This is a genomic window from Citrobacter sp. MGH103 (assembly GCF_001034475.2).
GTDB lineage: Bacteria > Pseudomonadota > Gammaproteobacteria > Enterobacterales > Enterobacteriaceae > Citrobacter > Citrobacter freundii.
This window is the reverse complement of sequence record NZ_CP073043.1, coordinates 4,433,695-4,491,365: the sequence shown is the minus strand read 5'-3', so window position 1 is coordinate 4,491,365 and position 57,671 is coordinate 4,433,695. Positions and strand designations below refer to the sequence as shown.

The following is a 57,671-nucleotide window of genomic DNA, read 5'->3' as shown; positions in this document are numbered from 1 at the left end:
CTGATCGGCAATGCGTTCAACGTTAACGGCACAGTACTTATACTCTGGCGTTTTGGTAATCGGGCTTAAGTTCTCGGTTACCAGCTCATTACATGCGCCAATCCACCACTGGTAGGTCATGTAAATCGCGCCTTTGTTTGGACGATCGCTGACTGCCGCACGGGTAATGACCCGACCTTTACGCGAGTTAACCCACACCAGTTCTTCGTCCTGGATGCCCAGGCGTTCTGCGTCGGCGGTGTTGATCTGGGCATAGCCCGGTTCATCCGCCAGCGCGGCCAGCGCCGCACAGTTACCGGTCATCGAACGGCAAGAGTAGTGGCCGACTTCACGCACCGTAGACAGTACCATTGGGTACTCTGGGGTGAGTTTGTCGATTGGCGCTACCCAGTCGCAGGTGAAGAACTGCGCCAGGCCGTTCGGGGTGTCGAACTTCTCTTTGAAGAGATAAGACGTCCCTTGATCGGCTTCTGAGGTGTCGCGGCAAGGCCACTGGATATAACCCAGTTCGCCCATTTTCTCGTAAGTGGCACCGTAGAAATCCGGGCACAGATGACGCAACTCGTCCCAGATTTCTTGGGTGTTGTTGTAGTGCATCGGATAGCCCATACGGGTGGCGATTTCACTGATAATCTGCCAGTCCGTTTTCAGATCCCACTTCGGCTCAACGGCTTTAAAGAAGCGCTGGAAGCCACGGTCAGCCGCGGAGAATACGCCTTCATGCTCGCCCCATGACGTAGACGGTAAAATAACGTCTGCGGCCGCGGCGGTTTTGGTCATGAAGATATCCTGCACGATGACCAGTTCCAGATCCTCAAAGCCTTTGCGCACTGCGGAGAGTTCAGCATCGGTCTGTAATGGATCTTCACCCATGATGTACGCCGCGCGTACTTCGCCATGCGCAGCACGGTGCGGCAGTTCGCTGATGCGATAACCGGTATGTGCAGGCAGACTTTCCACGCCCCAGGCTTTAGCGAATTTCTCGCGGTTTTCCGGGAACTTAACGTACTGATAGCCCGGATAGGTATCCGGCAGCGCACCCATGTCACATGCACCCTGAACGTTGTTCTGGCCACGAACCGGGTTAACGCCCACGCTTGGCTTACCGAGGTTGCCGGTCAGCATTGCGAGGCTGGTCAGTGAACGCACGGTTTCCACGCCCTGATAGAACTGGGTAACACCCATGCCCCACAGGATAGCCGCGCTTTTTGCCGTGGCATACATACGTGCAGCCTGACGAATATCCTGCGCGCTAACGCCAGTGATATCTTCGACGGACTCCGGCGTGTAGCCTTCGACAATCTTGCTGTACTCTTCGAATCCTTCCGTACGGGAGGCGACGAACGCCTGGTCGTACAGTTTTTCTTCGATGATGACATGACCCATGGCGTTGAGCAGCGCGATGTTCGAGCCGTTTTTCAACGCGATGTGCATGTCGGCAATACGCGCGGTTTCAATTTTGCGCGGATCGCAGACGATGATTTTCGCCCCGTTACGTTTAGCGTTAATCACGTGATTCGCCACGATCGGGTGGGAATCCGCCGGGTTATACCCGAAGATGAACACTAAATCTGTGTTATCAATTTCATTGATAGCATTACTCATTGCGCCGTTACCGACCGATTGGTGCAGACCTGCAACCGATGGGCCGTGTCAGACGCGAGCGCAGCAGTCAACGTTATTGGTACCAATAACGGCGCGCGCGAATTTTTGCATTACATAGTTGGTTTCGTTACCCGTACCGCGAGATGAACCGGTCGTCTGAATAGCGTCCGGGCCATACTTCGCTTTGATGGCGCTCAGACGAGTGGCGACGTAATCAAGCGCTTCATCCCAGGAAACAGATTCCAGTTTGCCGCCACGCTGGCGACGGATCATTGGGGTTTTCAGACGAGGGGTCAGGATCTGGGTATCGTTGATAAAATCCCAGCCATAGTAGCCCTTCAGACACAGAGTACCCTGGTTGGTTTTCCCCTGCGCCGCTTCAGCCCGGACGATTTTGCCGTTATCGACCACCAGGTTGATTTTGCAACCTGATGCGCAATATGGGCAAACCGTGACGACTTTTTTCATCGGTCTCGCTCCAGTTAATCAAATCGCGCATACGCGCTGTCGCCCTCAGTATGCATCTTCTATGCCACTTTTTTATTGTGGGCATTCCCTGATATTACGGGTGATTTTTGGTCAAAACCCTGACGAAAAACAGGCTGTCGTCATATTTGACGTGTCGAATCTCCAATACGTGACGCCCCGGCAGTGTGACCGAGGTTATGTTTCCCACATATCCTTGTGCCTTATCGCTGTCACTCTGGGCAGAATCAATCACACTCATTTAAGTTGGCCAGAAATGGGGAAAAACAATGAAGCCAGCCATACTGGTTGTGGATGATGACGTGGCAGTCTGCTCGCTTTTACAGGATGTGCTGAACGAACACGTCTTTGCGGTGACCGCTTGTCACACCGGGCAGGAGGCGTTGCGCTGCATTGAGACTCAGCCGGAGATCGCGCTGGTATTGCTGGATATGATGTTGCCCGACATCAACGGTCTGATGGTGCTGCAGCAGGTGCAAAAAATGAGGCCCGGATTACCGGTGGTGATGCTGACCGGGCTTGGTAGCGAGTCGGATGTGGTGGTCGGGCTGGAAATGGGCGCTGACGACTATATCGGTAAACCGTTCAATGCGCGGGTGCTGGTGGCTCGGGTAAAGGCGGTGCTCAGACGCGTTGGCGTGTTAACGGCAGAAAGCGGCGGCCCACAGACCACGGGGCTTTCTTTCAATGGCTGGCATCTCGATACCGCCGGTTGCCAGCTTCGTAATCCTCAGCAATTGAAGGTGGACCTGACGCAGGGGGAATACAGCCTGCTGTTGGCGCTGGCCCAAAATGCCCGCCGGGTGCTGAGCCGGGAACAACTGCTGGAGCTGACGCGTAGCGACAGTGTTGAGGTGTTTGACCGCACCATTGACGTGTTAATCATGCGCTTGCGGCGAAAAATAGAGATTAACCCGCATCAACCGATGTTGATCAAAACCCTGCGCGGGTTGGGTTATGTGTTTGCCGCTGACGTGCAGCATCACGATAAGGCGGCGTGATCGTGTGCACTTGCCGGATGCGGTCGTAGGCCTGATAAGCGCAGCGCATCAGGCGTCAACCATTTCTGCTTTTAGCTCTGCCAGCGTCTTCGCGCCGTCTATCGCATTGGCGCACAGCAAGCTTGCCCGCGCACAGGCGTGTGCCAACCTGACGCTGTCCGTCAGCGACCAGCGCTCATGACAGCCATACAAAAATCCGGCGCAAAACGCATCACCCGCCCCGACGCTGCCAACGATCTCCTCCTGCGCCAGGTACTGCGACGGGATCCAGACGCCCGGCAGATCCGGCGCTTCACCCCAGGCACCTTCCGGACAGTGAATAACCACCCGCTGGCGTACGCCTGCATCCAATAATTCGCGCGCGGCGGTAGCGATATGCGGGATATGCAGCTCGCCGTTGGGCTGGCGGATCTCCAGCCCGCTAAATTCTCCGGCTTCCAGCTCGTTAATCACCAGATAGTCAAGATGGCGCAAGGCTGGCATCACCAGTGGTTGGTAGCGCGGGTCGCCCTTGCGTGAGACCAGATCCAACGACGTTTCAAAGCCGTTGTCGCGCATTTGCGCCAGCAGCCTTGCGCTACGCGTCCCGTACTCCTCATCCGGCATGTCCAGACTGTCGAGCAGCAGCAGATATCCCAGATGGAAGATTTTCATCGAGGTATCCAGTTGCTCAAAAGCGGGCAAATCCAGCAGTCTGTTGGCGCCCGGCGAGTGGAAAAAGGTGCGCTGACCGCTGGGATCGGTCATCACCTGCGACATTGACGTGGGCGCGAATGTCGTGCGCTGCACGTGTTGGCGATTAACGTGATACTGCTCCAGCATCGCCATGATGTAGTCGCCATCGCTGTCCTGACCGATTAACCCCACCGCCTGCAACGGCAGCCCAGTGTGCATTTTTGCCAGCGTCAGCAGCACATTAAGCGGCGCACCGCCCGTGGCGCGTTCGCTACGGGTGATTTCCGCCAACCAGCCGCGTTCCGGCCACTGCACAATTTGATGCACATGATCGACCAGCATGTTGCCTGCGGCGATAACGCCTTTGCGTTCCATCAGACCCGTCCCGCGCTGCCAAAAATGCGCATCTGTTCTGAAACGGTATCGGTAATGGCTTCCTCAATGCCGAGCAGCAGTTCGGCGAATTCGTCGTATAAGGGCTGACGATTCGCCATCCGCGTCTCCACTGCCGACAGCGCCGCCTGCGACATGCCGGTATAGAAGTTGATTTTGTGAATGCCGAGTTCAATTGCGCGCTTGAAATCGTCGTCGCTGATGCCGGAGCCACCGTGCAGTACCAGCGGGATTGCCGCCTGCTGGCGAATGGCGTCCAGACGCGGGAAGTCGAGCAGCGGTTCGCCTTTATATTTGCCGTGGGCATTGCCAATGGCGACCGCCAGCGCGTCAATCCCGGTTCTGTCAACGAAATCACGCGCCAGCATTGGGTCGGTAAACAGTGATTCGTCGGCATGACCGTACAGCGCACCGCCTTCATCGCCACCGACTGCGCCCAACTCAGCTTCCACCGACACGCCGACGGCGTGGCACATCTTCACCACTTCGCGGGTCTGTCGGATATTTTCTTCGTACTCCAGCGTGGAGCCATCGAACATCACTGAGCTGAAACCTAAGCGTAACGCTCGCACCACCGACTCAAAGTGCAGGCCGTGGTCAAGATTCAGCACTACGGGAATGTCATGTCTGGCGGCTTCGAACTTGACCGCTTCGACCAGAGAATCCAGCGAGATATATTTAAAATGCACCTCGGCAATGTTGATAATAAATGGCGAACGTTCCTGCTTTGCCGCGGCAAACAACGCGCGCAGGAAATGTGAATCCAGAACGTTAAACGCCCCTAAGGCATAGCGGTGCTCGCGGGCATGGGCAAGGCCATCAGCGAGTGAGATCAACGGCATAATGTGCTCCTTAGTTAGCGGAACAGGCGATATTCGTTACACAGCACCAGCAGCGCCGGTTCGTCTTCTTCAATGTCGTTGTAGCGGGAAATCGGTTGCAGAAAATGGTTGTCGTGGTCGTCGTCATTAACAGAAGAGACCTCGCCAACCAGCACGTCGCCAAAACCTTCTTCCGCCCAGAAGCTGTGATACAGGCCCGGCGGCAGGCAGATGCTTTCACCTGGCGTCAGGCGCAGTTGACTGCCTGCGGCATGGGTTTGCCGACAGCCGTCAATTACCACGCTAACGTCGCTGTCTTCCGTTTGCTCGCGGATCCCTGCATTCCACAGTTCTACAATGAGATTGCCGCCGCCGCGATTGATAATGTCTTCGCGTTTGCGCCAGTGAAAATGCATCGGCGTGACCTGTGCATCGCGAACATGCATGATTTTCTCGGCGTAGCATTTCTCGTAAGGCATGCCTTTCGGCGAACCATTACGCAGGGTGAACAGCGTTAATCCTTGCGCGGCGAAATTGTTGCCGCCAAACGCAGTGACATCCCAACCGAGCTTAAGGTCGAACACTTCGCTCCAGGCAGCGGCATCAAGCTTGCGCCATTGGGTCGGGGGGAAGCTGGCAAAAGGGGGGAGATGCACGTCGTGCTGAGAGAAAAACTGGCGCGTGTGGCCAAGGATCTCGTTTATTGCGGAGCGTTTCATTGATTCTCCTGTGGCTGATAAGATGACCTTTATGCGGCCCTCTCTCAAAGGGAGAGGGAGAAAATCAAAAGCTTTCCCATGGATCAAATGGGATACCATCCGGTTACCTCTCCCTCACAGCAGAACAGGGAATCGTTATATTTTATTGTGTTTTTTTATGGGGTGGTGTGATTCATTCAATAAAATGATAAATGAAAAGAATATTTTCATAAATGTTATTGTAAATCATTGGGTTAATGCGTTCGTTTTTTTAGTCACATCTCAGTTTTCTGGAACCATTTGGATATGAACGCTGGATTGTTGCCTCGCGGTGAAAAAACGAATGCGGCGTTTTATAAATCTTTTTGTTAAAAAATCAATTTCATTGAATATAAAATCTCGCCAGTTAATCGTTTATTTATATTCCAGGGTTATATTACGTGTTTGACTAATAATAATTAAATCACTTCCAGATTTTTTCAATAAAAAATAACCTTTTTTAGTTATTATTGATATGCTGACTGGACTTTATTTCTTATGTATTACTTTCTTTTGGCAAGGGATGCGATAATGAAAAAAGGTTCAGGGTTCTATAATCTGGAAGGTATAGTTTCAGAGGAGAGTATAAATAAATATTTATTCTCCGTAAGGGGCGAAGGTAAGTTAGGGTGGCTTGATGTTGAAACAATTGAAGGTCATGAAAATTTAAGTAAACCATACACTTATAAGATTACATTTACATCAAAACTAAAAAACATCCCTCCTGATTCACTTCTAAATATTGAAGGCTCGCTGAAAATCAGAGCACCTAATCATAATTGGAGTAAATATATTCAGGGTTCTGAAATGTGGCTATATGAACGACAAATTGAAGGCGTCATTACGTCATTTTCGCTTATTAGCACATCAGCGGATGAATCACTGTACGAAATCAGGCTGGAGCATAAGCTTGCATTACTCTCTCGACGCAAGCGATCGGCTATTTACCTGAACATAAATGTGCCGAATTTGGTCACGCAGATCCTCAAAGAACATGCTTTTGCCGATTATGAAATCGACTTTGATAATCTTGTTTGTATGTATCCTAACCGGGAAATGATCGTCCAGTGGGATGAGTCAGATTTAGCGTTTATCAGCCGCATCCTGTCAGAAGTTGGGATCTGGTTCAGAATTGAAAATCATCATGCCGTTCCGCACATTATGGTGCTTATCTTCAGCGATTCACAAAGCCGGTATATCTTCGATCAAAAGATTATGCATGCATCTCATGCGGGTCTGACAGCAAATGATTATTCGATCGATAAGCTGGTATCAAAGCACAACGTTGTTTCCGCAGCCGTTAAAGCAAAGAACTTTGACTATCGGCTTGCCAATTCGCTAATACTCAATGTTGATGCCGAGGGAGCTGAACAAACGTCGACGACGTATGGAGTGGATTATCGTTATGCGGATATTCATCACCAGCCGGGATCGAAATTTGCGGAGGAACAACCAGGCGAATCAAGCTGGTTCTACGCCAAACTGCATCACGAAATTATTCTTAATAATCAGTCCGTTTTAAGCGGCGTGACCACCAGTCCATCGATCGTGCCAGGTATGGTGCTTAAAATCGACGGTACCATTCCGCAGGCGTTCACTTCGGGCTTTGTGGTAACGGCAATGCGAGTGACGGGCAGGCGTGATGCAGCCCTGCAATCCCAACTGTTCGGTATTCCCTACAATGAGCGCGTTTGCTTTCGACCGCAGCCGCTACCCAGACCGCGTATCGCGGGTACGGTTCCGGCAATTGTTTCATCTCGAATAGACAATGACCAATATGCCCACATCGATCTGCAGGGGCGCTATTGGGTGAAGTTTGATTTTGACCTCGACCAACATAGGCAAGGCTATGAAAGTATGCCCGTCCGTCTGGCGCGGATTTATGCCGGCGATACTTATGGTCATCACTTTCCACTCATTCAGGGTGCGGAGGTTGCCATTGCGTTTGAAGGTGGCGATCCGGAAAGACCTTTCATTGCCCATGCGCTGCATCATGCGCCAAAACCTGACCCCGTTACCAGCCGCAATAATACCCGCAATGTCATCCGCACTGCGGGTCTCAATAAGCTGCGGATGGAAGACCGGCGCGGGCAGGAACACGTCAAGCTGAGTACCGAGTACGCTAAAACGCAGCTGAACATGGGACATCTTGTTGATGCAGGTGGTAAGCCGCGCGGTGAAGGCGCAGAACTGCGCACCGATGACCGGGCTGTTTTGAGGGCTGCAAAGGGAATATTGCTGACGACAGAGGCGCAGCCAAAAGCCCAGGGCCAGCAGCTCGACATGAATGCAGTCGTTCAACAGCTACAGGCAGCCCTTGTGCTGGCAACTTCTCTTCAGCAAAGCGCCCTGACGGCGCAAGCGTTAAACGTTGAAATGGAGCAACAGCAGCAGCTTAACGCCGCGCTTCAACAGCTCACCCGCTCGGGGCTGGTGGCCTATGCCGATCACGGTATGGCTCTGCTTACACCGGAAACCATGGCGCTGTCGGCAAACAAAGATCTGTCGCTGAACGCGGCCAATAACGGCAGTTTTAACGTTTTTAAGAAACTCTCCATGGCAGTCGGGCAGGGCTTATCGCTTTTCAGCAGAGCGATCGGGATCAAAATTATCGCCGCAAAAGATGATATTTCCGTCCAGGCGCAGCGCGGCGAAATGGGCCTGCTTTCGGATAAGCATTTTCATATTCAAAGTATGAACGGCAATGTGACCATCAGCGCCAAAAAGAATATTCAGTTGCTGTGTGGAGGGGGCGGTATTCGAATAAATGAAGATGGCTCAGTAAAAATATTCTCTCCCGCAAAAGTGCAGCTCAAAGGCACCACCCTTGACTGGAGCGGGCCGGAATCCGTTAAAGATAAATCCCCCGTTTTTCAGGAAGACCAGTTTCACCGCCGCATTAAATTACATGGTTATGGAAATACGGACGATGTTCTGAAAAAAACAAAATTCAGACTGACTAAGGCCTCCGGTGAAATCATTGAAGGTGTTACCAACGATGAAGGCATGACGCCGTTACTGGATATGACGGAAATGGATGAAATGAAAATGGAGATTTTGCCAAATGAGTAACAGTCCCTTTAATCCGCAGGTGGTGGCGACAGGTGTACAGGGCGTGCCTAAATCTACGGGCGGAAAAATGGCGGTCTGCGACGTGCCCGTTAAGTATTCCATGCCCTGCATTGTGATCCTTGTGCACGGCGTCAACGATGTGGGCGAGGCCTATCAGAATCAGGAGCAGGGTATTATCGCTGGCCTGAATGAACGTATGGGTCGCACGGATATGTATCCGCATGAATGGCATCAGTACAAAATGGATATGGGCGATGGCGAGCAGCAGCAGGTGAAAATGCCCGGGCGCAGTCCGGTGATCCCATTTTACTGGGGATATAAACCTGTTGACCATGCAACGTATATTGACGATCAGCGGCGTTATCGCGATGAGCGGGCTAAATCAGGAGACGCCGCAAAACTGCCTTATAACGCCTACCAGGAAGATGACAACGCAACGCTGGCAAAGTTAGGACACATTCCTCAAACCACGTTGAAATATCAGAATGATAATTTTGGTAATGTTCTCGATGATGTGTATGCCAAAGGCGGGGGTACCTTTGCCAATGCGACAACCACTATTCCGGATATGCTAGGCCCTGGCTCCGGCGGCCTGGCGAACGCTGCGGCAGGATTTGCTTCATTTCATCTGAATGCCGGGGATTTTACGCACCCAATTTATGATAACCCGCACCGAATTTATCAGTTTTTTGCCGCGCAGCGGCTGGCCGATTTAATTCTGATGATTCGAAGAGAACCGGCAACAAAATTCGATCCCATTAATATTATTGCGCACTCCCAGGGAACGATTATTACCATGCTCGCCAATATGCTGGTCAAAGCAGCTGGTGCCGATCCCGCCGATTGTGTGATCCTCAACCATTCTCCCTACGCCCTGGAAAAAACGGCTGCTGAAGGGATGACGCCCGGACATCACCAGACGGATCGCGCCCGACAGCAGACGTTCCGCAATTTCTGCCAGTTGATGGCGACCAACGCCAGATACGGCAAGGGGGAATATCACACGCAGGCCGAGATTGATGAATTAGAAGGCGCAATTTGTCTGAGTAAAACCAATTCACAGTGGCGGCAGAATAAACTCTATACGCGTAATAACTTTGGCAAGGTATATAACTATTTTTGCCCCAATGACAGTGTGGTTTCATTACTTAACGTGCAGGGGTTGGGCTGGCGGGGAGTCCCCCATAACATTGCCAGCGGAATAGACAATCTGCGCCAGCGGGTTTTCTGTGAAAATGGTCCGGAAATAGGCGGCAGCCCGCTGAGCGTCCCTTTTGAAATGCCGGCGTTAGAAAAGGATTGTTTTGATCAGGATACGGGCGCGACCAGACAATATACGTTTGCGGATGTGGTTGTTAACGGCGAGCAGCTCCCCGTTACCTTCAGGCATCAGTTACAGGGCGCGGGAAGTCAGTATAAATATTCGATAGCGCCGGGTTCACCCGATCAGGACATCTCATTTTCTGCAAAAGCCACGGTTATTGCGCGCACTGAGACAGATTTCAAAAATCTCAGCGGCGCAGGTTTCGATTATTTACAGCCGGGCCAGGAATTAACGCCCACTGAACTTACGATGTTCGCCAAAAAATATGGCAAGCCTTATACCAAAGGCGTTGTTCTGGGCGGGGGATACAATAAGACCGTTCAGTTGATTTATGAAAAAACGCCGGATGAGCTGCAAAAAGAATGGATGCAATCAGAGCAGGTTGGTTACAGCCAGCATTCCTCTATTGTTATGTCGAAAGATGCCCCCGCGAAAGCGATGCCTTTCGATCTGGCGGTGGGAATATGCAGAGCATTTGATCACCGCTGCGGAGAATTCTGGACCGAGCTACTCCTGCGCGGGGACTGGCGTATGAAGCGTAACGGTCTTCAGGAAGCAGTTGAATATTATAAATCAGGAGAGCTAAACGACAGGAAAACAAAAATATATATGAATAAACCAGATGATATTTTACCGACAGGAACGTTTGGCGTGGTTAACGAATATTGCCATTCAACAACGGTTAAACCTGCCAGACATAATGAAATATATAATACCGAGACACCCAATCTGCAATGGGATATGCCCAAAATACTTAACGTTTAAGGATGAGTTATGATAATGGGAAATGTGGTAAGCGTAATCGTCGTAGCAATTTCACTATGTGTTATCTCTGGCTGTACAAAAAAAACACCCTCACAGGTTATTTATCGTTATGACGATAATCGTTATCTGGAGTTAAAAGGCTATTATTGTGAGGGAGCACTTTGGTATCACGATGGTAAAAAAAATATTCATAAAGAGATATATGATGGAGTATTTGCTTCCTTCAGGATATTCTCTGGGATATATATCCATCCATCGGATAAATACATCTTTATTCCTGAATGGGAACCCGGTGCATATACAATATCTAAAGACTATGGACAAACGTGGCAGGTCGCAACGTATATGTCCCCATCTCAGGGGCAAGAGAAAAATTCTGATGGGAATATGGTAGATAGACCTGAAGGAAAAGAAATAAAAAGAGTGGTGGTGGTTAATAATCAGGCATTTATTTCCACTGCACAAGGACATTTATATCTGAGCTCATACCCTTTTGACGACCCGCGCTTAAAGCCGGGTGGTCCGGGTATAGATTATCAATACTTTGATGACACGTATTATCTCTACAGACCAGGCAAGCATAAATCCAGTGGCGAGTATGTGAACGGCCATATGAGACCTGAATCGCCAGGTGCTGCCTGGGGAACGGTGGTGTTTATGAAAGCATCCCTGGCCCATTTAACGGAGGGATATAAGGCCAACTATCAAAACCTGCCGGACAAAGAACCAGAAGTGGTGGGCTATAAGGGCTGGACCCGGATGTACTGCGATATGGATGCAGGGAAATAATCTGCAATGGGATATGCCCAAACCGCTTAACGTTTAAGGATAAATTATGAATAAGGGAAGTGCGTTAAAAATAATGATCGGAACTATTTCGCTATGTGCTATCGCTGCCTGTACAAAAAGAACACCCTCACAGATTATTTATCGCTATGATGATAACCGATATCTGGAATTAAAAGGCTATAATTGTGAGGGAGCGCTTTGGTATCATGATATCAGGCGGAATATACATAAAGAATTAGTAAATGGCGTTTATTCAACGTATCAGATCTTTTCCGGTGTATATATTCACCCATCAGATAAGTATATTCTGATACCACGATGGGAGCCAGATGCTTACAAGATATCTAAAGATTACGGACAAACGTGGCAGGTAGCAGACTATATGGCCTCTTCCCGGGCGCTGGAGAGAAACTCCGATGGGGTTATGCGTGACTATCCTGAAGGAAAAGAAATAAAAAAAGTGGTGGTGGTCAATAACCAGGCGTTTATTACCACGGCGCAGAATCATTTATATATGAGTTCATACCCATTTGACGACCCGCGTTTAAAGCCGGGTGGTCCGGGTATAGATTATCAATACTTCGATGATACCGACTATCTCTCTATATATACAGACGGAAAGAAAAAATCTAAAGGAAAATATTATTATGGTCATACCCGTCCTGAATCTCCAGGTGCTGCCTGGGGAACAGTGGTGTTTATGAAAGCATCCCTGGCCCATTTAACGGAGGGATATAAGGCCAACTATCAAAACCTGCCGGACAAAGAACCAGAAGTGGTGGGCTATAAGGGCTGGACCCGGATGTACTGCGATATGGATGCAGGGAAATAATATGAAAGGTGTAATCAGACTAAATGACCCGCTGGAAAACGGTGGGTATGTGAACAAAGCTTCTGGTAGCAAGTTTATGGGAATTCCCGTCGCTTTAATGGGGGATACTGTTGTTTGTATTGCGCATAAAGGGACCTTTCCCATACTTGATTTTGAACCAACCTGGACAATGGACGGTAGAGGTGTTGTTGTGGATGGGTGTAGGGCTGCATGCGGTTGTGCAATAAAAACCACACTGCCAACAGCGGGGACAAGCAAATGAATAAATGGAAGAGACCAAACAAGAATCCGTATCAGGATGTAGGAAAATTTCCGCTGATTACTATGCTGGTCATTAGCTTTGGTATATTTTTAGTTTTTACAACATACAGTATATTAAATTGGCAGCAGGGAGAAAAAGTTACTGGTGAATTGATATCGATTACATTATCAACCCCGTTGATACTAGTATTAGTGATCTGGTGCGCTGTAGGGATGGCTTACTGTTTTATAGCTTATCCATTTTGTTATGCGGATTTCCTTGAAAAATATGGTATGAATCGATGGCAAAATTGGGCCAGACAGGCGTTACCTCTTTTAGATTACTCATCAATTCTTCCAGTATCAGAGCTGGCGCTAAAGATGCAAAAACTAGAGGGTGAGGCACCTACAGGCGCCGCAACGCCGTTAAGAATTGCTATTGAAGTTGATTCTATGGATGACATCAGAGTTGATAAAGTACTAAGGCAGTTGATCGAGCCACTCAAAAACTCTCTTGCTAGACAATATTCTCCCTTTAAGACCTGGCTATATGTTAAGGGAGCAGATGACTCTATAGGTAATAGCTTCAAAACGGTGCTTGAAAGCTTGAGCGTCCCCAAAGATAAAATTGGGGAAATAAAAATCCTCCATGAATGCCCTGATTATTATTTAATCAACGACTGGATTGGTTTTAATATGTTTGAAAATAATCTAATTGTTACAGTTGAATTGCACAGCGAAAATGACTCTGATTTTTTTGAAAGTGCAAACGCATTTGTTTTCACCGATGACAGGTTCCTTGAAAGTAAAGATACACCATTATATTTATTACGCATGATGGACAGTACACCGTATTATCTCGATGAAATAGTGAATACATATCTCTCCGCTCAGCAAGTGGTAATTGATAAAATTAAAAGATTATGGTTCAACTCGCTGGATAAACAGTCAAAATTCGTAATATCTGGTGCAATAGAAAATGCAAAAACGGGCATTCTCCCTGATAGCATATATGATCTGGAAACCGTCACCGGGAAAGGCTCTGAGGTTCAGCGCTGGGTCGTATTAGCGTTGGCTGCGGATGCTGCAAAATACGGGCAAGGACACCAATTATTCGCCAGTAAATCTGCAGATACTATTCAATCCGGGATAATCGCGGCTAAATATCCAGGGCGTAAACCTGCTCCTGACATAGCAGACTTCTCGAATTATTGGAAAATTATATCCGCATGCTCAATTATTTTATGGTGTACTGGGTATCTCTGTTTAGTGTCAGAGGAAACCTTCAACATTCATCCCTGGTATTCTATTGTTCCTTTTGTGGTTGGTATATTGGTTATTTTTATAGCGGTATTGTTTTTTTCTATATTCGTGAGTGATAAAATTGAGCAGGAAATGGGTATTTACTATGTTCCATTTTTATGAGGAAAGCGCCCTGACGGGCGCTTATTCTTCAATTTCTTATACTGTCTTTACCGTGGGGAGAGGTATCAGGCGGCCCAGCACTTATTTCACCGTCCAACCCTTATAACTGCCGACGTTGTTTTTATCGATCATCGTCACTGGGATCAGCACGGGTTCTTTCGGGGCGGGTTTCCCCTGTAATATGTCATAACCGATTTCGACCGCTTTGGCAGCCATCACCTGCGGATCTTGTGCTGGCGTCGCCACAAATAGTGAGTTTTCGCGCTTCAGGGCTTCTTCGCCGTCTGGGGATCCATCTACGCCGACAATAAAGAATTCGCTACGCTGCGCCTGTTTTGCCGCCAGATCGGCGCCGATCGCTGTGGGATCGTTAATGGCGAATACGCCGTCGATCTTCGGATTCGCCGCCAGCAACGCGGTCATGATCTCCAGCCCGCCTTCGCGACTGCCTTTGGCGTTTTGGTTATGCGACAGCACCTTGATGTCCGGGTGGCGTTTAAACTCAGTCTGGCAGCCTTCCACGCGGTTCTGGACGGCGGAAACCGGCGGCCCGTTGATGATGACGACGTTGCCTTTCCCTTTCAGACGGTCGGTAATGTATTTACAGGCCATTTCACCTGCCTGAGTGTTATCGGAAGTAATGGTCGCGTCTGCGCCTTCCGCCGCTACGTCAACGGCAACCACCACGATCCCGGCGTCTTTCGCGCGTTTAACCGCCGGGCCGATGCCTTTGGAGTCGGCTGCGTTAAGGATAATCATGTCGACTTTGGCGGCAATAAAGTTGTCGATTTGCGACACCTGCTGGCCCAGATCGTAGCCGCTGGAAACCAGCGTCACTTTAACGTTATCACCGGCCAGTTTGCGTGCTTCCAGCTCCGCGCCTTTGGTTATCTGCACGAAGAACGGGTTGGCCAGATCGCCCACCGTAACACCGATGGATTTCAGTTCTTTTGCCTGTACAAACGGAGCGCTAGCAAGCAGTGCGCCAGCACAGAGCGCGGTGACTAAGGGCTTCAATCTCATGCTGTATTCCTCGATGTAAGATGTTGTTGTTATGCACTTTGATGGTGTCGGGTACGGTATTTGTCGATCAGCACCGCTATGATGATCACCGCCCCTTTGATCACCAATTGCCAGAAATAGGAGACGCCCATCAGCGTCATGCCGTTATTGAGCGTGGCGATGATCAACGCCCCCACCAGCGTGCCGGTGATGGTGCCGATCCCGCCAACAAAGCTGGTGCCGCCGAGGATCACCGCCGCGATGGCGTCCAGTTCGTAACCCATACCTAAGTTGCCGTTGGCGCTGTACAGCCGCGAGGCGCTCATCACCCCGCCAAGACCTGAGAGCAAACCGCTCATGCCGTAGACGAACAGCAGCACCAGCCACACTTTGATCCCGGTTAAGCGCGCGGCCTGCATATTGCCGCCAACCGCATAGATATGAACGCCGAGCGTTGTGCGCCTAAGAATGAACCAGCACACCACCACCACCGCCAGCGCAATGACCACCAGCCACGGAACCGGACCGAGATAGTTGTTGCCGATCCACTCAAAGCTGATGTTGGAGTTAATCACCGTCGTGCCATCCGCCAGCAGATAGGCCGCGCCGCGCAGCGCCGTATAGGTTCCAAGCGTGACGATAAACGGCGGCAGGCCGGCAAAAGCGACCAGCGCGCCGTTAAACAACCCCAGCACCATGCCGAGCAACAGTGCAGCAGGGACTGACAGCATGGCAAACTCAGGAATGAGAGAAACCACCATGGCTGCGACGGCGGTGGTGCCGAGAATCGAACCAACCGAAAGATCGATGCCGCCGGTTAAAATAATGAAGGTCATGCCAGCGGCCAGCACGATGTTGATCGACGCCTGACGGGTAATATTCAGCAGGTTGCTTTCGGTAAAAAAGTTAGGCGCGATAAAGCCAAACACCGCCACTATCAGGATGAGAATCGGTAAGATACCGACCGTTTGCATCAGATCGCTCATCAGCATTTTTTTTGCGGAGGCGGATTTCGCCACCTGCTGGGGAGTGGTTGGATTATTCATGGGGCACCGCCTGATGATGGGAGTCGTTCACGCCGGTTGCCAGCGTCATAATATTTTCCTGGGTAATACTTTGTCCGTTCAGCTCGCCGGCAATACTGCCTTCGCGCATGACGTACACGCGGTCGCTCATCCCGACCACTTCCGGTAGTTCGCTGGAGATCATCAGGATCGCCACGCCTTTGCGCGCCATATCGTTCATGATCCGGTAGATCTCGCTTTTGGCGCCGACGTCCACGCCGCGCGTCGGTTCATCGAGGATCAAAATGCGTGGCCCGATCGCCACCCAGCGCGAAATCAGCAGCTTTTGCTGGTTGCCGCCGGACAAGCCGCCTGCGCGGACCTGGGCATGCGGGACGCGAATATTGAGCAATTTGATGGCGTCATCGGAAATCGCCTGCGCCTTTTTGCGATCGAGCATGCCCCAGTTCGCGTCACGTTCCAGCGTTGCCATGGTGATGTTTTCTGCCGCTGCCAGCTCTAAAAATAATCCCTGCTCTTTGCGGTTTTCCGTCAGAAAGCCAATGCCGTGGTCAATTGCTTCGCGCGGGGAGTGGATCACCACCGGTTCACCGTCCACTTCAATCATGCCGCCGATGGCTTTGCGCACGCCAAAAATCAGCTGCGCCAGTTCAGAACGCCCTGCGCCGACTAACCCGGCCAGGCCGACGATCTCCCCGGAGCGCACCAGCAAGCTGCACGGCTGGACCTTATGGCCGTCGGTAAGGTGATGGACGTTGAGGCGTGCTTTACCTAAGGGAATATCGCGCTCTTTGTTGAACAGATCGCTCAACGGACGGCCCACCATCATGCGCACCAGCTCCGAGGCGTTGAGCTTGTCGCGGGTCAGGCTGCCAACATATTGCCCGTCGCGCAGGACGCTGACGCGATCGGAGAGTTCGTAAACTTCCGCCATGCGGTGGCTGATGTAGATAATCGCCATCCCCTCATCGCGCAGGCGCATGATCAGTTCAAACAGGCGGTGGGTTTCACGTGAGGAGAGGGCGGCGGTGGGTTCATCCATCACCAGAATGCGGCTGTTACGGTGCAGGGCACGGGCAATTTCAACCTGCTGCTGTTCGGCGATGGTCAACGTCATCACACGGTCGCTGGCCTTAAACTGGGCGCCGAGTCGATCGATGACTTTCTGTGACTGCATGATCATCTCTTTACGCTGGACCAGACCGCCGCGCGACAGCTCGCTGCCAAGAAAGATATTTTCTGCCACCGTCAGGTTCGGCGCGAGCTGCATCTCCTGATAAATCAGCGTGATGCCCGCGCTGAGTGCATCTTTGGGACCGCGAATGTGAAACGGCTGACCGTCAATCAGGATTTCACCGCTGGTGGCGGCATAGGCGCCCGCGAGGATCTTCATCAGGGTGCTTTTCCCCGCACCGTTCTCGCCCATCAGGGCATGAATCTCGCCCGGCCAGACCGTTAAATCGACCCCTTTCAGCGCGTAAAATTTGCCAAACGCTTTAGCAATGTTGCGCATCTCCAGAACCGGTGTCCTGCTCATGGCGGATCTCCTGTGGGGTTGCCGATATCAGCAGTCCATCACAGGAATGTAAATGCAAAATGTCAGAAGCCGTTCATATTTGTCATATTGCGATTTTTCTTCACGGAGCGTGATATGCCGCAACCGGGACGTCACTTTTTCGCCAGTGCGCGTGGACGATTGCTGTTCTTCAATCTGCTGGTGGTGGCGGTCACGCTGATGGTGAGCGGCGTGGCGGTGCTGGGGTTTCGGCACGCAAGCCAGATCCAGGAGCAGGTGCAGCAGCAAACCGTTGACGACATGACCGGCAGCATGAACCTGGCACGGGATACGGCGAACGTGGCGACAGCGGCGGTGCGGCTGTCGCAGGTAGTCGGGGCGCTGGAATACAAAGGCGAAGCGGAGCGGCTGCAGGAGACGCAAAGGGCGCTGAAGCAGTCGCTGGAACAACTGGCTACCGCACCGCTGGCGCAGCAGGAGCCGGGGCTGGTCGAGCGAATTATCCAGCGCAGTAATGAACTACAAAGCAGCGTGGAAGGGATGTTGCAGCGCGGTCAGCGGCGGCACCTGGAACGTAACGCGCTGCTCAGTTCACTGTATCAGAATCAAAGCTATTTACGTCATCTGCAAAAGCTCACCGGCGCGCAGGACGATGTGCTGCTGGGGCAGATGGACCGCTTAATTGTTGCCGCCATCGACACGCCCACGCCGCGTTCAGTGGTGAAACAACTGGATGCGGTGATGCCCGCTCTTCCCTTGCTTCATGCCAATCCGCTGATTAGCGGTATCCTCAACGACTTCAACCAGGAGCTGCATAAGCTGGAGCCGCTCTCTTCCGCGCTGGAGCAAAGCGATTTGGCCATCAATTGGTATATGTTCCACATCAAAGCGTTGGTGGCGATCCTCAACAGCGATATCAACCAGTATGCCTCGCAGGTGGCGCTGATCTCAGAGCAGCGGGTGGCGCAAAGCCATCAGGAACTGCAATCCGGCGCGTTGTTTATTTTAGTGTTTGCGCTGCTGGCGGTGGTGATCACCGGTTTTGCCGGGTGGTATATCTACCGTAATCTCGGCTCCAACCTAACGGCCATTTCGCGGGCGATGACCCGGCTGGCGCACGGTGAATCAGACGTCAGTGTCCCGGCCCTGCAGCGGCGCGATGAGCTGGGCGAGCTGGCCCGCGCCTTTAGCGTCTTTGCCCGCAATACGGCATCGCTGGAGCACACCACCCGACTGCTAAAAGAAAAAACCAGCCAGATGGAAATCGATCGCACCGAGCGTCAGGGGCTGGAAGAAGCGCTGTTGCACAGCCAAAAGCTGAAGGCGGTGGGGCAACTGACGGGTGGATTAGCGCATGATTTCAATAACCTGCTGGCAGTGATTATTGGCAGTCTGGATTTGGTGAATCCGGAGTCGCCCGATGCGCCACGGGTCAATCGGGCGCTAAAAGCCGCCGAGCGCGGGGCGCTGCTTACCCAACGGCTGCTGGCCTTTTCGCGCAAACAGTCATTGCACCCTCATGCGGTGGAGCTGAAAACGCTGCTGGAAAACCTGGGCGAACTGATGCGCCACTCTCTTCCGGCCACGTTGACGCTGGAGATTGAAGCCCAGTCGCCTGCCTGGCCCGCGTGGATTGACGTCAGCCAACTGGAAAACGCCATTATCAATCTGGTGATGAACGCCCGTGACGCCATGGACGGGCAGGCGGGCACGATAAAAATCCGTACCTGGAATCAACGGGTTACGCGCAGCGATGGGCGTAAGCAGGACATGGTGATGCTGGAGGTAGCCGACCAGGGAAGTGGGATGTCGCAGGCAGTGAAAGCGCAGGTCTTCGAGCCCTTTTTCACCACCAAACAGACCGGCAGCGGCAGTGGGCTGGGGCTGTCGATGGTTTACGGTTTTGTGCGCCAGTCCGGTGGCCGGGTGGAGATTGAAAGCGCCCCCGGGCAGGGAACGACTGTCCGGCTGCAACTGCCTCGCGCCGTTGTTCCGGTGCAGGCTCAAGTGGAAGCGGTAGCGCAACACACAACGACCAACGATGAAAAACTGGTGTTGGTGCTCGAGGATGAGGAAGATGTACGCCAGACGTTGTGCGAGCAATTACACCTGCTGGGCTACCTGACGTTAGAGGCCGCCAACGGCGAACAGGCGATGCATATGCTGGCGGCTTCATCCGAGATTGATATTTTTATCAGTGACTTAATGCTGCCAGGTGGTTTAAGCGGCGTGGATGTGGTTAACCATGCCCAGGCACATTATCCGCAGTTGTCCATCCTGCTGATGAGCGGTCAGGATTTACGCCCGGCGCATAACCCGGCGCTGCCGGATGTGGCACTATTGCGTAAGCCTTTTACCCGGGGAGAACTGGCGCAGGCGCTGCGGCATTCGCGTAATTGAGATTCCTCCGCTACCCGCGCAAATACGCTTTGGTTACCTTGGGGCGAGTTTCTTGATGAGGCTGGTTTTATGCAACGCTCCGCGACATTCCTTCTTTTTAGTTTGCTGATGCTGACCACCGTATCGGCGCAGGCGGATATTATCGATGACGCCATTGGTAATATTCAGCAGGCGATAAACGACGCATACAAACCGGACAACGGGCGGGATTATGATGATTCCCGTGATGAAAGCTGGCAGCGCCAGATGAGTGACGACCGGCGCAGGCAATATGACAATCGCCGCCGCCAGTTTGAAGATCGACGTCGCCAACTGGATGACCGTCAGCGCCAGCTTGATCAAGAACGGCGTCAGTTAGAAGACGAAGAACGCAGAATGGAAGAAGATTACGATCGTTAACTGTAACTATCTAAATGTAAGAATATTTTATCCCCTGTAAGGGATTTCGCTGTCAGCTCAACATCTCGCCATTTTATGTCAATGCATGCACTTGAGCACAGTGCATGTATGCATTGCAATCTCTCTATGCTTATGGAAAAGTCGCCTGGCTGTCGTCTTGTCGGCCGGATAAGATGTTTTCATCGCATCCGGCAAATTTCCTTACTCCAGCATAATCTCCATTCCGTCATATCCTGCCTCAAACCCTGCGGGAAGCTGGTTTTCCATTATCCACAGGTCGAACTGATGGCTGATATGCGTCAGGATCACCCGTGGACAGCGGATAATGTCGTTCAACGCGATAACGGTATTTAAATCACAGTGATTGCGCGGTGGCTCGGCGCGCGGGGCATGGCTGCAGTCGATGATAATCATCTGGGGTTGGTTATTGTGGAGAAACTTCAGCGTCTTGTCGGGAAGTCCGGCGGTATCGGAGAGCCACGCCACGCGGCTATGTGCGGTCTCCAGCAGATAACCAAACGTCAGCTTTGAATGGTTGAGCGGTAGCGGCGTGACCTGCAATCCTTGCAGGTCAAACACTACGAATGGCGCGACGGTATGGCTAAAATCGAGGATGCCGGGATGCTTAAACAGATCGTCGCAACCCTGTTCATCCGGCGGTCCGTACACCGGGATAGTCGCCCCCACGCCCCAGCGCAGCGGAAACAGCCCCTGCACGTGATCCATATGATAGTGGGTCAACAGAAACTGCTGGAAGCTGCCCGCTGGCCAGTCGTCCATCAGATGCGGGATCCCCGCGTCCAGCAGCGTCACCGCATTGTTGAATTTGACCACCCCGCTACAAGGGCGTCGACGATATTGCGCCTGTAAGCGTGCTCGTTGGCAGGCCGCACAGTCGCAGCCAAATGTCGGCACCAGCTGTGCGCCGCCCGTTCCCGTTAGCGTAATGGTCAGACTCATGGCTCCCCCTACAGCGGTTTGGTGAAGCGAAAATGGCTCATGGTATAGCCTTCGCGCTGGTAAAAACGGTGTGCGTCAAGGCGTTGGGTGCTGGTGGAAAGCTCGGTGACTTCTGCGCCCGCTTCGCGTGCGGCGGCTTCGGCCCAGGCCAGTAGCTGGCTGCCAACCCTTAACCCTCGCGCCTGCGGCATCACCACCAGTTCCTGGATTTCGCCAATCCAGTTGGCGTGGTGAAGATGAAACTGCAGGTGTAGACCGATCAAGCCGACGACCTGTCCGTCGATCAGTGCCAGCTGGTAGTGCATATTGGCATCTTGCAGATTAGCGGCGTAACCAGCGCTAAAAGCCTGCAGGTCAAATTGACCCTGCTTCAACTCGCAGATGAGCGCGTAAACCGGATCGGTATCGTAGAGCGTGGCGCGGCGTAATTCACAGACAGACATGTTTCTTCTCCTTGCGTCCCATCAGTGCGAGCAGTGTATCGACAGACTGTAGCAAACTACCATCGTTATTCAGGACGTGGCAGTCATACGGGGCGTAGCGGGCTGCGCGTTCAAGACGGGCGGCGATTTCCGTTTCGCTCTCCCGCCCACGAGCCTGCAGGCGCTGGCGGAGAATTGCCGGAGAAACCTGTAAGCAAATGGGAAGCAAAGAAGCGCCATAACGGGCCTGCGCCTGGGGCAGATGCGCACGCGAGCCGTTGACCACCACATCAAAACCAGTGTGCAGCCAGAGGTCTATCTCCACGCCGACGCCGTAGTAGAAACCGTTGGCGTGCCAGCTCAGCGCCAGCAGATTCTGCCCGGCGCGGGTAAAAAACTCTGGTTCACTTAGCGCAATATGATTTTCATTCCCGGCGTTGGCGGCGCGGGTGATGTAGCGATGCGCCACCAGCAGTTGCGCCGGTTCCTGCTGACGCAATTCTGCCAGCAGACTGTCCTTACCGGAGCCGGACGGCCCCATCAGCCAGATCAGTTTACCCATAGTCAGAATACCCTTTTGCCCTGACGCCAGACGTGGTCGATATGGATGTTGCCGCCTTTGCGATGCGCCAGCACCAGATCCGCGCGTTTACCTTCGGCAATAACGCCGCGATCGTCGAGATTTAAGGCCCGCGCCGGATTGCGGGTCACCAGACGAATAGCCTGCGACAGCGTAAAGCGGTTAGCGTCGTCATCCGCTACGCGAAATGCCGCATCGAGCAGGCTGGCGGGGTAGTAGTCGGAGGAGAGAATATCCAGCAGCCCCAGCTCAGCCAGCCTATGTGCCGCCACGTTGCCGGAGTGAGAACCGCCGCGCACGATGTTAGGTGCGCCCATCAGCACGTTCATGCCATGCTGGCGTGAGGCATCGGCGGCTTCGAAAGTTGTGGGAAATTCGGCGATCACGCTGCCAAGTTGATGCGATTCCAGCACATGATCGCAGGTGGCATCGTCATGGCTCGCCAGCGCAATCTGGCGCTCACGGCACATCTGGGCAATCGCCGTGCGGTTGGGCTGTGACCAACGCGCAGCCAGCGCTAACTGTTCTTCTTCATAACGGGCCATCTGCTCGTCGGTGAGCGAATACTTGCCCTGATAATACTCGCGGTACTTCTCACGATTGGCGAACTGACGCTGGCCGGGGGAATGATCCATCAGCGACACCAGCGTCACCGGCTCACGACCAACCAGTTTTTCAAACAGCGGCAGGGTAGTGTGATGCGGCAGCTCGCAGCGCAGGTGCAGGCGGTGCTCGGCGCGATTGACCCCACGCTTTTGCGTCTCTTCCACCGCGTTGATCATCTTCTCCAGATTTTCCAGACGGTCACCACCGTCGCGCACATCGCCAATCGCCACTGCGTCCAGCACGGTGGTAATGCCGCTGGCGACCATTAGCGCGTCGTGGCTGCTCATTGCCGAGTGGGCAGGCCAGTCTACCTTCGGGCGCGGGGTAAAAAATTTGTCGAGATTATCGGTATGCAGCTCGATAAGCCCTGGCAGCAGCCAGCCGCCTTCGCCGTCCAGCGCCTCAGGTAGGCTGCTCGGACTTTCAGCAAAGGCGCGAATGACCCCGCCCTCGATTTCCAGCGATCCTTGCACCACGTCATCTTCCAGTACCAGCTTTACATTATTGATAATCATGCTGTTGTTCCCATCAGATGCAGACGATCCGCTACGCGGTCGCGCACGGTTTGATCGTGAAAAATACCGACAATTGCTGCGCCGCGGGCTTTTGCTTCTTCAATCAATGCGACGACGGCGGCGCTATTTTTGGCGTCCAGCGAGGCGGTGGGTTCATCGAGCAGCAGAATCGGGTAATCGACGATAAACCCGCGGGCGATGTTGACGCGCTGCTGTTCGCCACCGGAGAAGGTCGACGGTGCCAGGTGCCACAGCCGCTCCGGCACGTTCAGGCGGGTAAGTAGGTTAGCCGCTTTGGCTGCACACTCCTCACGGGAGACACCCAGATCCAGCAGCGGTTGCATCACCACATCCAGCGCGGAAATCCTCGGGATTACGCGCAGGAACTGGCTCACCCAGCCGATGGTTGAACGGCGAACTTCCAACACTTTGCGCGCCGGGGCCTGCACCAGATCGACCCACTCATCGCTGTGGCGAATGTGGATGTGTCCTTCATCCGGCAGATAGTTGGCGTACAGCGATCGCAGCAGCGTGGACTTGCCGCTACCCGAGTGACCGTGCAGCACCACGCATTCGCCATTTTTCACTTCCAGCGTGGCGTTTTGCAGCACCGGCAGACGCACGCCGTTTTGCTGATGCAGGACAAAAGTTTTACTGACGTTTTCAACGCGAATCATTTGAGCCTCATGGTTCTTATTGCCGGATGGCGCTGCGCTTATCCGGCCTACAAACAGCGCCCCGTAAGCTGCCATCCGGCATCCGATGTTTAATTTTGCAAAACGGACGACACCAGCAACTGGGTGTACGGATGGTGCGGGTCGTCGAGCACGCGGTCGGTTAACCCACTTTCCACCACCTGACCCTGCTTCATCACCAGCAAACGGTCTGCCAGCAGACGCGCCACACCCAAATCGTGGGTGACAATGACCACTGCAAGGTCCAGTTCCACCACCAGGCCGCGCAGCAGGTCCAGCAGTTTGGCCTGTACCGAAACGTCCAGCCCGCCGGTGGGTTCGTCCATAAACACCAGTTTGGGATGGGTGACGAGGTTGCGGGCGATCTGCAGGCGCTGCTGCATACCGCCGGAAAAGGTGGTTGGCAGGTCGTCAATACGCGAGGCAGGGATCTCCACCTCCTCCAGCCAGCGCTGCGCGGTGGCGCGGATGTCGCCGTAGTGACGCGCGCCAGTGGCCATCAGGCGTTCGCCGATATTGCCTCCGGCGGAGACCTGACGGCGCAGGCCATCCAGCGGATGCTGATGCACCACGCCCCATTCGGTGCGCAGCAGACGGCGACGGTCGGCCTCGTTCATGCCGTACAGCGAACGGTTCTGATACAAAATCTCACCGTTCTGCGGCGTCAGCCGTGAAGAGATCGATTTCAGCAGCGTGGTTTTGCCGGAACCGGACTCGCCGACGATACCCAGCACTTCGCCTGGCCACAGGTCAAAAGAGACATCGCTGAAGCCCTTGCCCGGCGCGTAGAGATGGGTCAGGTTGTTGACTGAAAGCAGCGGTTGCGTCATTTGCTGAGGGCCTCGCTCTGTTGGCGGCAGTAATCGGTGTCGGAGCAGACAAACATGCGTTTGCCGCTGTCATCGAGCACCACTTCATCGAGATAGCTGTGGGTTGAGCCGCAGATGGCACAAGGTTCATCCCAGCTCTGCACGGTAAACGGGTGATCGTCGAAATCGAGACTTTCCACGCGGGTGTAAGGTGGAACGGCATAGATGCGTTTTTCGCGGCCTGCGCCAAACAGTTGCAGGGCCGGCATCATGTCCATCTTCGGATTGTCGAATTTCGGGATGGGCGACGGGTCCATGACGTAGCGGTCGTTGACCTTCACCGGATAGGCGTAAGTGGTGGCGATATGACCGAAGCGGGCGATATCTTCATACAGTTTCACCTGCATGATGCCGTACTCTTCCAGCGCGTGCATGGTGCGAGTTTCCGTTTCACGCGGTTCGATAAAGCGCAGCGGCTCGGGGATCGGTACCTGGAAGATGATTATTTGATCTTCCACCAGCGGCGTCTCCGGGATGCGGTGGCGGGTCTGGATCAGCGTCGCATCTTCCGTACGCTCAGTGGTATTCACTCCGGTCACACGCTTGAAGAAATTACGAATCGATACGGCGTTAGTGGTGTCGTCCGCACCCTGGTCAATCACTTTCAGCACGTCCGGCTCGCCAATCACGCTGGCGGTAAGTTGAATGCCGCCGGTTCCCCATCCGTATGGCATCGGCATTTCACGTCCGCCAAACGGTACCTGGTAACCGGGGATCGCTACCGCTTTCAGAATTGCGCGGCGGATCATGCGTTTGGTCTGCTCATCAAGATAGGCAAAGTTGTAGCCGGAGAGGTTAGTGGTCACGGGTGGCCTCCTGTTGCAGGCGTTTGAGCAGTTCCAGTTCGGCCTGGAAATCGACGTAATGGGGAAGTTTGAGGTGCGAAACAAAACCCGCCGCCTCGACGTTATCCGCATGCGCCAGCACGAACTCTTCGTCCTGCGCCGGTCCTGTGACCGTTTCATCGTATTCGGCTGCCTGTAGGGCGCGGTCCACCAGCGCCATCGCCATCGCTTTACGTTCGCTCATACCGAACACCAGCCCGTAGCCGCGGGTAAAATGGGGGGATTCATTTTCTGGCGCGACAAAACCGTTGACCATTTCACATTCCGTCATCAGCAGTTCGCCGACGTTCACCGCAAATCCCAGCTCTTCCGGTACGGTTTCCAGTGCCACATAGCCGCTACGGATTTCGGCGGCAAACGGGTGGTTGCGCCCGTAGCCGCGCTGGGTGGAGTAGGCCAGCGCCAGCAAATATCCCTCGTCACCACGCATCAGCTGTTGCAGACGTGAAGCGCGTGAGCAGGGGTAAACCGGCGGCGTGCGGGTGATGTCGTCGGGTGTTGCGCCATCATCCTCTTCACGTTTAGCCAGGCCCTGGTTCGCCAGCAGGGAAAAGACGTGCGGGGAGGCATCCTGCGCGCCGTCTGCGCTGCGCAGAGGCGGGGTTTCGCCATTGGCCAGTAAGGTAAAATCCAGCAGGCGATGGGTATAGTCATAGGTTGGACCCAACAGCTGCCCGCCGGGAATATCCTTGTAGACCGCGGAGATTCTGCGCTCAAGACGCATTTCTGCGCTGTTAACCGGTTCGCTGACAGCTACCTTTGCCAGCGTAGTGCGGTAGGCGCGGAGCAAAAAGATGGCCTCGACGTTATCGCCGCTGGCCTGTTTGAGCGCCAGTGCAGCCAGTTCGCGGTCAGCGATGCCACCTTCGGTCATCACCCGATCAACAGCCAGGTTCATCTGCTGTTCGATTTGCGCCACGCTCAGTTCAGTAATGGTCTCATCGCCCCGGCGTCGGTTTTCCTGCAGGGCGTGGGCGTTGGCTATCGCCTTTTCGCCCCCTTTGACGGCGACGTACATCAGCACACCTCCACATGGGTGGTTCGCGGAATAGCCAGCAGGCGTTCGCCACAGGTGAGGATCAGATCGACCCCCAGTGGGAACGGATGCGGGCGTTCGGTGAGTTCGTGAATCAGGCATTCCGGCAGCTGTGGCGCGATCATGCGCTCTTCGGCGATGCCCGCGCCGGTCAGACGCAGCATGCGTCCGCCGCTTAAGCCAGAGACCTGCACAATCAGCGTGGCGCTGGTTTCTGGCGCGACGGCGGAACCGGCGGAGAGGGCGTTAAGCTGTTCGCTGCTGATACGTTCGTCGGCGACGGCAAAGGCCGCCAACTGTGGTTGATCCACCAGCGGCGCGTTGGTGTGAAAACGCAGGTTCTGCCGGGCGATATCGTTATCCATCGACGGTGCCAGCCAGACCGGCGTGTCGCCATCGACCAGGGTCAGCAGCACGCTGGTGGTCGCCAGACCCAGCGGCTGCCAGCCGTGTTTCAGCTGATGCAGGGCGACGATTACGCCCGGTTCGCTCATGGCTTTCAGCAGGCGACGAAAGCTCTGCTGAGCATCCTGAACGGGTAAATTAAATGCGGTCTGTAAGGTCATGCGTTATCTCCGCGTACCAGCGTGAAGAAGTCGACCCGGCTGGCGTTGACTTCGGCACAGCGTGCGTTAATCAACGCATCGCGTTCCGCTTCCAGCGGGGCAATTAAGGTTTCCATTAGGTTCTGGAAATGCGTTTGTTCCTGCAGTAGCGCGTCAATTACCGCGCACTGCTCGGCATGTTGCTTATTGCGTCCCAGCAGGTAGCTGTAACCCAGCGTGCCGCTCTTCAGGCGTACCACTGCGCGGGTAAGCGTGGTGTCACCGGCAAAGAAGCGGTTACCGGTACCGCCCATACGGGCCTGGATCTGCATCAGTCCGCTTTCCGGTGCGCGGATAAGTTCATAGTCCGGCGTCAGTTTGAGCGCGTTGATGCGGGCGTTCAGGGCATCGGCATTGCTGTAAGCCAGCGCGCGCATCCAGCGCTGGCGGGTGGCGGTATCGAAATGCATTCAGTGCTCCATAGTGAATTCGATCATGTCGGCGCGGGTCAGGCTGACGGAGTATTCCGCCGCGTGTTCTTCGCCTTCACGGTGGTTCAGGGTGCGCACGCACAGCAGCGGCGCCATATTGGGGATTTCCAGCACCTTGCTCTCTTTGGCCTGCGCGCGGCGGGCGCTGATGCGCGTTTGCGTGCGCAGCAGCGTCAGACCTGATTGTTGGCGCAGATAGTCGTGCAGTGAGCCGCTGTTAAAGCCTTGCAGCAGCGGCCACAGCGTGAGGTCGGAAAAATAGTGGTCGATCTGGCACAGTGCGATCCCGTTAACCCGACGCAGGGTGCGCAGGTGAATCACGTTATCGCCCTCGTTTATGCTGAGCGCATCGGCAATGTGGCTGGAGGCCGGACGCAGCACCGCCAGCAGTTTTCGCTGGTGGGGTGGCTGCCCTGGTCCAGCAGGTTCTGACTAAAGCGTGCCTGGGCATTAAGCGGGTAATCGAACGGGCGCATCAGCACCAGTACGCCGACTCCCTGGCGACGCTGAACCCAACCGCGTTCAACCAACTGGTCAATGGCGCGGCGCAGGGTGTGGCGGTTTACCTCGAAGCGCGCGGCAAGCTGATGCTCGGCGGGCAGATAGTCACCGCAGCGATAATGTTGACGTAGCTCCTGCTCAAGTCTCGCGGCAATTTCCTGATAACGCGTTGGATAACTGGTCGGATGTGTAGACAAGTGCATAGCAATCAATGCCTCGCTAATCAGATAAAGTGCTTACGCAAACGCTGGGAAAGGAAATCCAGCAGGCTGACGGTGACGATGATTAACACCATCAGGGCGCAGGTTTGCTGGAACTGGAAGCCGCGAATCGCTTCCCATAAGGTCACGCCAATACCACCTGCGCCCACCATGCCGACTACCGTGGCTGAGCGAACATTGGATTCAAAGCGATACAGCGAGTAGGAGATAAGCAGCGGCATGACCTGTGGCAGAACGCCGTACAGAATCTCTTCAATTTTGTTGGCTCCGGTGGCGCGAATACCTTCTACCGGACCCGGCTCAATGGCTTCTACCGCTTCGGAAAGCAGCTTGGAGAGTACCCCGGTAGTGTGGATAAACAGCGCCATCACCCCGGCGAATGGCCCTAACCCGACGGCGACCACGAACAGCATCGCGAAGACCATTTCATTGATGGCGCGGCAGGCGTCCATCAGGCGGCGCATCGGCTGGTAAATCCACCACGGCACCAGGTTATCGGCGCACATCAGGCCGAAGGGAATCGATAGCACCACGGCGAGGGCAGTCCCCCAGACGGCAATTTGCAGGGTGACGGCCATTTCACCGAGATAGTCCTGCCACTGGCTGAAGTCCGGTGGGAAGAAGTCGGCGGCGAAGGTTGCCATATTGCCGGAATCTTCGATCAGCGTGAGCGGAGCCATTTCGGCACCTTTCCACGAGACCACCAGTACGGCGAGCAGAATGGCCCAGCTCAGCAGCGAGAACCAGCTACGTTTGGGCGGGGCGACGGTGATGGTTTGCATGTTTAGCTCCGTGCATAGGTTATTGCCGGATGGCGGCGCAGGGGCCTTATCCGGCCTACAAAACATCGTAGACCCGGTAAGCGAAGCGCCACCGGGCACCAGGGTTACTGCACCGCTTTGGTGACGCTGGTCATAGCGCCCAGTGCGGCGGTCAGACGGTCAAGGTCATCGAGCTGCGCTTTCAACGCCGAGGTTTTGCTGGTTTTCTCTTCCTCGTTCAGCCCTTTGTTGTCCTTCACACCCTGCATCTCTTTAAACAGTGCCAGCTGGCGAATCGGCACCAGTTGCAGATCGCTGGAGGCGCGGAACGGTGCCCATCCAAGGCGTTCCAGTACGGTTTTCTGTTCCGGCGTTTTGCCGTAATTCATAAAGAAGTCGTACACCTTGTCCTTGGTGGTTTCGGAGAGGTTTTTACGCCAGACGATCGGATCGCCCGGGATCAGCGGTGACTTCCAGATCACCTTCAGCTCTTTCAGCTTTTCCGGCGCGGAAGTTTTCAGCTTGTCGAGGTTTTCGGTGTTGTTGGTGGCGACATCGACTTGCTTGTTGGCGACTGCCAGGGCGTTGGTTTCGTGTCCGGCGTTAACGGTGCGTTTGAAATCGCTCGCGGAGATGTTGTTTTTGGCAAAGACGTAGTAGCCGGGAACAAGGAAGCCTGACGTTGAGTTGGGATCGCCGTTGCCGAAGGTCAGATCCTTACGTTTGGCGATCAGATCGTTCAGGTTATTGATCGGACTGTCTTTGTTAACGATCAACACGCTCCAGTAACCTGGGGATCCGTCGGCGGCAACGGTCTGGGCAAATACTTGCCCGTTAGCGCGATCCACCGCTTCCATTGCCGAGAGGTTGCCGTACCAGGCGATATCCACTTTGTTAAAGCGCATGCCCTGGATGATCCCGGCGTAGTCCGGGGCGAAGAAGGCGTTCACTTTCACGCCCAGTGATTTTTCCATGTCCTTCAGGAACGGTTCCCACTGCGGCTTCAGGTTTTGCTGTGACTCGGTCGAAATAATGCCAAAGTTCAGCGCTTTTTCTTGCTCTTCGGCATGCGCCGGGCTTAACAAGGTACTGACGCTAAACATGCTGGTGAAAGCCAGCGCGGCAACTGTCTTATAGCTCATGTCGTTTCCTTAATTAGTCATTGTTCCAGGCTATTTCACTTGCCAGCCTGAATCCGGGCAGTGCTCAAAATCCTCACGTACTGCGTGTACGCTCCGGTTTTTCCGCGCTGGCCGTCTCCAGCCTGGCTGCGCCAATAACGCCTGGTTTTTTAGAACTATGCAGCCTGCGCGTTCTGTTCGACGCGGTTCATGCTGCGGTAAAGATGGTCAAAACGATCGTTATCAAAATGCTGGCTGCTGCCATCAAAGAAGACGTTGCCCTGGCGCAGCGCGACGATGCGTTCGCAGTAGCGCAGGGCGTAATCCACCTGATGCAGCGTGACGACCACGGTGATGCCGTCGGTCTGGTTGATGTCGCGTAGGGTGTCCATCACGATGCGTGCGGATTCCGGGTCCAGTGAGGCAATCGGCTCATCGGCAAGGATCACTTTGGCCTGCTGCATCAGCGCGCGGGCGATTGCGACGCGCTGCTGTTGTCCGCCCGAAAGCGTGGAAACACGCTGGTATGCAAAGTGCGCCATGCCAACGCGGGTTAACGCTTGTAATGCACGCTGTTTCTGCTCAGCGGTAAACCAGCTAAAACAGGTGCGCCAGAACGGTGTGCTGCCGAGCGCGCCAATCAGGACGTTCTCCAGCACTGTCAGGCGGTTCACCAGATTGAACTGCTGGAAGATGTAGCCGGTGTGGGCGCGGCTTTTGCGGATATCGCGCGCCAGGCGGCCTTCATGTTGAACGGTGCGGCCCAGCAGCTCGACGCGGCTACCGGGTGATTTATCACCGACGATCAAACCGCTTAAATGACGTAAAAGGGTGGATTTGCCGGAGCCGGACGGCCCAAGCAGAGCCACCATCTCACCGGAACAGATATTCAGATCAACCGCATTGAGCGCCTGATGTTGATTGAAGGACTTGGAGAGTTTTTCGACGCGAATAATCGTTTGCATGCTGCGGCCTCCCTAAAAAAGTGGCCCCATCGTGGCGGATCAATGTGACGTTTTCGTTAAGGGATAGTTACTCGATGATGAAGAGTTGAGCGCTATTTGATGACAGTACGGGAGGGCTGGCCTCCCGTTGGATTACTCTGTAGGGGGTTGCTGTTGTTTGACGACGTTGATCATCCACGGCACGCCATACTGGTCGCTCACTTTACCGAAACCGTGGGCCCAGAAGGTTTCCTGCCAGTCCATTTCGATTTTTCCGTTTGCTGCCAGGTTATCGAACCAGCGTTTGCCTTCATCGACGTTTTGCGTGTCGAGCACCAGCGTAAAGCCAGAGTAGTGAGCATTTCCGTCCGGGGCGCTATCGCTCATCATGATGTCGCTGCCCGCAACGCGCAGGTTGGCGTGGGCGATGGCGGTGTCGGGGAATTTCATGCCTGAAGGGCAACCATCTTCACTATCCTGCGCCGATTTGGGCATTTCACCGAAGTTGATTTTGTAGAGCAGTTCAGCGCCTAACGTTTTTTGATAGTAGGCGATAGCGTCAGCGCAGTTGCCTGCAAAGGAGATATAGGGACTTAACGGCATAATCTTTACCTCAGGTAAAAGAAACCAGTTAAGTGTAGTTATCGTCTGCATAAATAAACCAGGCGGGAAGTATGAGCTTCCCGCCTGGCAGATGAGCTGGTGTAGACCTGATGAGCGTAGTGCCATCAGGCAATTTGCATCAGTTCTTTTTCACAAACTCAGATTTCAGCTTCATTGGGCCAAAGCCATCGATTTTGCAATCGATGTTGTGGTCACCTTCAACCAGGCGAATGTTTTTCACTTTGGTACCGATCTTCAGCATGGAAGAGCTACCTTTTACCTTCAGGTCTTTCACGACGGTAACGCTGTCGCCGTCGGCCAGCAGGTTGCCGTTGGCATCTTTAACGATCAGTTCGTCGCTGTCCTGTGCCGGTTCAGCATCGTTCCATTCGTGCGCGCATTCCGGGCAGATGAACATGCCGTTATCTTCGTAAGTGTATTCGGAGTTGCATTGTGGGCAGTGTGGTAATGACATGTGGATTTCCTCAAAAGTCAGCAGGGGCAAATGCGCCCAAAAAATGGCAGATTGCCGAAAAAGGCCGCAATTATACATAAAATCCCTGCTTTTGTCGGGACTACTGCGTGATTATGCAAATGATCTGCTGTAAAGACCCTTTGCTTTTACCTCAATGAAAGTATGGGGTAATATTTTTTAAGGGAAATTGCTACGTCAGGTTATTTAAGATAAGGTGAGGCGAAATATCTGATATTCATAGGTAACATCGCCTGGGGATGTCTAAGTCATTGTGATTGAATATCTCAATCCCCCTTAATTTTAGTAGGGGGATTAAGCTGGCATTTTTTAAAACTGAACTACGCTGTTTATCTTTCTTACTTATTACATAAGTGAGAGGTTTCAGGCCAGCGGTTGTACGCCAAACTTATTTTAATAATATCAATTGGTTGTTTTGATTTTAATTATTTCCACACGTAATTATAAAAGCCAAAAAATCTATAAATAAAACGATTGGGCTAAATAAAAGCAATGCTATTTGCGTTAAGGAAAGATTTTCCATGCACACACAGACAATATATGAATTAAGTCAGGAAGCGGAACGCTTGCTGATGCTCTCGCTTGAACATCTCAGGCAATTGCAAAAATTGCCCATGACGTCGTTGGATGATGTCGCGCTAAAACAAGGAGAGCATAGCAGTCAGGTTGTTCAGCCCCTGCATTTCAGCGCGCGTGGCATGGATGTCCAGCAAGCAACGCTCAATAATGAGTTGCGCAAGATTACGCGTCTGGAAATGGTGCTGGCGATTGTTGGCACGATGAAAGCGGGAAAATCGACGACGATTAACGCGATTGTAGGGACAGAAGTTTTACCTAATCGTAATCGCCCCATGACGGCGTTACCAACGCTAATTCGTCATACGCCGGGGCAGAAAGAGCCGGTCCTGCATTTTTCACATGTCGCGCCGATTGATGCCTTAATGAAGGTTTTACAGCAGCGTGTGCGCGAGTGCGATCGCCTGCGTCTTACGCAGACCCTGGAAATTGACAAGGATATGAATGTCCTGCTGCAGCATATTGAAAACGGCGTGGCATTTGAACGGTATTATCTTGGCGCACAGCCTATTTTCCATTGCCTTAAAAGCCTGAACGACCTGGTGCGCCTGTCAAAAGCATTGGATGTTGATTTTCCTTTTGCTGCCTATGCCGCGATTGAGCATATTCCGGTTATTGAGGTTGAGTTTGTCCATTTGGCCGGACAAGCAAGCTACCCAGGGCAATTAACGTTGCTGGATACGCCGGGGCCGAACGAGGCGGGACAACCGCACTTACAAAAAATGCTTAATGAACAGCTGGTACGGGCCTCTGCGGTACTGGCGGTGTTGGATTACACCCAATTGAAATCGATTTCTGATGAGGAAGTGCGTCAGGCGATTATGGCGGTTGGCAAGTCAGTACCGCTGTATGCGCTGGTGAACAAGTTTGATCAGAAAGACCGCAACAGTGACGATGAAGAGCAGGTGCGGGCGTTGATTTCTGGCACGTTGATGCAAGGTGGCATTGCCCCTGAGAGAATCTATCCGGTTTCCTCAATGTGGGGCTATCTGGCAAACAGGGCGCGTCATGAGCTGACGGCCCGTGGGCGACTGCCGGATCATCAGGTGCAACGTTGGGTGCAGGATTTTGCCGAAGCGGCGCTTGGCAGACGCTGGCGTACCACCGATCTTGAAGATACGGAGCATATCCGTCATGCCGCCGACCTGTTGTGGGAAGACTCGCTGTTTGAACAGCCTATCCAGAAAGTGATTCACGCCGCTTACGCCAATGCATCGCTGTATGCGCTACGCTCAGCGTCACATAAGTTATTGAACTATGCGCAAAGCGTGCACGAATATCTGGAGTTTCGTGCCCACGGGTTAACGGTCGCCTATGACAAACTGCGGCTGAACATCACGCATATTGAAGAGGATATGCAGCAGTTAGAAGTGAGCCAGGGGCGGGTGAGCGATGAAGTCAGCCATGAAGTAGAACTGGCGCTGGAGGCTGCTGCAGCCTATCTCAGAGAGCAACAAACCGAGATTCTTTGCGGTATCAACACGTTCTTTATCAAAGAAAACGTCCTGATGATGTCACAACATAGCCTGGGAGCTGGCGTCTCCTCGGCAGAAATGGCCGGAGAAATGCTGGTGCTGCACGATGAAGGCCAGGCGAAAATTGTGTTAGATAAAATTCGCTCGTCCTGCGAGGGGGTATTGCTGGCAGCGCAGGAAAGCATCAGCCGTGACTTAGCCCTGCGTTTTGAACAGCTTGAGTCGACGCTCTCCCGGGCGCTAAATGACGCGATGCGGCCAATTGAGCAAAGGGTGAAAGAGGAGCTAAACCACGCCGGTTTTCGTGCGCGGATCCGTTTTCCAGCGTTCCATACAGCGATGTTTAATTTCAATACCCGCCAATTGTTTAACGAAGCCATTGAACAGGATATCCCGGTGGAAAATCCACCGTCTACTGGTGGTGCGGTGCGTGACACTTTCTCTCGTTGGCTAAATCAACCCAACTGGGGATGGAATGATTACGTCGAAACAAAAACGCGTTATCTCATTGATATGGGCGCTTTGCATAAGAACCTTGTGCAGTATGTCTCCCAGTTTTGCCAACAAATTCGTAAAGCTTTAGTTGCTCAGGTCGATATTTCCGTTACGGCAGGCATGGCCACGTTTTTTGCAGATTTTTCACTGTGTCTGGCGCAATTGCAGGCGAGCCTGAGTGAGAGTCTGACGCTACGCCAACAAAATGAATCCGCGGTGAATGCAATGAATGAGCAATTGCAGCAGCGCATTACGATTGCGGCATGGCTTTATGAAGATTCCCGTTTGCTGCGTGACGATATCAATACCCTTTTTGCAACCGAGCACACATGACTAACGTTTTACTGGAAGGCCCCGGGAGGACGCTGGAGTGTGTCTACCCGAAGTTTATGGTCGATCTGGTTCAGGGAGATGAAACCAAACGTTCCGGCGGTTTTCTGCAACAGCAGCAGCGGCTGCGCGCGCGTCTGACGCAGGAGGTGTTATCCCAGACACAACTGCGGGCGTGGGTGATGGCGGGAGTGTCCAGCGAGCATCTGGTGATGCGTCTTAAGCTGGTAGAAAAGTTGGCGGGCATGATCGACCCAGGCCATCTGGCGCTGGTGCGTATTGCCGAAGGGCTGAAGTTTTTACAACAAACCGAACACCCGCGTGGGCTTTCAACCCCCGGTCTTTTACAACAAATAAATTCACTGACTGACTGGTTTACCCAACGCGCTGCGTATAAAGAGAAGGCGCTGACCCAGCGTGGTCTGACGGTTCAGGCGGGCGAACACAGCGAACAAATTTTTACCCGCTGGCGGGCTGGCGCATATGACGGTTGGTCGTTACCTGGACGCTGTTTTGTTGCGCTGGAGGAGTTGCGCTGGGGAGCCTTCGGTGACGCCTGCCGGTTAGCGAATTCCGATGTGGTGTTAATGCTAAAAGACAACCTGCGAACCATGGCCGCTCAGGCGTTGGCGGACAGCGTGAATGCGGCGCCTGCTACGCGTCATTACTATCATCATTGGCTCAGCACGCCAGTTGTCGGCGGATCGGGCGAGTATAACGATATGCTGAGCTGGTTAGGCGGCTGGTGCGATGCGCAGCGTCATCCGGTGAGCTGGTCGGTGACGCAGCGTTGGCAAAATGTGGCGTTAGGAATGCCGCGATTGTGTTCGGCGAAACGACTGGCTGATGCGATGGTTGAGGAGATTTTTGCACCGTCCCCACTCATCAATTGAGCAGGGACGGTCAGTGTGGCTAAGACAGAGTTAGTGGTGCAGAGAGTCTGCCGGGGTGGACACCGTTTCGTTGGCGACCAGGTTTTTATTAAAACGTTTGGCGTACAGCGCGGTGATAATCGGCACCAGAATGGCGGTGACAATTACGCTGGCGGCAACCAGCGCCGTAGCGGATGCGGCAACCGGTTCGAACGCCGGGTTAATCTGGGCGATAATCACCGGGTTTGCTACCGCAGCGCCTGCTGCTGAAGAGGCTGCTACGCCTGCCGTACCGTTCCCGCCACCAATAACACGGTCTGCAATAATCAGCGGGATACCGGTGATGACGATAACCGCGACACCCAGCAGGATACCCAGCAGACCGGTATCAACGATTACGCTCAGGTTAATGGTGTTACCCAACGCGAAGCCGAAGAACGGGATCAGCACCGGAGTGGCTTTGCTGAAGAAAGAACGCAGGTCATGATCCAGGTTGCCTAATGTAAAGCCAATCAGGAACGGTAATACCGCGCCGATGAAATGGTGTGGCTCGAAGGAGGCCAGACCCGCGGAGCCGAGGATCACCATGGTCATTAACGGGCCGGATTCCAGAGACATCAACACAAATGCGCCAGACTCTTCTTTGGTGCCGTACTGGTTCATCAGGCTGGCGTACAAACCACCGTTGGTCATGTCCATTGCGGAGACAATTGCCAAAACTGAGAGGCCTGCAAAGAACCCGGTTTGAATACCGGTATCAGGAATGAATGAAGCCGCAATCATTGCCACTACCCACGCCACGGCTATTTTGGTTATTACCAGCGTACCGGACTTGCGTAATACCGTGCCGGTTGCCCGTAAATCAATAGATGCGCCGATACAAAAAAACCACACTGCCAGAATCGGTACCGTTCCGCTGATCATTCCTTTGGTAAACGAACCGAAATACGCACCGGTATCCGGAGCTAACGTATTTAACACTGCGCCTAATAACAGAGGAATCAACATCATTCCACCGGGGATGCGTTCAATCGTGGCTTTAATTTTCATAAACGTCCTCATGTCTTGTCGCCGCTAATACTAGCGCAAGAAAGTAAAAATTAATAAATTCAAATGGTTACTGGTTTTTCTTAACAAAGAAACTCGCTATCTCTTTGTTTTATAAAATCTAACGCGGCATACGTTGAGCGTGTTGCTGCTCCCAGGGATATTGCGTCTGGAATTAGTTTGCATTCATGGGAACATTGATTCAATCAAAATAAAACGGCGTTTTAGTTATCTTCATCACATATTCCGAGCAAAAGTTCCCGGTCGCTCTGATTATTAAAAAAGCTGTGATCTTTTTGTGAAGGGATTAGGTGTTTTTTTGCTAGCAGAATAATAATGACCGCTGTGATTGTTGGTGCAATAAAGAGATTTATTCTTGTATTTAATTGTCAGTAAATCGCAAGCGTTACATGTAAAAAAGATGACTAAGAATGACCTAATTTACGCATGTTGACGAAATGAAAAACTATATGTGAAGTTGATCACAAATTTAAACGCTGTTAGGGTAAAGAGGTCATTAACCGCCCAATCAGGCGTCAACAGGTTCGGTTGTACTGTGCGTTTCTCGTCAGTGTAAGTAAACCTGCTACGCTTGTTACAGGGAATGCGCCTGTGCGTTCCCCGCTCGGTGATGACCTTGACGCATGGGCGTTGGGGGATTCGAACTGGAGCGTGACAGGGCTAAGTCTATGAGGACGAGTATGCTAAAAAGGAAAAAAATAAAACCGATAACGCTGCGCGACGTTACCATCATTGATGACGGTAAATTGCGAAAAGCCATTACCGCAGCGTCGTTAGGTAATGCGATGGAATGGTTCGATTTTGGTGTTTATGGATTTGTTGCTTACGCATTAGGTAAAGTGTTCTTCCCGGGGGCTGACCCCAGCGTGCAGATGGTTGCTGCACTCGCCACCTTCTCTGTTCCCTTTCTGATTCGACCGCTTGGCGGATTGTTCTTCGGTATGCTCGGCGATAAATACGGTCGTCAGAAGATACTGGCTATCACCATTGTGATTATGTCGATAAGTACCTTCTGTATCGGTCTTATTCCCTCGTATGCCTCGATTGGTATCTGGGCGCCGATTCTGCTGCTGCTGTGTAAGATGGCACAGGGATTCTCGGTCGGCGGAGAGTACACCGGGGCGTCGATTTTTGTCGCGGAATATTCGCCGGACCGTAAGCGTGGATTTATGGGCAGTTGGCTGGACTTCGGCTCGATTGCCGGGTTTGTGCTGGGTGCGGGCGTGGTGGTTCTGATTTCAACCGTCGTCGGCGAGGAAAATTTCCTTGACTGGGGCTGGCGTATTCCGTTCTTCCTGGCGCTACCGTTAGGGCTGATTGGTCTGTACCTGCGTCATGCGCTGGAAGAGACGCCGGCGTTCCAGCAGCACGTGGATAAACTGGAGCAGGGCGATCGTCAGGGTCTACAGGAAGGTCCGAAGGTTTCGTTTAAAGAGATTGCGACTAAGCACTGGCGCAGCTTGTTGGCATGTGTTGGTCTGGTGATTGCTACCAACGTCACCTACTACATGCTGCTCACCTATATGCCGAGCTACCTGTCGCATAACCTGCATTACTCCGAAGACCACGGTGTGTTGATTATTATCGCCATCATGATTGGTATGCTGTTTGTGCAGCCGATTATGGGGTTGCTCAGCGACCGCTTCGGGCGTCGTCCGTTTGTGATCATGGGCAGTATTGCGCTGTTTGTGCTGGCGATTCCGGCATTTATCCTGATTAACAGTAATGTTATCGGTCTGATTTTCGCCGGGTTGCTGATGTTGGCGGTGATCCTCAACTGCTTTACCGGGGTGATGGCGTCCACGTTACCGGCGATGTTCCCGACGCATATTCGCTACAGTGCACTGGCCGCCGCGTTTAATATCTCGGTATTGATTGCTGGTCTGACTCCGACATTGGCCGCATGGCTGGTGGAAAGCTCGCAGAATCTGATGATGCCTGCTTATTATCTGATGGTGATTGCGGTGATTGGTTTAATTACCGGCGTGACCATGAAAGAGACCGCCAATCAGCCGCTGAAAGGGGCCACGCCTGCCGCTTCAGATATTCAGGAAGCGAAAGAGATCCTCGGCGAACACTACGATAACATTGAACAGAAAATCGAAGATATCGATCAGGAAATTGCTGAGCTACAGGTTAAGCGCACGCGTCTGGTGCAGCAGCATCCGCGTATTGATGAGTAATCGTGTCATTGCCTGATGGCACGCAGCTTTTAGGCCTACGGGTAGCATTGTACTTTGTAGGCCGGATAAGGCGTCAGCCGCCATCCGGCGCGTGGCCTTAAGGTTGGCTTAATATCCTTCAGGCAAACTCTCCTCCATAGTTTCGGAGGAGAGTGTCATGAAAACCCGTATTTATGAAAGTTTGACCACCGTGTGCAGTTTGCTGATCGTCAGCAGCTTTTTGTATGTATGGGTGAGCTCTTACTGAATTTTCGCCAATTTCACCCATGCGCGAGTGCCGTTGGCTCCCTGGCGATTTTGCAAATAGAAATGCCCTTGATGTAACTGGGTGATGCGACTGACAATGCTCAGCCCCAGTCCAATTCCGCCAAAGCGGCTGTCCATACGCACAAACGCTTTACTCAACTCCCCACATTTACTTTCATCAATGCCCGGCCCTTCATCTTCGACGGCAAGGACGGCATCATGCTCTGTGTTAAGGCTAATTGTAATATGGGTGCCTTCCGGGCTGTAACGATGCGCGTTTTCCACCAGATTTCGTAGTAGCATCCGCAACAGCGTAGCATCACCAGGCACAACAACGTCCGCCGCGCTTTGTGGCAGGAGCAGCGTCTGTTTACGTTGGTCCAGCATGGTGCTGAGTTCATCGTAGGAGGGCAGAATAACATCCTCCAGCAGCTTGACATGCTGGTAGCTCCCGGCCGAAAACGACTGTCCGACGCGGGCGAGTTGCAGCAGTTGCGATACGCTGTCCATCATTTGATCTAGCCGGGCAATTAGCGGCGAAACGTCGACCTTATGGGTTTTGGATAATAATTCCAGATGCAGGCGCACGCCTGACAGCGGTGTGCGCAGTTCGTGAGCGACATCGGCGGTAAATAAGCGTTCGTTTTCAATCGTGCTGGTTAGCCGCGTTACCAGGTCGTTGAGCGCGGAGACAACCGCCTGGATCTCAATGGTTGAGCTGTGAATTTCAATCGGGGTCAGGTTATCGGCTGCCCGCGCCTCCAGCTCTTTTTGCAGATCTGCCAGCGGGCGAGTAATACGTCGCACTGCCTGGTAGCAAATCAGCAGTGCCAGGCTGACCATAAAGATGCCGGGGACGATCAGACTGGCGATGGCCTCGCGGATCTCATGCATGATGTGGCGATCGTTGTTGCGATTTTCGCGCAATGCCTGTTCGAATAACTGTATTTGCTCGGTACTTTCATGCCACAACCAGAAGGTGCTAATCAGCTGAAAGACCAGCAGAATAAGACCAATCGTCAGCATCAGGCGATGACGAAGCGGGAGCGGTTGTTTTAGATATTGCAGCAGCTTCACTTAGCTTTCCTCAGTGGCAACCAGCATATAGCCAAATCCCCTGACCGTGCGGATGCGAGATTTTCCGACTTTGTCGCGCAGGTTGTGAATGTGCACTTCCAGCGTATTGGTCGACGGTTCGTTATCCCAGCTGTAGATGTCGTTATACAAAATTTCCCGGTGTACCGGGCTGCCCGCTTTGAGCATCAGGCGCGACAGGAGTGCGTATTCTTTCGGCGTTAAGATAACCTCTTGCCCGTCCATCCACACCTGGCGCCGACCGATATTCAGCGTCAGATTGCTGACAATGAGTTCACTTTCACCCTGATTGTTGTGACGACGCAGCAGTGCCCGGATGCGGGCGTGCAGTTCTTCCAGTGCGAACGGTTTGACCAGGTAGTCATCTGCCCCCACGTCCAGCCCACTGACCCGGTCCTTCACCGTATCGCGGGCGGTGAGGATAAGTACCGGCACGGTGTATTTTTTTTGTCTGATTCTGTTCAGAAAGTGCAGGCCGTCTTCATCCGGTAAGCCCAGGTCGAGGACCACCAGACTGTAATGTCCGCTCTCCAGACACTGCTCCGCTGCGCGGGCCGTTGATACGCCGTCGCAGGCATAGCCTTCTGTTTGCGCGGCGAGTATCAGTCCCTGTAATAACAACGTATCATCTTCAACAATCAGGATTTTCATTCGTTTAGCCTCCCCGGCAGGGTTGCAGAATATCATCCGCCGCCTGATATTTCTGTGTTTGTACGCCCGTTAATCCCAGCAGGGTCGAGAAGAGATTATCCTGTGAGAAATCTTCTGAGCTTGCCCGTTTTTGCAAACATGTCTGAGAGACCTGATAGCGTTGCTGATAATCCTCGGAGAGCCACAGCAGCATCGGCACATGTTTTTGCGTATCAGGTGCAATCGAATACGGCAGGCCGTGCAAATAGACGCCATTTTCCCCTAAGGATTCGCCGTGATCGGAAAGATAGACCAGGCTGGTGGTGAAATTATCCTGGTGCTCTTTCAGTATATTGATTGCTTTATCAACAATATAGTCAACGTAAAGAATAGTGTTGTCGTAAGTATTGACCAACTGTTGCTGTGAACAGGTCTGGATTTCGTTGGTATCGCAGGTTGGCGTAAATTTCTTAAACTGCGCAGGATAGCGGTTGTAATAGGTCGGACCGTGGCTGCCGATGGTATGCAACACAATCACGCCGTCGCCTTTCAGGTTATTAATGTACTCTTCCAGCCCGTGGAACAGGACTTCATCGTAGCATTCACCGTCAATACACTGCCCCGGCAGGTTCAGCTTAGTCATATTCTGGTGTGGAACCCGGTCGCAAGCCCCTTTGCAGCCGCCGTCGTTATCGTTCCACAGAACGTTAACTCCCGCCCGTTGAATAATGTCGAGCACGCCTTCCTGATGCTGCGCCAGTTCTTCGTCGTAGTGCGCGCGTGGCATATCCGAGAACATGCAGGGTACTGATACTGCCGTTGCCGTTCCGCAGGACGTTGTGCGGGGGAAATAGACCACATTATCTTTTTCCAGCAGCGGGTTGGTCTGGCGCGAATAGCCTGACAGCGAGAAGTTATCGCCACGTGAAGTCTCGCCGAGAACCACAATCGTCAGGTTCTTACGCTTTTCTTTCACCATCAACGGATTGCGGTGTGCATCTTCGCCAATGCGTACCAGCGGCAGGTGGGCCAGCCTCTGGTGTGAATACCAGGATGACGTCGCCACAATGCTGTTGGATGGACTGAGGGATTTCACCAGTTCTTTGTTGTTGCGAAACAGTGAAGCGTAATCTTTATAGAAGAACGCAGCGACCAGCACGATCAGCAGTGCGGAGATCAGAATGTTCGCGCCACGGAACAGTATGCTGCGCATGACAGACGTGATCGGTTTGATTTTTACCCAGCAGGCAATAAGTGCGGCCAGAATGCCGCTCACCCCGAGCGTGATGAGCAGTTGTGGCGTCAGCAAAGCAAAGGTTTCGGCGGGGGTGGTGTCCATCATATTGGCGATCATTGAGCGGTCGATGATGATGCCGTAGGTCATGATGAAATATTGGGCCGATGCGCCAACCAGAATGAAAATGCACGCCACCAGGCGATTAAGCCACAGGAATGAGGCCAGTGTCAGCACAATGTTCATGACGCTGAACGCGACCACCGGCATTGATAAAAACACCAGCACGTTACGCACAGAGTCCAGAGGCAGGTCTTGCAGCACTTGTTTATAGAACGCAATGTTCAGGAAGGTCGCAAGATAAAATGAGATCAGCAGAAGCCAGCTGATTAGCCCGAGAGTGGGCCTTTTAAACAAGAGCTTTAACATTAAGGGGGGTTCCATCGACTATGTGGCGCAAATCCTCTCAAAGTAAAATTAAGCCAACCTTAAGTTCTTAATGTTGATTTTTCGAAGAGCGGTGGGAGAACGTTGGCCCGATGAACTTACGCCATCGGGCCACGACGATTGTTGGTGTTAGTTATTGTTTACCGGGGCATCCAGTGGATACGGGTTTTTATGGATCCGGTTGTAGTTCAGTGCGTACAGCGCGGTGACGATCATCAACGTGACGAACGACCACATCACTTCTTTGGCTCCGGAACCGACAACCGCCCAGATGCAGTAGACAAAGGCGATAAAGGTCACCAGTAAGTACATCGGGCGTGCTTTACCAAAGTGACCATGGCCGAGCAGCAGCAGTGCGGCACAGGTATACAGATACGGCACCAGGGTGAAGATAACTGAGACCGAAGAGACCAGACCAAACTCTTTCGCTGCGTTCGGCGACATGCTGCTGAACTGGAAGATGGTCATCAGAATGCCGACGATAATTAACCCGGCCACTGGTGTACCGGCTTTGTTCACGCGGGCAAAAATCGGTGGGAACAGGCCGTCATCGGCTGCGGCTTTGGCGGTTTGCCCGGCAAGCAGCGTCCAGCCGCCCAGAGAACCAAGACACCCAGCCGCAGCACAGAAGGAGACAATTGCCCCTGCGGTGTCACCCAGCGCCATGCGTGCGGCATCACCGAACGGAGAGGCTGAAACACGTAGCGCCGCGTTAGGGATCATACCCATGATCGCGGTGGTGGAGAGCACGTAGCAAACAGCGGCAATCAGCACGCCGCCCATGGTGGCGATAGGTACGTTACGTTTGGGGTTTTTAACCACGCCAGCCGCGACGGAGGCGCTTTCTACCCCGATAAAGGACCATAAGGTAACATTCAGAGTGCTTTGAATCGCGCCGAAGGTGTTCATGCCGCTGACGTTCCAGGCCGCCATATAGGTTTCACCGCGGAACCAGAACCAGCCGAAGACGGCAATCCCGACAATTGGTACCAGTGCCAGTACCGTTGCGACGGCCTGCACGCGGGTGATCATTTTCGGTCCGACAATGTTCAGTAATACGAAGATCCACAGTACTACGACACAGGTCAGCGTCAGGACCAGCGGATCTTTTAAGATGGGGAAGAAGTAGCTCAGGTAACCGACACCAATGACCACCATGGCGATGTTACCAATCCAGCAGGCCAGCCAGTACAGCACGTTGGTCTGGTAGCCCAAAAAAGGACCGAAGCAGCGGCGGGCATAAGCATAAGAACCACCGGGACTGGAGTCTAAGGACGACATTTTGGCGTACACCATCGACAGTGCCAGAGCACCGATAATCGTGACCAACCATCCGTAGATTGCAATCCCGCCAGTTGACGCAAGGTTTGCGGGTAGCAGGAATACACCGGAACCCATAATATTCCCCGACACCATAAGGGTGACGGGGATTAAGCCCACTTTGTGAGCATCAGCATCCGTCGACATATTTTCTAACTCCTGATAAGGATAAATGACGCCTTATCATACCTCGTCAAAAGTCTGTTTAATGATGGCGGAGCTGGGGTATCGCTAATGCTGATATTATTATGGCTTATCGCTAACTGATTAAAAATCAGGCGGCGGATGGCTCCCTATGTTGACTAACATAATGCAGAGGCGTCATCCCATAGAACTCTTTGAATACGGAGATAAAGTATGAGGTACTGTTATATCCACATAGTTGAGAGACCTGGGAAATGTTTTTGCCGTCCATCAGTAATTGATTGACGGCATATCGCATGCGACAGGTGGTAATTATTTGGCTGTAACTTGTATTTTCACTTTTGAGCTTTTTCTTTAACAAACTGGGACTCAGGCATAAGCAACTGGCAACCATGCTTAAATTCCAGTCTTTATGTATATCGCTCTCAATAATGTGATAAACGCTGTCGCTGATACAGTTGCGCAGCATATACATGAGCAAAGAGATAAACTTTTTGCTGTCGAGAAAGCGTGATAACACCGTGAACAGTAGCGAGCGCGTACGCTCTCTTTCAGCTTCGTTCACTGTGTCCATTACGCTATGTTGGGCAGCCACCCTGAAGACATCCGGCGTCAGACACGCTGAGGTCATTACTGGGCTGGCACTGCGTTGCCAGAGTGGGATCTGTGAAAGGTCTTTATTTAAAAAGCGCAGATAGTCTTTAATGATATCGCGGCTAATATGTACGACCAATGCGTTATTAAGTGATGAAAAATCGATAATATTATTATCGCATGCCACCAGTGCCATATGATTAGCTTTTAAACTGATGGCTTCTTTACCGTTAATCCTTAACCAAACATCCTTCTCCGTTAATACAACAACACAAGCTTCTTTGCTGCAAAGCTTCATACCCAACTCCAGGAATATGAAAAAACACCGTAGCTCAACATCAGATGAGCCAAATCGGCTAAATTGAAATTGTATGATGAAACCAGGACCGCAATAAAATAACGTGTCTGAAATTAATTACAATGTTTGGTGGGGTTTTTCTTATGTACACATTTTTTTACGCAAGTGGAAAGATGCTATTTGCGTATAAAAAAAGCGCGGGGTGGTCCCGCGCAAAAAGGTATGACAGTGTTATTGTTTTGCAGCAATACTCAGGAATTACTCAAGAATGACATGTCTACCTTAAACATCGGACTATCTAAAAAGAGACCTTATGCTTTCACGCACATAACGTGATAAACACCGTCAATAATTTCCGTTCCTTCGGTTTCATGTTCAAATCCAGGGAAGTGGTGGTCCCAGGACTGCAACGAACGCAGGTACCCAATTTGCGGGCTGTTGGCATCGCCAAAGTTTTCACCGGACAGCAGCATCGGAATTCCCGGTGGGTAAGGGATCACGGAGTTTGCCGCAATACGTCCCGCCAGATTTTCAATCGCCACCATCTCAACGTTGTCACTGACTATCGCGTTGTAAGCGTCACGCGGAGTAATATCCGCATCCGGCAGACCGGAGTAGGCTGCATTGAGACGGCTGCCTGGGTTGTTCTCTTTCAGCCAGGCGAACATGGTGTCGCCCAGATCGTGAATACCCATGTTGGCATAAGTGTCAGGATGTTCCTCAACCAGTTCTGGCATCACCTGTGCCAGCGGGGTATTGGCATCGTAGTGGTGTTTGAAAGAGCACAGCGTGTTGATCAGTGTGCCCCATTTCCCGCGGGTAATCCCCATGGAGAACAGGAACATAATCTGGAAATCGGTGGTTCGGGTCGGCACGATGCCGTGGCGGCCAAGCCAGGCGGTAACCAGTGCGGCCGGTACGCCGTTCTCTTCCAGTTCGCCATCGTCGCCCATCCCCGGTGCCAGAATGCTGACTTTGATCGGGTCCAGCATGCTCCAGTTATCCGGCAGGTCTTTAAAGCCGTGCCAGGATTCACCCGGACGCATCACCCAGCAGTTCTGATCGGTTGCCAGCAATGTGGCTGGCGCGTCGGCAAAGTCATAGGTTTTACCGGTCTGCGGATCGGTTACCACTTCTTTGTTCCACGGTTTGAAGAACCAGTCGCCTTCGGCGGTAAACTCTTTGTACAACCGTGCCATGGCCTGACGGAAATCGACTGCTTCGTCGATCACTTCCTGAGTGAGCGACAGGCCGCTGTTACCGTCCATCATGGAGACCGCCACGTCGTTTGAGGCGCAGATAGCATACAGCGGAGAGGTGGTGGCGTGCATCATGTACGCCTGGTTAAAGCGGGAGAAGTTCACGGCCCCACGCCCTTCACGAACGTGAATGTAAGATGCCTGAGAGAGCGCATTCAGCAGTTTGTGGGTCGAGTGGGTGGCAAAAACGGTAGGACCGTTATGATCGCCCGGCGCGCCACGCATGGCGTAGTGATCGGCATAAATTGGGTTGAAGCGAGCATAGCCGTACCAGGCTTCATCGAAGTGGATGCGATCGCTGGTTTGTGCGAGCAGATCCTGCGCCTCTTTGGCGTTGTAGCAAACACCGTCGTAGGTACAGTTGGTCACAACGCTGTAAGACGGTTTTTGCCCAGCTTTGCCTTTGGTCAGCGGGCTTTCGCTGATTTTTTTCTGTAAAGTTTCAGGCTGCATTTCTTGCGGGTAGATAGGCCCGATAATGCCGTACCGGTTGCGGCTTGGCACCATGTACACCGGTTTTGCCCCGGTGAGGATCAGCCCCTGTTCGATGGATTTATGGCAGTTACGATCCAGCACCACGACGTCGTTGTCGGTCATACAGGCCTGCATGATGGTGCGGTTAGAGCCGGAAGTCCCGACCACTACGGACCAGGAACGGTCGGCACCGAACACGCGGGCAGCATTTTTTTCACTTTCCCCAAATGCGCCTGTATGGTCGAGTAAAGAACCGAGATTGGTACGTTCAATCCCCATGTCGGTACGGAAGAGATTCTCACCGTAGTAGTCATGGTACAGTCGACCGGCAGGTGTTTTGGTGAAACCGACACCGCCCTGGTGACCCGGTGCAGCCCAGGAATACTCATGGACATTGCTGTATTTCATCAGGGCGTTGAACAGCGGTGGTAACAACTGCTGACGATAGCGAGTCATCGCTGCGATGGCACGGCCAGCGATAAAGTCAGCGCTGTCCTCCAGAATCCAGGCGAATTCATCGACAAGCTCCAGCAGGTCGCGATCCAGCGATGCGGTGGCTTTTTCGCGATCGCCCAGCAGGAATACGGGAACGTTTTGCTGGCGCTCGTGGAGCTTGCCGATCAATTGCCTGACGTTCAGGTGTTCATCTTGTTGTTCCATTTGATAGCTGAACATCAGGCAATCAATGGCTTCATTGGCGGCGAGGATTGCGTAGCCATCGTCGAATGAGGTGGACTTAATGACGGTAACATTTTGGCGGCTTAATGCGTCAGCCAGACGTTCGACAGCGCTACCGACCCAGGTGTCCTGATGCAGAAACTCACTTTCAACAATTAATACTTTCATCATCTTTTACCCGGTTGTGGAAAGGTTGCAATCTATGAATTGCAGACACACCGTATGAATGTGACGCAGGCAAGTATTATCCTGTCAAAACGGGCTGTAAAGCGGGTGAAAAATAGTCTGATTTATGTTTAATTTGTTTTTAAACATATGGTTACGTTTGCTTGTTGGCGGTTTTTCACCACCGTTTATCGACAGGGGGAATATTTTTTTGGCTGATACTGATATGGCCGAATGATATCAACCAGCCATTGTTTGCCGATGCTGCTGACTTAGTTTGCGGTACTGCTGCGGCGACATGCCGACAAACTTGCTGAAGGTGTCATAAAAACGGCTGCTGGAACGGAATCCGGCGGTCAATGCAACGTCGAGAATGGTTTTATCGGTATCGCTAAGCAATGCGCGGACGTGATTGATCCGCATTGCCGTGATGTACTGCTTCAGGGTGAGTTGCATCACGCGTTGGAAAATCCCCATCGCGTAGTTGGCGTTGAGCTTCACGTGTTCCGCGACGTCGTTGATGGTGAGCGCCTGATCGTAGTTATCGGCAATAAAGCTCAGCATTTGGCTGACGTAAAACTGGGCGTGCCGCGACACGCTGTTTTTGTGGGTCCGCGAGGTTTTATTGACGAGTATAGGCTGCCAGCCGGAAAGGCTAAACCGCTTGAGCATCAGACCAATTTCATCAATGGCGAGCTGGCGAATTTGTTCGTTCGGGTTGTTCAGTTCCTGTTGCCAGCGCTGAACTTCAAAGGTGCTCAACTGCTGCGACGCCAGCGATTTGATGACCATTCCATGGGTAACATGGTTGATCAACTCGCGATCCAGCGGCCAGGAGAGGAAAAGGTGCATCGGTAAATTGAAGATAGCCATACTTTGGCAACTGCCCGGACGCGTGAGTTGATGCGGTGTGCAGGCCCAGAATAGCGTGATGTGTCCCTGTTTTATCTGTACGACTTCGTTGTTGATCAGGTACTCGACGTCACCATCAAACGGCACATTGATCTCCACCTGCCCATGCCAGTGGCTGGCTGGCATAGCATGCGGTGAGCGCAACTCGATATCCATCCGTTGATATTCTGAGTACAGCGATAGTGGGCTGCGGGTTTGTTCTTCATCGCTACTGCACATGTGCGGATCGGGGGGAAGAGGCGATGTCGGTAATGTACTCATGGTTGCTCCATTTCCTGAATTATCAGAATCATGTCATTTAACACGTATTAAGGCTGAGAATCAGGACACAAATTGGACCGTTACCATTGAGCATAGCGACATTTTGCGGCCACATACTCTGCTTTTTGGGTAATTTTGTCCCATAAACTCAGATCCAATAGGGTGCAGAGTGATGATCTGAGTTTATGGGAATGGTCAGCAGAGAAGTCGGAAGTTTTCAGCTATACGCTGTGCCACCATGACTGTGTTTACTAATGTTCTGGAGAGTCATGATGTCTGCACCCAAAATTACCTTTATCGGCGCCGGTTCCACGATTTTCGTCAAAAATATTCTTGGGGACGTCTTTCACCGCGATGCGCTTAAATCTGCGCATATCGCCTTGATGGATCTCGATCCTACGCGTCTGGAAGAGTCACACGTTGTTGTGCGCAAGTTGATGGATTCTGCGGGCGCGTCTGGACGAATCACCTGCTATACCGATCAAAAAGCAGCATTACAGGATGCTGATTTTGTGGTGGTCGCTTTCCAGATCGGCGGCTATGAACCCTGTACCGTCACCGATTTTACGGTGTGTAAACGCCATGGTCTGGAGCAGACGATTGCCGACACGCTGGGGCCGGGCGGCATTATGCGCGCGCTGCGCACCATTCCGCATTTATGGCAGATTTGTGAGGATATGACCGAAGTCTGTCCGCAGGCCACCATGCTTAACTACGTTAACCCGATGGCGATGAACACCTGGGCAATGTATGCGCGCTATCCGCATATTAAGCAAGTTGGGCTGTGTCATTCGGTGCAGGGGACGGCGGAGGAGTTGGCCCGCGATCTGAACATTGACCCTGCCTCTTTGCGCTATCGCAGTGCCGGGATCAACCATATGGCATTTTATCTGGAGCTGGAGCGCAAAACGGCGGACGGCGCCTATGTGAATCTCTACCCGGAGCTGCTGGCGGCCTATGAATCCGGTCAGGCGCCGAAACCGAATATTCACGGAAATACCCGTTGCCAGAATATTGTGCGCTATGAAATGTTCAAAAAACTGGGGTATTTCGTCACCGAATCGTCGGAGCACTTCGCCGAATATACGCCGTGGTTTATCAAACCGGGGCGTGAAGATCTGATTGAGCGCTATAAGGTGCCATTGGATGAATATCCGAAACGTTGTGTGGAACAGTTGGCGAACTGGAAAAAAGAGCTGGAAGAGTACAAAACGGCTGAGCGGATCGACATTAAACCGTCGCGCGAATATGCCAGCACTATCATGAACGCTATCTGGACCGGTGAACCAAGCGTCGTCTATGGCAACGTTCGCAATGACAATCTGATCGATAACCTGCCGCAAGGTTGCTGTGTTGAAGTCGCTTGTCTGGTTGATGCGAATGGTATTCAGCCAACGAAAGTCGGTGCTCTCCCGTCACATTTGGCGGCTATGATGCAAACCAATATCAATGTTCAGACTCTGCTAACGGAAGCCATCCTGACGGAGAACCGCGATCGTGTTTATCACGCGGCGATGATGGATCCGCATACCGCCGCGGTACTGGGGATTGAAGAGATTTATGCGCTGGTGGACGACCTGATCGCGTCTCACGGCGACTGGCTGCCGGCCTGGCTGCACCGTTAATACACAATCACGCCGGGCAGAGCATCCGGCGTTTAACCTCTGACGTTTCCTCTTACAGAAGGCGGGCGCTGGTAACAGCGACCCGATAGCCTATGAGCATCTCTCTGACAACAAAACTCAGTTACGGATTTGGAGCGTTCGGTAAGGATTTCGCTATCGGTATTGTGTACATGTACCTGATGTATTACTACACCGACGTGGTGGGATTATCGGTGGGCGTCGTCGGAACCTTGTTCCTGGTGGCAAAAATATGGAACGCGTTTAACGATCCGGTGATGGGGTGGATAGTGAATGCCACCCGGTCGCGTTGGGGAAAATTTAAACCCTGGATCTTACTCGGTACGCTGGCGAACTCGTTGGTGCTGTTTTTGCTTTTTAGCGCACATCTGTTTGAGGGTACTGCGCAGGTCGTATTTGTTTGCGTGACGTACATATTGTGGGGGATGACCTACACCATTATGGATATTCCATTCTGGTCGCTGGTCCCCACGATTACGCTGGATAAACGCGAACGTGAACAACTGGTGCCGTTCCCTCGTTTTTTCGCCAGCCTTGCAGGGTTTGTCACCGCGGGCGTGACGCTACCCTTTGTAAACTATGTTGGCGGCGCGGATCGCGGGTTCGGTTTTCAGATGTTTACGCTGGTGCTGATCGCATTTTTTATTGTTTCTACCCTCGTAACCTTGCGCAATGTGCATGAAGTGTATTCCTCTGACAGCGAAGCTACCGCAGACAGCACCCGGCTGACGCTGAAATCAATCCTTGCGCTTATCTACAAAAACGATCAGCTTTCCTGCCTGCTGGGGATGGCGCTGGCTTACAACGTGGCGTCCAATATCATTACAGGTTTTGCGATTTACTACTTCACCTACGTGGTGGGTGATGCTGACCTTTTCCCATACTACCTCTCCTATGCCGGAGCAGCTAACTTGCTGACATTGATTCTCTTTCCCCGTCTGTCAAAGGCGCTTTCTCGCCGGGTACTGTGGGCTGGCGCTTCGGTTATGCCAGTTCTCAGCGCAGGCGTATTGCTGATTATGGCTCTGGGGGCATTCCACAATACTTTCCTGATTGTTACCGCAGGGATCCTTCTGAACATTGGTACGGCGCTGTTCTGGGTACTGCAGGTGATTATGGTGGCGGACACCGTAGATTACGGTGAATACAAGTTTAACGTCCGCTGCGAGAGTATTGCCTATGCCGTGCAGACAATGGTGGTCAAAGGTGGCTCGGCGTTTTCCGCTTTCTTTATTGCGGTGGTGCTGGGATTGATTGGTTATGTTCCGAATGCGACGCAATCTGCTGAGACCATCCTCGGCATGCAGTTCATCATGATCGCGCTGCCCACGCTTTTTTTCGTTGTGACACTGGTGCTCTATTTCCGTTACTACCGGTTGAATGGCGATATGCTGCGTAAGATTCAGATCCACCTGCTGGATAAGTATCGAAAAGTGCCGTCGCCCGTCAAACAGTCGAATACTCCGGAGATTCCGGTGGTAGTAGCCAGCGATGTGAAGGCCTAGCTATGGAGTGGCATTCCTGGATTGGCTATCTGGCGGCAACGCTGACGACGCTCTCTTTTTTGCCGCAGGCGATTAAGGTTATTACCACCCGCAACACGCAAGGCATCTCCGGTTTGATGTATGTGATGTTTGTGTGCGGGCTGGTGTTGTGGCTGGCTTATGGGTTATTGATTGAAGATACCGCTGTCAGCATGGCGAACTTTCTGACACTGTTGTTCGCCTTGCCGATTCTGGTTATCAAGTATCGCAGTAGGTAGCGCAGATTGCCGGAGAAGCGTTAGCGCTCTCCGGCCGTTTTCAACTGCCGATTGTGCCAGCCCGCCAACGCGAGGATCGTTGTTAACGCACCGAGCAGAGCGCAGAACATGTCCGACTGGGTATCCCACGGGTCACCCTGCGTGCCAAGGAAGTCTTCCGCACCTTGTCCCATTGCCAGCGCTGCCCACCACTCGATCAGTTCATACATTGCGCTAATCGCCAGTGCTACGCAGCAGACCAAAAATGCCAGCATCTTACGACCACGGACAATATTGCCACGCACTAAAATCTCTCTTGCTGTTAGGGCTGGTACCAGCCCCTGGAAGAAGTGACCCAACTTGTCATAGGGGTTACGACTGAGATCCAGCCATTCCTGAACCTGAAAACCGACGGGAACTTTGGCGTAGGTATACATCCCGCCTACCATCAGAATGATGGCGTGCAAGAAAATCAACGTATAAAGCAGCGGCGTCAATGGATACTGCTTCATGGTAGCCAGCAACAGCGGGACGACAATAATGACCGGCGTGACTTCCATCAGCCAGGTGATTTTCTCCGAGGCAGAGATACCGGTGTAGATAAGGATCAGCGCCAGGAACACTGCGCCAGTGTGCAAGATTGTGGGGTTCAGAGTGCGGAGCATTGTGAATTCACACGTAATGGAAAAGGTCACTATTCCCTGTGAACGGCAAAAATTCAATACCAGTAAATGGGGGGATAAAGTTGGCCCGGGGGGATCGCTGGACTGACGCCAAAAATTTAGTGCCAGTCCAGTGCCGGGCCGAATGGGTTACTTCGCGCAGTTAGCGCATTGTTTGCTGACGATTTGCTGGAAGAAATCGTTGCCTTTGTCATCGACCAGGATGAAAGCAGGGAAATCTTCTACTTCGATTTTCCAGATAGCTTCCATTCCCAGCTCCGGGTATTCCACGCATTCCAGATGCTTAATACTCTGCTGCGCCAGTACCGCTGCCGGACCACCGATGCTGCCTAAGTAGAAGCCGCCGTGTTTGTGGCAGGCGTCAGTCACCTGCTGGCTACGGTTACCTTTCGCCAACATGATCATGCTGCCGCCGTGAGACTGCAACAGGTCAACGTAGGAGTCCATACGACCCGCGGTGGTTGGGCCTAAAGAACCGGACGGATAGCCTGCAGGCGTTTTGGCCGGACCCGCGTAGTAGATCGGATGATCTTTCACGTACTGCGGTAAACCTTCGCCGGACTCAATACGTTCTTTTAACTTCGCGTGGGCAATGTCACGACCGACAATGATAGTACCGCTCAGTGACAGACGAGTAGAAACCGGGTACTGAGAGAGCTGGGCGAGGATCTCTTTCATCGGGCGGTTAAGGTCAACTTTAACCACTTCACCTTCACCCGCCTGGCGCAGAGATTCCGGAATGTACTGACCTGGGTTATGTTCCAGTTTTTCAATCCAGATCCCTTCGCGGTTAATCTTGGCTTTAATATTACGGTCTGCGGAGCAAGAAACGCCCATACCAACCGGGCAGGATGCGCCGTGGCGAGGCAGGCGGATCACGCGGATATCATGTGCGAAGTATTTCCCGCCAAACTGAGCGCCAAGGCCGAGTTTCTGTGCCTCGATCAGCAGTTCCTGTTCTAGTTGCAGATCGCGGAACGCCTGGCCGTGAGCATTACCTTCAGTCGGCAGCGCGTCATAGTAGTGTGTGCTGGCCAGTTTCACCGTTTTAAGGGTACTTTCCGCTGACGTCCCGCCAATGACGAATGCGATGTGATACGGCGGGCAAGCTGCAGTACCCAGCGTGCGCATTTTCTCAACCAGGAAGTTTTTCAGTTTGCCGGGAGTCAGCAGCGCTTTGGTTTCCTGATACAGATAGGTTTTGTTGGCTGAGCCGCCGCCTTTGGCCACGCACAGGAATTTGTATTCGTCACCGTCCACGCTGTACAGATCGATTTGTGCGGGCAGGTTGGTGCCAGTATTCACTTCTTTGTACATATCCAGCGCCGCGTTTTGCGAGTAGCGCAGGTTATCTTCAATATAGGTATTAAATACGCCTTTGGAGAGGGCCGCTTCATCGCCGCCGCCGGTCCAAACGCGCTGACCTTTTTTACCCATGATAATTGCCGTACCGGTGTCCTGGCAGGTTGGCAACACGCCTTTGGCGGCGATTTCGGAGTTTCTCAGGAACTGCAGCGCCACGTACTTATCGTTTTCGCTGGCTTCGGGATCATGGAGAATTGAGGCGACTTGCTGTTGGTGTTCTGGGCGGAGCATGAAGGAGGCATCGTGGAAGGCTTGTTGGGCCAGTAGCGTAAGTGCTTCAGGAGCTACTTTCAGGATTGTTTCGCCTTCAAACTCGCCGACACTGACGTGATCGGATGTCAGCAGGTAGTACTCAGTTTTGTCTTCCCCCAGTGGGAAAGCCGCCTGGTAAGTGAATTCAACTTTTGACATTTGCTTCCAGCCTTTTCATTTTTCTCAGGAATTTTAAAATTCTCTGTGTCTTAATGGTGGCGTGCCGTACCAACGCGGACGGCACGCGAACTGTGATTACAGGAAACCGTACATTGCGGCGAAGATCCAACCAAAGACACAGGATACGCTTACGCCGATCAAACCAGGCAGAATGAAGCTGTGGTTGATAACGAAGCGGCCGATGTGGGTGGTGCCAGAGCGGTCAAACTGAATAGCCGCCAGGTCGCTCGGGTAGGTCGGCAGAATGTAGTAACCGTAACATGCCGGAGCGGAAGCCACGATGTACGCTGGATCAACCCCGATTGCAAGTGCGACCGGAACAATCGCTGCCAGCGCTGCTGCCTGGGAGTTTACAAATTTGGATACCAGCAGCAGAACAATTGCATAGGCCCACGGATACTCTTTCACCATATTGCCCAGCACACCTTCGATTTCTGTCATGTGCGCGCCGAACATTGTTTCGGCCATCCAGGCAATACCGTACACCGCCACAATCGCGATCATACCGGAACGGAAGACTTCGTTTTTAGATATTGAAGCGGGATTGGTCTTCGTCAGGATAATAATCAGCGCACCGGTCAGCAGCATGAACATCTGGATAACCAGCACCATTGACAGTGGTTTGCCGCTAAAGGTAGGGCGCAGCTCAGAGAACGCGCCGAGTACGGCAACAACGGCGATAGCGGCAAGGAAGATCCACATGGCCAGCCAGTTGCTTTTCGGCAGCTTTTTGTCTAACAGCGTGGCGGTATCGCCATACACATAGTTGTGGTTTTCAGGTACAGAAATGAACTTCTGGAACTCTTCATCTTTATCCAGATCTTTACCACGGAACCAACTGAAGATACCGATCGCCAGGATACCCAACAGGGTAGACGGGATGGTGATGCTGAGTAGGTCGAGGAATTCGAGATGCTTGCCTTCAAACGTTACGTTACCCAGCATTGCCACCAGTGACACAACGGCTACAGAAACCGGGCTGGCGATAATCCCCATCTGCGCACCGATAGAACTCGCCGCCATCGGACGTTCCGGGCGAATATTGTTCTTAATGGCAACGTCATAAATGATTGGCAGGATGGTGTATACCACGTGCCCTGTACCGCAGAGAATCGTCAGGGTGCAGGTAACGAAAGGTGCGACGATGGAAACATATTTTGGGTTACGGCGCAGCAGCTTTTCAGCGATTTGCAGCATAACGTCAAGACCGCCGGAGGCTTGTAAGGTTGCCGATGCGGCCACTACGGCAATAATAACCAGCATGACATCTACAGGTGGTTTACCCGGCTGGAGATGGAAAACGAAAACCAGAATGACCAGGCCGATACCGCCTAATAAACCCAGCGCGATACCGCCCTTTCTGGCACCATAAAACAAACATATTAATATTATGAGAAGTTGTATACTAAATAACATTTTATTTACCCTCGCGAAAAACCCAGTCAATTTTTTGAAAAATGGATCTGTGCCACATTCTTTTTTGCCAGAATAAGCATCAAAAAATGGTCAGTATTCGATATGTCCGTATTTGCGATTAATGTTCAAATGTCTTGCTAGAATTTTTTTTAAAGTTATGGCGATATTTGGTTTTTTCTGTGGCTTTGATCAGAGGAGAGAATCCTCAGGCGATGGGAAGCAGAGCTGAACATGGAGATCCGCGGTTGACGCTGTAATTTATCTGTTTTGCGTTTTCCGCTATTACATGAACCACCGACAGAATGAGTGAGTGGGTTATTTATGTGATCACGGTCACGCCATTTCATGATGTGATGAAGTCGGCGTGCGGATACTTTTATTTGCTCACAAAAATGTACGGTGTCCATGGTACGTAGCATGGTCTCCATTGCTACCAGTCTAGATTTTGTATGTCTGGTTAATTTCAGACTAATCCTTTATGGGTAAAAATACACACTCTGCGAGTTAGATAATACTTAATTAACTTTTGTTAGCGATTTTGAAATTAAAAACAGTGTGATATTTGTCAATATTAAAATAATACATTTAACATGCCGGATACAAATATATTTGATCTAACGCAAATTTATAATTTTGCAGTGTCAGCTGGTGAAATAGGGGATTTTTCATTATTTTAATAATTGTTACTTTCAAATAACAAATAATCCCAAGTGTATTTATTGGCAATATTGTTTAAGCAATGAGTAGTGTTCAGCCTGCACGCGATAACGATAAACAGGTCTGCCGGTCACGCCATAATGGATGCTGGTAAATAAGATGTGACAATTGACGAGCCAGATAAGGTATTTACGGCAAGAGACGCGCGAGATATTGACCTCGTTAGCCAGCTCATCCGTGGAGAACTCCTGATCCTGGTGCTC

50 protein-coding genes and 1 pseudogene (2 of these 51 only partly in view) are annotated in these 57,671 nt (G+C 52.5%); 16 read left to right on the top strand and 35 right to left on the bottom strand.

Annotation, left to right across the window (positions count from 1 at the left end):
- Positions 1-2,073, bottom strand: partial view of a formate dehydrogenase subunit alpha gene (gene fdhF, locus SK33_RS21685; protein WP_080602221.1) — the 5' portion only. The gene continues 75 nt to the left of window position 1, outside the view; 2,073 of the gene's 2,148 nt are visible here — the first part of the coding sequence; it begins with the start codon at positions 2,071-2,073; the stop codon falls past the left edge of the window.
- A gap of 287 nt (positions 2,074-2,360) precedes the next feature.
- Between fdhF and SK33_RS21680 the strand changes: the two genes are divergently transcribed.
- Positions 2,361-3,092 (top strand): response regulator, encoded by a 732-nt coding sequence (locus SK33_RS21680; protein WP_003031783.1) that lies wholly within the window; start codon positions 2,361-2,363, stop codon positions 3,090-3,092.
- A 48-nt stretch (positions 3,093-3,140) separates the two neighbouring features.
- Here the strand turns inward: SK33_RS21680 and SK33_RS21675 are convergent, their stop codons facing one another.
- The 3 genes from SK33_RS21675 to SK33_RS21665 are packed head-to-tail and all read right to left on the bottom strand — an operon-like array spanning position 3,141 to position 5,700.
- Positions 3,141-4,145 carry a carbohydrate kinase family protein gene (locus SK33_RS21675; protein WP_085952516.1) on the bottom strand — a complete coding sequence of 335 codons (1,005 nt, stop codon included), beginning with the start codon at positions 4,143-4,145 and terminating at the stop codon, positions 3,141-3,143.
- Entirely contained in the window at positions 4,142-5,002 is an 861-nt protein-coding gene (locus tag SK33_RS21670; RefSeq protein ID WP_003031787.1) for a ketose 1,6-bisphosphate aldolase, read from the bottom strand. The genes SK33_RS21675 and SK33_RS21670 overlap by 4 nt, the downstream gene beginning before the upstream one ends.
- Positions 5,003-5,016: 14 nt before the next feature.
- Positions 5,017-5,700 (bottom strand): D-lyxose/D-mannose isomerase, encoded by a 684-nt coding sequence (locus tag SK33_RS21665; protein ID WP_003031789.1) that lies wholly within the window; start codon positions 5,698-5,700, stop codon positions 5,017-5,019.
- 549 nt (positions 5,701-6,249) lie between these two features.
- Here SK33_RS21665 and SK33_RS21660 point away from each other — a divergent pair.
- The 6 genes from SK33_RS21660 to SK33_RS21635 are packed head-to-tail and all read left to right on the top strand — an operon-like array spanning position 6,250 to position 14,165.
- The gene (locus tag SK33_RS21660) at positions 6,250-8,790 is read left to right on the top strand and encodes a type VI secretion system Vgr family protein (RefSeq protein WP_048219913.1); all 2,541 of its coding nucleotides are present in this window, start codon (positions 6,250-6,252) and stop codon (positions 8,788-8,790) included.
- Complete coding sequence (locus tag SK33_RS21655) at positions 8,783-10,879, top strand: T6SS effector phospholipase Tle3 domain-containing protein (protein ID WP_048219911.1); 2,097 nt, start codon at positions 8,783-8,785, stop codon at positions 10,877-10,879. The genes SK33_RS21660 and SK33_RS21655 overlap by 8 nt, the downstream gene beginning before the upstream one ends.
- A gap of 9 nt (positions 10,880-10,888) precedes the next feature.
- On the top strand, positions 10,889-11,668 hold the full coding sequence (locus tag SK33_RS21650; RefSeq protein WP_003031795.1) for a T6SS immunity protein Tli3 family protein: 780 nt from the start codon (positions 10,889-10,891) through the stop codon (positions 11,666-11,668).
- A gap of 46 nt (positions 11,669-11,714) precedes the next feature.
- The gene (locus tag SK33_RS21645; RefSeq protein ID WP_048219909.1) at positions 11,715-12,500 is read left to right on the top strand and encodes a T6SS immunity protein Tli3 family protein; all 786 of its coding nucleotides are present in this window, start codon (positions 11,715-11,717) and stop codon (positions 12,498-12,500) included.
- Position 12,501: 1 nt separating this feature from the next.
- A complete protein-coding gene (locus SK33_RS21640; protein WP_048213898.1) occupies positions 12,502-12,762 on the top strand; it encodes a PAAR domain-containing protein in 261 nt (86 codons plus the stop codon).
- Positions 12,759-14,165 (top strand): hypothetical protein, encoded by a 1,407-nt coding sequence (locus tag SK33_RS21635; protein WP_048219907.1) that lies wholly within the window; start codon positions 12,759-12,761, stop codon positions 14,163-14,165. The genes SK33_RS21640 and SK33_RS21635 overlap by 4 nt, the downstream gene beginning before the upstream one ends.
- Before the next feature lie 81 nt (positions 14,166-14,246).
- On the opposite strand, the gene SK33_RS21630 is transcribed toward SK33_RS21635, so the two are convergent.
- Genes SK33_RS21630 through SK33_RS21620 form a run of 3 tightly spaced genes read right to left on the bottom strand, consistent with a single transcriptional unit; the run spans position 14,247 to position 17,729 of the window.
- Positions 14,247-15,188, bottom strand: a complete 942-nt coding sequence (locus tag SK33_RS21630) for an ABC transporter substrate-binding protein (protein WP_048219905.1) — start codon at positions 15,186-15,188, stop codon at positions 14,247-14,249.
- A gap of 29 nt (positions 15,189-15,217) precedes the next feature.
- Positions 15,218-16,213, bottom strand: a complete 996-nt coding sequence (locus SK33_RS21625; RefSeq protein ID WP_003031803.1) for an ABC transporter permease subunit — start codon at positions 16,211-16,213, stop codon at positions 15,218-15,220.
- Positions 16,206-17,729, bottom strand: coding sequence for a sugar ABC transporter ATP-binding protein (locus tag SK33_RS21620; RefSeq protein WP_048219903.1), 1,524 nt, complete (start codon positions 17,727-17,729; stop codon positions 16,206-16,208). Before SK33_RS21620 ends, SK33_RS21625 begins: the two co-directional genes overlap by 8 nt.
- Positions 17,730-17,843: 114 nt before the next feature.
- Here SK33_RS21620 and SK33_RS21615 point away from each other — a divergent pair, with 114 nt between their 5' ends.
- Both SK33_RS21615 and yjdP read left to right on the top strand, forming a co-directional pair.
- Positions 17,844-20,108 carry an ATP-binding protein gene (locus SK33_RS21615; protein WP_048219902.1) on the top strand — a complete coding sequence of 755 codons (2,265 nt, stop codon included), beginning with the start codon at positions 17,844-17,846 and terminating at the stop codon, positions 20,106-20,108.
- Positions 20,109-20,177: 69 nt separating this feature from the next.
- Positions 20,178-20,507: a DDRRRQL repeat protein YjdP gene (gene yjdP, locus SK33_RS21610; RefSeq protein WP_003031807.1), complete on the top strand. Its 330-nt coding sequence runs from the start codon at positions 20,178-20,180 to the stop codon at positions 20,505-20,507.
- Positions 20,508-20,708: 201 nt separating this feature from the next.
- Here the strand turns inward: yjdP and phnP are convergent, their stop codons facing one another.
- The 16 genes and pseudogenes from phnP to SK33_RS21530 all read right to left on the bottom strand — a co-directional run bounded on the left by phnP (position 20,709) and on the right by SK33_RS21530 (position 32,697).
- Complete coding sequence (phnP, locus tag SK33_RS21605; RefSeq protein WP_048219900.1) at positions 20,709-21,467, bottom strand: phosphonate metabolism protein PhnP; 759 nt, start codon at positions 21,465-21,467, stop codon at positions 20,709-20,711.
- An 8-nt stretch (positions 21,468-21,475) separates the two neighbouring features.
- Positions 21,476-21,910 carry an aminoalkylphosphonate N-acetyltransferase gene (gene phnO / locus SK33_RS21600; protein WP_048219898.1) on the bottom strand — a complete coding sequence of 145 codons (435 nt, stop codon included), beginning with the start codon at positions 21,908-21,910 and terminating at the stop codon, positions 21,476-21,478.
- Positions 21,897-22,451 carry a ribose 1,5-bisphosphokinase gene (phnN, locus tag SK33_RS21595; RefSeq protein WP_003031810.1) on the bottom strand — a complete coding sequence of 185 codons (555 nt, stop codon included), beginning with the start codon at positions 22,449-22,451 and terminating at the stop codon, positions 21,897-21,899. Before phnN ends, phnO begins: the two co-directional genes overlap by 14 nt.
- A 2-nt stretch (positions 22,452-22,453) precedes the next feature.
- On the bottom strand, positions 22,454-23,590 hold the full coding sequence (phnM, locus tag SK33_RS21590; RefSeq protein ID WP_003031811.1) for an alpha-D-ribose 1-methylphosphonate 5-triphosphate diphosphatase: 1,137 nt from the start codon (positions 23,588-23,590) through the stop codon (positions 22,454-22,456).
- The gene (gene phnL, locus SK33_RS21585) at positions 23,587-24,267 is read right to left on the bottom strand and encodes a phosphonate C-P lyase system protein PhnL (protein WP_003841104.1); all 681 of its coding nucleotides are present in this window, start codon (positions 24,265-24,267) and stop codon (positions 23,587-23,589) included. The genes phnM and phnL overlap by 4 nt, the downstream gene beginning before the upstream one ends.
- Before the next feature lie 89 nt (positions 24,268-24,356).
- Entirely contained in the window at positions 24,357-25,115 is a 759-nt protein-coding gene (gene phnK / locus SK33_RS21580; protein ID WP_003826710.1) for a phosphonate C-P lyase system protein PhnK, read from the bottom strand.
- Positions 25,112-25,903, bottom strand: coding sequence for an alpha-D-ribose 1-methylphosphonate 5-phosphate C-P-lyase PhnJ (phnJ, locus tag SK33_RS21575; protein WP_224774781.1), 792 nt, complete (start codon positions 25,901-25,903; stop codon positions 25,112-25,114). The genes phnK and phnJ overlap by 4 nt, the downstream gene beginning before the upstream one ends.
- Before the next feature lie 46 nt (positions 25,904-25,949).
- Positions 25,950-27,017 carry a carbon-phosphorus lyase complex subunit PhnI gene (locus SK33_RS21570; RefSeq protein ID WP_048219896.1) on the bottom strand — a complete coding sequence of 356 codons (1,068 nt, stop codon included), beginning with the start codon at positions 27,015-27,017 and terminating at the stop codon, positions 25,950-25,952.
- The gene (phnH, locus tag SK33_RS21565) at positions 27,017-27,601 is read right to left on the bottom strand and encodes a phosphonate C-P lyase system protein PhnH (RefSeq protein ID WP_003031824.1); all 585 of its coding nucleotides are present in this window, start codon (positions 27,599-27,601) and stop codon (positions 27,017-27,019) included. The genes SK33_RS21570 and phnH overlap by 1 nt, the downstream gene beginning before the upstream one ends.
- Positions 27,598-28,050, bottom strand: a complete 453-nt coding sequence (gene phnG / locus SK33_RS21560; protein WP_003031825.1) for a phosphonate C-P lyase system protein PhnG — start codon at positions 28,048-28,050, stop codon at positions 27,598-27,600. Before phnG ends, phnH begins: the two co-directional genes overlap by 4 nt.
- A pseudogene (gene phnF / locus SK33_RS21555) lies at positions 28,051-28,775 on the bottom strand (phosphonate metabolism transcriptional regulator PhnF).
- Between the two features lie 20 nt (positions 28,776-28,795).
- Positions 28,796-29,575 (bottom strand): phosphonate ABC transporter, permease protein PhnE, encoded by a 780-nt coding sequence (gene phnE, locus SK33_RS21550; RefSeq protein ID WP_003841119.1) that lies wholly within the window; start codon positions 29,573-29,575, stop codon positions 28,796-28,798.
- A 104-nt stretch (positions 29,576-29,679) separates the two neighbouring features.
- Positions 29,680-30,696, bottom strand: coding sequence for a phosphonate ABC transporter substrate-binding protein (phnD, locus tag SK33_RS21545; RefSeq protein ID WP_003031828.1), 1,017 nt, complete (start codon positions 30,694-30,696; stop codon positions 29,680-29,682).
- Positions 30,697-30,851: 155 nt separating this feature from the next.
- Positions 30,852-31,640, bottom strand: coding sequence for a phosphonate ABC transporter ATP-binding protein (gene phnC / locus SK33_RS21540; protein ID WP_003841124.1), 789 nt, complete (start codon positions 31,638-31,640; stop codon positions 30,852-30,854).
- Positions 31,641-31,772: 132 nt separating this feature from the next.
- Positions 31,773-32,222, bottom strand: a complete 450-nt coding sequence (gene yjdN, locus SK33_RS21535) for a VOC family metalloprotein YjdN (RefSeq protein ID WP_003031832.1) — start codon at positions 32,220-32,222, stop codon at positions 31,773-31,775.
- A gap of 139 nt (positions 32,223-32,361) precedes the next feature.
- Entirely contained in the window at positions 32,362-32,697 is a 336-nt protein-coding gene (locus SK33_RS21530; RefSeq protein ID WP_003031835.1) for a zinc ribbon domain-containing protein YjdM, read from the bottom strand.
- A gap of 539 nt (positions 32,698-33,236) precedes the next feature.
- Here SK33_RS21530 and crfC point away from each other — a divergent pair.
- Both crfC and SK33_RS21520 read left to right on the top strand, forming a co-directional pair.
- Positions 33,237-35,594, top strand: a complete 2,358-nt coding sequence (gene crfC / locus SK33_RS21525; protein ID WP_047389621.1) for a clamp-binding protein CrfC — start codon at positions 33,237-33,239, stop codon at positions 35,592-35,594.
- Positions 35,591-36,484: a diguanylate cyclase regulator RdcB family protein gene (locus tag SK33_RS21520; protein ID WP_048219894.1), complete on the top strand. Its 894-nt coding sequence runs from the start codon at positions 35,591-35,593 to the stop codon at positions 36,482-36,484. The genes crfC and SK33_RS21520 overlap by 4 nt, the downstream gene beginning before the upstream one ends.
- A 30-nt stretch (positions 36,485-36,514) precedes the next feature.
- On the opposite strand, the gene kdgT is transcribed toward SK33_RS21520, so the two are convergent.
- On the bottom strand, positions 36,515-37,513 hold the full coding sequence (gene kdgT, locus SK33_RS21515) for a 2-keto-3-deoxygluconate transporter (RefSeq protein ID WP_003031841.1): 999 nt from the start codon (positions 37,511-37,513) through the stop codon (positions 36,515-36,517).
- A gap of 698 nt (positions 37,514-38,211) precedes the next feature.
- On the opposite strand from kdgT, the gene proP reads away from it, so the two are divergent.
- Positions 38,212-39,714: a glycine betaine/L-proline transporter ProP gene (proP, locus tag SK33_RS21510; protein ID WP_003031844.1), complete on the top strand. Its 1,503-nt coding sequence runs from the start codon at positions 38,212-38,214 to the stop codon at positions 39,712-39,714.
- Between the two features lie 157 nt (positions 39,715-39,871).
- Positions 39,872-39,961, top strand: a complete 90-nt coding sequence (gene pmrR, locus SK33_RS21505; protein ID WP_008321468.1) for an LpxT activity modulator PmrR — start codon at positions 39,872-39,874, stop codon at positions 39,959-39,961.
- On the opposite strand, the gene pmrB is transcribed toward pmrR, so the two are convergent.
- From pmrB to melR, 7 genes are all read right to left on the bottom strand, one after another.
- Positions 39,955-40,986 (bottom strand): two-component system sensor histidine kinase PmrB, encoded by a 1,032-nt coding sequence (gene pmrB, locus SK33_RS21500; RefSeq protein ID WP_233597844.1) that lies wholly within the window; start codon positions 40,984-40,986, stop codon positions 39,955-39,957. The genes pmrR and pmrB overlap by 7 nt on opposite strands.
- Positions 40,987-41,037: 51 nt before the next feature.
- Positions 41,038-41,706, bottom strand: coding sequence for a two-component system response regulator PmrA (gene pmrA, locus SK33_RS21495; protein ID WP_003031849.1), 669 nt, complete (start codon positions 41,704-41,706; stop codon positions 41,038-41,040).
- Between the two features lie 4 nt (positions 41,707-41,710).
- The gene (eptA, locus tag SK33_RS21490) at positions 41,711-43,348 is read right to left on the bottom strand and encodes a phosphoethanolamine transferase EptA (RefSeq protein ID WP_048219892.1); all 1,638 of its coding nucleotides are present in this window, start codon (positions 43,346-43,348) and stop codon (positions 41,711-41,713) included.
- A 147-nt stretch (positions 43,349-43,495) separates the two neighbouring features.
- Positions 43,496-44,833, bottom strand: coding sequence for an arginine/agmatine antiporter (gene adiC / locus SK33_RS21485; RefSeq protein WP_048219891.1), 1,338 nt, complete (start codon positions 44,831-44,833; stop codon positions 43,496-43,498).
- 127 nt (positions 44,834-44,960) lie between these two features.
- Positions 44,961-45,722, bottom strand: coding sequence for an AraC family transcriptional regulator (locus tag SK33_RS21480; protein WP_003031855.1), 762 nt, complete (start codon positions 45,720-45,722; stop codon positions 44,961-44,963).
- A 311-nt stretch (positions 45,723-46,033) separates the two neighbouring features.
- On the bottom strand, positions 46,034-48,301 hold the full coding sequence (gene adiA, locus SK33_RS21475; RefSeq protein WP_008321469.1) for an arginine decarboxylase: 2,268 nt from the start codon (positions 48,299-48,301) through the stop codon (positions 46,034-46,036).
- A 237-nt stretch (positions 48,302-48,538) separates the two neighbouring features.
- Complete coding sequence (melR, locus tag SK33_RS21470) at positions 48,539-49,471, bottom strand: transcriptional regulator MelR (RefSeq protein WP_003841146.1); 933 nt, start codon at positions 49,469-49,471, stop codon at positions 48,539-48,541.
- Between the two features lie 269 nt (positions 49,472-49,740).
- On the opposite strand from melR, the gene melA reads away from it, so the two are divergent.
- The 3 genes from melA (at position 49,741) to SK33_RS21455 (ending at position 52,876) form a co-directional block, all read left to right on the top strand.
- On the top strand, positions 49,741-51,096 hold the full coding sequence (gene melA, locus SK33_RS21465) for an alpha-galactosidase (RefSeq protein ID WP_003031864.1): 1,356 nt from the start codon (positions 49,741-49,743) through the stop codon (positions 51,094-51,096).
- A 92-nt stretch (positions 51,097-51,188) separates the two neighbouring features.
- Complete coding sequence (melB, locus tag SK33_RS21460) at positions 51,189-52,619, top strand: melibiose:sodium transporter MelB (RefSeq protein WP_032948355.1); 1,431 nt, start codon at positions 51,189-51,191, stop codon at positions 52,617-52,619.
- 2 nt (positions 52,620-52,621) lie between these two features.
- A complete protein-coding gene (locus SK33_RS21455; RefSeq protein WP_003031867.1) occupies positions 52,622-52,876 on the top strand; it encodes a SemiSWEET transporter in 255 nt (84 codons plus the stop codon).
- Between the two features lie 20 nt (positions 52,877-52,896).
- Here the strand turns inward: SK33_RS21455 and SK33_RS21450 are convergent, their stop codons facing one another.
- The 4 genes from SK33_RS21450 to dcuR all read right to left on the bottom strand — a co-directional run.
- Positions 52,897-53,520, bottom strand: a complete 624-nt coding sequence (locus SK33_RS21450) for a DUF2238 domain-containing protein (protein ID WP_003031870.1) — start codon at positions 53,518-53,520, stop codon at positions 52,897-52,899.
- 147 nt (positions 53,521-53,667) lie between these two features.
- Positions 53,668-55,314 carry a class I fumarate hydratase FumA gene (fumA, locus tag SK33_RS21445; protein WP_003031871.1) on the bottom strand — a complete coding sequence of 549 codons (1,647 nt, stop codon included), beginning with the start codon at positions 55,312-55,314 and terminating at the stop codon, positions 53,668-53,670.
- A 96-nt stretch (positions 55,315-55,410) separates the two neighbouring features.
- Positions 55,411-56,751: an anaerobic C4-dicarboxylate transporter DcuB gene (dcuB, locus tag SK33_RS21440; RefSeq protein ID WP_003031873.1), complete on the bottom strand. Its 1,341-nt coding sequence runs from the start codon at positions 56,749-56,751 to the stop codon at positions 55,411-55,413.
- Positions 56,752-57,467: 716 nt separating this feature from the next.
- Positions 57,468-57,671: the 3' portion of a two-component system response regulator DcuR gene (dcuR, locus tag SK33_RS21435; protein WP_003031875.1), read on the bottom strand. Its footprint extends 516 nt past the window's final position; only the last 204 of its 720 coding nucleotides appear in the window; its start codon lies beyond the right edge, outside the window; the stop codon is at positions 57,468-57,470.

Excerpts from the sequence above, each read along its gene's own strand:
- phnC (WP_003841124.1), bottom strand. The coding sequence starts at position 31,640 with ATGCAAACGATTATTCGCGTCGAAAAACTCTCCAAGTCCTTCAATCAA.
- melB (WP_032948355.1), top strand. The coding sequence starts at position 51,189 with ATGAGCATCTCTCTGACAACAAAACTCAGTTACGGATTTGGAGCGTTC.
- SK33_RS21645 (WP_048219909.1), top strand. The coding sequence starts at position 11,715 with ATGAATAAGGGAAGTGCGTTAAAAATAATGATCGGAACTATTTCGCTA.
- adiC (WP_048219891.1), bottom strand. The coding sequence starts at position 44,833 with ATGTCGACGGATGCTGATGCTCACAAAGTGGGCTTAATCCCCGTCACC.
- SK33_RS21530 (WP_003031835.1), bottom strand. The coding sequence starts at position 32,697 with ATGTCATTACCACACTGCCCACAATGCAACTCCGAATACACTTACGAA.
- phnL (WP_003841104.1), bottom strand. The coding sequence starts at position 24,267 with ATGATTCGCGTTGAAAACGTCAGTAAAACTTTTGTCCTGCATCAGCAA.
- yjdN (WP_003031832.1), bottom strand. The coding sequence starts at position 32,222 with ATGCCGTTAAGTCCCTATATCTCCTTTGCAGGCAACTGCGCTGACGCT.
- phnM (WP_003031811.1), bottom strand. The coding sequence starts at position 23,590 with ATGATTATCAATAATGTAAAGCTGGTACTGGAAGATGACGTGGTGCAA.
- phnO (WP_048219898.1), bottom strand. The coding sequence starts at position 21,910 with ATGTCTGTCTGTGAATTACGCCGCGCCACGCTCTACGATACCGATCCG.
- phnE (WP_003841119.1), bottom strand. The coding sequence starts at position 29,575 with ATGCAAACCATCACCGTCGCCCCGCCCAAACGTAGCTGGTTCTCGCTG.
- SK33_RS21650 (WP_003031795.1), top strand. The coding sequence starts at position 10,889 with ATGATAATGGGAAATGTGGTAAGCGTAATCGTCGTAGCAATTTCACTA.
- adiA (WP_008321469.1), bottom strand. The coding sequence starts at position 48,301 with ATGAAAGTATTAATTGTTGAAAGTGAGTTTCTGCATCAGGACACCTGG.
- SK33_RS21635 (WP_048219907.1), top strand. The coding sequence starts at position 12,759 with ATGAATAAATGGAAGAGACCAAACAAGAATCCGTATCAGGATGTAGGA.
- SK33_RS21640 (WP_048213898.1), top strand. The coding sequence starts at position 12,502 with ATGAAAGGTGTAATCAGACTAAATGACCCGCTGGAAAACGGTGGGTAT.
- SK33_RS21670 (WP_003031787.1), bottom strand. The coding sequence starts at position 5,002 with ATGCCGTTGATCTCACTCGCTGATGGCCTTGCCCATGCCCGCGAGCAC.
- SK33_RS21450 (WP_003031870.1), bottom strand. The coding sequence starts at position 53,520 with ATGCTCCGCACTCTGAACCCCACAATCTTGCACACTGGCGCAGTGTTC.
- SK33_RS21620 (WP_048219903.1), bottom strand. The coding sequence starts at position 17,729 with ATGAGCAGGACACCGGTTCTGGAGATGCGCAACATTGCTAAAGCGTTT.
- melR (WP_003841146.1), bottom strand. The coding sequence starts at position 49,471 with ATGAGTACATTACCGACATCGCCTCTTCCCCCCGATCCGCACATGTGC.
- phnP (WP_048219900.1), bottom strand. The coding sequence starts at position 21,467 with ATGAGTCTGACCATTACGCTAACGGGAACGGGCGGCGCACAGCTGGTG.
- SK33_RS21615 (WP_048219902.1), top strand. The coding sequence starts at position 17,844 with ATGCCGCAACCGGGACGTCACTTTTTCGCCAGTGCGCGTGGACGATTG.
- SK33_RS21655 (WP_048219911.1), top strand. The coding sequence starts at position 8,783 with ATGAGTAACAGTCCCTTTAATCCGCAGGTGGTGGCGACAGGTGTACAG.
- phnG (WP_003031825.1), bottom strand. The coding sequence starts at position 28,050 with ATGCATTTCGATACCGCCACCCGCCAGCGCTGGATGCGCGCGCTGGCT.
- phnN (WP_003031810.1), bottom strand. The coding sequence starts at position 22,451 with ATGGGTAAACTGATCTGGCTGATGGGGCCGTCCGGCTCCGGTAAGGAC.
- pmrA (WP_003031849.1), bottom strand. The coding sequence starts at position 41,706 with ATGAAAATCCTGATTGTTGAAGATGATACGTTGTTATTACAGGGACTG.
- SK33_RS21630 (WP_048219905.1), bottom strand. The coding sequence starts at position 15,188 with ATGAGATTGAAGCCCTTAGTCACCGCGCTCTGTGCTGGCGCACTGCTT.
- SK33_RS21665 (WP_003031789.1), bottom strand. The coding sequence starts at position 5,700 with ATGAAACGCTCCGCAATAAACGAGATCCTTGGCCACACGCGCCAGTTT.
- yjdP (WP_003031807.1), top strand. The coding sequence starts at position 20,178 with ATGCAACGCTCCGCGACATTCCTTCTTTTTAGTTTGCTGATGCTGACC.
- SK33_RS21570 (WP_048219896.1), bottom strand. The coding sequence starts at position 27,017 with ATGTACGTCGCCGTCAAAGGGGGCGAAAAGGCGATAGCCAACGCCCAC.
- phnK (WP_003826710.1), bottom strand. The coding sequence starts at position 25,115 with ATGACGCAACCGCTGCTTTCAGTCAACAACCTGACCCATCTCTACGCG.
- kdgT (WP_003031841.1), bottom strand. The coding sequence starts at position 37,513 with ATGAAAATTAAAGCCACGATTGAACGCATCCCCGGTGGAATGATGTTG.
- SK33_RS21625 (WP_003031803.1), bottom strand. The coding sequence starts at position 16,213 with ATGAATAATCCAACCACTCCCCAGCAGGTGGCGAAATCCGCCTCCGCA.
- SK33_RS21680 (WP_003031783.1), top strand. The coding sequence starts at position 2,361 with ATGAAGCCAGCCATACTGGTTGTGGATGATGACGTGGCAGTCTGCTCG.
- fumA (WP_003031871.1), bottom strand. The coding sequence starts at position 55,314 with ATGTCAAAAGTTGAATTCACTTACCAGGCGGCTTTCCCACTGGGGGAA.
- phnH (WP_003031824.1), bottom strand. The coding sequence starts at position 27,601 with ATGACCTTACAGACCGCATTTAATTTACCCGTTCAGGATGCTCAGCAG.
- dcuB (WP_003031873.1), bottom strand. The coding sequence starts at position 56,751 with ATGTTATTTAGTATACAACTTCTCATAATATTAATATGTTTGTTTTAT.
- crfC (WP_047389621.1), top strand. The coding sequence starts at position 33,237 with ATGCACACACAGACAATATATGAATTAAGTCAGGAAGCGGAACGCTTG.
- SK33_RS21455 (WP_003031867.1), top strand. The coding sequence starts at position 52,622 with ATGGAGTGGCATTCCTGGATTGGCTATCTGGCGGCAACGCTGACGACG.
- SK33_RS21660 (WP_048219913.1), top strand. The coding sequence starts at position 6,250 with ATGAAAAAAGGTTCAGGGTTCTATAATCTGGAAGGTATAGTTTCAGAG.
- melA (WP_003031864.1), top strand. The coding sequence starts at position 49,741 with ATGATGTCTGCACCCAAAATTACCTTTATCGGCGCCGGTTCCACGATT.
- phnD (WP_003031828.1), bottom strand. The coding sequence starts at position 30,696 with ATGAGCTATAAGACAGTTGCCGCGCTGGCTTTCACCAGCATGTTTAGC.
- SK33_RS21520 (WP_048219894.1), top strand. The coding sequence starts at position 35,591 with ATGACTAACGTTTTACTGGAAGGCCCCGGGAGGACGCTGGAGTGTGTC.
- pmrB (WP_233597844.1), bottom strand. The coding sequence starts at position 40,986 with ATGCTGACGATTGGTCTTATTCTGCTGGTCTTTCAGCTGATTAGCACC.
- eptA (WP_048219892.1), bottom strand. The coding sequence starts at position 43,348 with ATGTTAAAGCTCTTGTTTAAAAGGCCCACTCTCGGGCTAATCAGCTGG.
- phnJ (WP_224774781.1), bottom strand. The coding sequence starts at position 25,903 with ATGATCCGCCGCGCAATTCTGAAAGCGGTAGCGATCCCCGGTTACCAG.
- proP (WP_003031844.1), top strand. The coding sequence starts at position 38,212 with ATGCTAAAAAGGAAAAAAATAAAACCGATAACGCTGCGCGACGTTACC.
- pmrR (WP_008321468.1), top strand. The coding sequence starts at position 39,872 with ATGAAAACCCGTATTTATGAAAGTTTGACCACCGTGTGCAGTTTGCTG.
- SK33_RS21480 (WP_003031855.1), bottom strand. The coding sequence starts at position 45,722 with ATGAAGCTTTGCAGCAAAGAAGCTTGTGTTGTTGTATTAACGGAGAAG.